Here is a 56,803-nt window from a genome sequence, read left to right as displayed (position 1 = left end):
ACAGGAAAGCCGCTGTGGACGGTCCGGGTATTTGACACCGATCCTGAGGCTTCCAAGGGCCAGGGCGAGGTCACAGTCAAGGTCGTGGCAGCTGCACCGCCCGCTCTGCCCGCGGGACTGCCCGGGCTACCCTTCCGCCCGGTGATCTTCGATGATCTCGTGGTCGTGCCCTACGTCAAGGAGGGGAACGGCCGACCCCGCGTCGCGTACTCGTTGCGCGCAAGCGCTATCTGCCCCGCCGCTTCTCGGAAGGCCGGCGACTCATGATCATCGCAGAACTCCGGAACTACGGTGCTGCGCTGCGAGTGGTCTTCAGCCGAAACAAGATGCCTTTGGTTCTTCTCGTCGCGACGATCGTCTTCCTGGGACAGTGGCGACCCGCCCAACTCGTTATGGGCGCGACACTACTCATTCTCATCCTCATCACCCTCGTCTGGCGGTACCGGGACGGCCAAACCTCGCCCGCCACCAGTTCCATGTCTGGCGGCGACGTCAGTTCGCGTACATCCTTGCCGTCTGGTCCGAGCTGATGCTCTGGCTTGGGATCGCCGTCCGAGTCGCGCAGTCTGCACCGAAAGTTCCTACGATCCGGTCGGCACCGTGGACTGCTCAATCTCAGGTGCTCAGTGTCCTGATCCTACGGGCCTGGAGCGAGACCGGCTCGCGCGAGCAGCGTCGGCCATTGCGGAGTCGCTTGGATCCGTGGCCGTCACCGTTGATGCAACACCGGGCGGAGCGAACGTGACAATTCAGTTCGCGGATCGGCTCTCAGCCGGTCATGGTTCCTCCGTCGCGCCGGACAACGGCGAAGATCCCATCCGGGTCCGTGCCGGCTGTGCCTCCGACGAAGCCATTCGGTACACCGCGTCGCGATACCCGGCTCCGCGGCACGAGGTCGTTCTCGCGCCGGTTCCCTCGACCGTCGATCCAGAATCCGCGACATCGCGACCACGCCGGCCGCGTCGCAGCCGCCAGGCAGGAGAAGCAGAATGAACACCAAGACTCATATCCGATGGTTCATCGGACTCCGGCGTCAAGGAATATGTGAAGCACTGGATCGACCTCTTCATCATTCGACGCAGGCGTGTTCCTCCAGGAGAAGACCAGGGAAGTCCCCTTGTGATTGCGAGCTTCAGCCAACGATTGGTCGAACGCACGCAGAAACGAACGTTCGAGCGCCTGAGCAAACAGCTCGTCGGGGGTGCCGTCAACACGAAACGGTCGTTCCAAGGACTGGTTCTGAGCATCGTCCCCGCTGATTAGAACATTTACTGCGACCTAGCTCGGCGACTCAACATGGTCAGACGATACCGCCGCGGTTCGAAGACGTTGCTGTCGCGTTAGCTGTCAGCCGTCCATCCAAGAGCGCAAGACGCCGTCTCCGACTGAGATTCACCATGAAAATCAGGGATGAAAAATAATCATTCACAAGCCAGAACAAGAACGGCCCGCCGAAGCGGGCCGTCCTGTTCTGTCTCAACCAGAGTGCGCCCGGAGGGATTCGAACCCCCAACCTTCTGATCCGTAGTCAGATGCTCTATCCGTTGAGCTACGGGCGCAGTCCATCGCGTGGCCTTGGGGGGCGCACGCAACGAGGTACGACTATACACATCGGGGAGCCCCTCCGCGAATCGAGCGGGCGCCCGCCCGGGCCCGCGTACCGTGGCAGGCATGGAGGCCGCCGCGATCGAGCTCGTGCGCTTCGTCGTCTCGCCGCTGCACCGGTTCGAGGGGCGGCCGGCGGACGGCCCGATCCCCTCCGAGGGCAACGAGCAGCCCGAGCGGATCGAGATCCGCGCGGGACTCGGCATCGTCGGCGACCGCTACTTCGCCCAGCGCGCGCATCGCACCGCCGCGGTCACCCTCTTCGCGATCGAGTCGCTCGAGCACGTCGCGGCGGAGCTCGGCCGTGCCGCGTTCGACCCCGCCGACACCCGCCGCAACATCATCGTGCGCGGCGCCGACATCGACGCGCTCGCCGGCCGCACCTTCGCGGTGGAGCAGGGCGGCGAGCGGATCGAGTTCCAGGGCGGCCGCCCGGCCAACCCCTGCGCCTGGATGGACGTCTCGCTCGCGCCCGGCGCCTTCAAGGCGATGCGGCGCCGCGGCGGCGTCCGCTGCGCTCCGCTCACCAACGGCGTCCTCCACATCGGGCCCGCCCGGCTGATCCTCCACCGCTCCGAGGACATGCTGATCTGAGCGGATCGGCCAGCGCCTAGGCTCTCCCCCGACCCGTTCCCGCCAGGCCGCTGCGCCGCGACACCCGAGGAGGCGCCCGTGCCCTACCCCGGCCGCCCCCTGCGCGCCCTCGCCTCGAGCGTCCGCCACGGCCTGCGCGACGTCTTCTCCACCACGCGCTCCCGCCGGCGCGACCCGCGCCGCCGCTACAAGAACACCGACGTCTCCGTCCTCCGCGTCCACCGCCGCGACGTCTACGCCCGCGTCAACACCGTCGGCCACACCGGCGAGCGCACCTTCGTCCTCGTCCCGGGCATCGGCGTCGCCGCCACCTACTTCGAGCGGCTCGCCCCGGCGCTCAACGAGTTCGGCCCCGTGCACGCCCTCGACCTGCCCGGCTTCGGCGGCGTCCCGCACCCGCCGAACGCCCGGCACATGACCATCGGCGACTACGCCGAGCTCGTCGGCGCGGTCATCGACGACCTCGGCCTCGACGACCCGGTCGTCCTCGGCCACTCGATGGGCACGCAGGTCGTCGCCGAGCTCGCCGCGCGCCGGCCCGAGCTCACCACGATCGTCCTGCTCGGCCCGGTGATGAACCCGCACGAGCGCCGCATCCCCGTCGCCGCCTGGCGCTTCCTCCAGTCGAGCGTCCGCGAGCCGGTCCAGGTCGCCGTCCTCGCCGCCGCCGCGTACCTGCTCTGCGGCCCGCGCTGGTTCTCGCGGGTGCTGCCCGAGATGATGCAGTACCGGATCGAGGACGTCCTGCCCCGGATCCGCGCCTCCACGCTGGTCATCCGCGGCGAGTTCGACCGCCTCGTCCCGCGGGAGTGGGCCGAGGAGGTCGCCGAGTCGATCCCGCACGCGCGCGCCTGGGAGATCCCGGACGCCTCGCACTCCGTGATGCACGCCCACGCGGAGGAGGTCGCCCGGCTCTGCGTCGAGCACGCCCGCGCGCCGCAGCCCGACCGCGACGAGGCCTCGCTGCGCCGCTTCCCGGACGACGAGATCGACCGCTCGCAGGAGGACGCCCCGATCGAGGACCCGCTGGGCGCGATCCGCGGCCGGGTGACCGAGCTCGCCGGCATCCTCGTCGACGACGACTCGCTGATCGCCGAGGGCAAGACCCAGCACGCGGAGGCGACCGACCCGGCCGCCCTGCAGGAGTCCGACACCGATGCCGGAGACGGCGACTCCGGGCCCGGCCTCTTCGACACGCCCGCCGCACGCTGAGCGCGGAGCCCGCTCAGGACTCCTCGCCCACGATCTCCTCGCGGATGCGCCGCAGGTCCTCGGCGAGCGCCCCCAGCAGGATCCAGTGCTCCGGGTGCGGGGTCACGATCACCAGCGGGGCGGTCAGCGCCGGCAGCTCATCGGTGATCGGCTCGGGTTCCGGCACCGCGACCGAGGACTGCACGAGCAGCCGCAGGTCGTGCGCCGCCCGGTGCAGCTGCACCGCGATGTCCCCGATCGTCGGCTCGCCCACCAGGTCCTGGTCGTAGAGGTCGTGCACCGTGCGGGTCATCCCGCGCACGCGCGTCACGATGCGGGCGAGCCGCGGAGTGACGGAGTCCAGCGCCAGCAGCCGGTCGCGGTGCGCGGAGCGGCGCGGGTTGAGCCGCAGCGACTCCTCACCGGTCGCGATCGCCTCCTCCGCCTTGGTCTGCATGGTCTGCAGCAGCCGCGCGTTGATCAGCAGCTCGCTGAGGCGCTCCCGGCCGACCCTCGTCTCGAGCACGTCGGCCAGGTCGTCGAGCGCCGCGGCGAGCTGCGCGGTGAGGTCGCCGACGGCCCGCTCCGCCGGTGCGAGGGTGATCGGCGGGACGATCAGCGCGTTGACGACGATCCCGACGGCCGCGCCGATCAGCGTCTCGAGGATCCGGTCCACGGCGTAGTTCGGCGTCACCGAGCCGACCGAGAGCACGAGCATCGCGCTGATCGGGATCTGCACCGCGGAGGCGGGTGTCAGCCGGACCGCCCAGCCCACGGCGATCGCGGCGACGATCGCGCCGAGGACGATCGCACTGTCGTCGCCGAAGAGCGTCCCGATCAGCGACCCGACGACGACGCCGATGATCACGCCGACGCTGCGCTCGAGCGCCTTGGAGAACGACTGGTTCACGCTGGGCGCGACCACCAGCAGCGCCGCGATGGCGCCGAAGACGGGCAGCGTCCCGGGGAAGATCAGCGCGGCGATGATCCAGGTGACGACGGTCGCCGCCGCCGTCTTGACCAGCTGCAGCACCGGCGGCCGCGTGTCCACGGTGAAGCTGGACGTGAGGCGCATGGCTCCACGGTAGCCGCGGCGTGCGGGCGCGGTCACTGCTTCGGCGCCGCCTCGATGCTGGCGAGCACCGCCCGCAGCCCCCGGGCGGCGTCGTCGCGGAGCGCGTCGGGCACCGCGGCGAGCAGTTCCCGCTCCACGTCGAGCACCTCGGGGAAGGCGGCGTCGACCAGCGCGGTCCCCTCGGCGGTCAGCGCGATCAGCGCGCCGCGCCCGTCCGCCGGGTTCGCGGTCCGCAGCACCAGCCCGCGGCGCTCGAGCGCGTGCAGCCGCTTCGTCACGGCCGGGGCGGAGGCGAGGCCGATCGTCCGCAGCGTCGTCGGCGACTGCGGTGCGGCGAGCCGGCGCAGCGTCGTCAGCACGTCGAACTCGCCGCGGGTCAGCTCGAAGGCGGCGAGCCGCTCCTCGGTCGCGCGCACCAACAGGGCGGAGGCGCGGATCATGCGACCCGCGACGTCCACCGCCGAGGTGTCCAGCTCGGGCCGCAGCCGGCGCCAGCCCGCACGGATCTCATCGACGGCGTCCGGAGCCGCGCCGGGGTCCGGACGCGACGAGTCGCTCGACAGAAGATGATTCACGAGTAAAGTATATCTGGTTCACCCGTGAACGACCTCTCCGGCCAGTGCCGCTCGGATCCACCCGCCGACCCGAGGACTCCGATGCCCGCCACCCCCTCCCTCCGCAGCGCGCTGCCGCACCCCCGCGAGCTGGTCACCTTCGGCCCGCACGACGGCGCCCACCGCGTCGCCCTGCGCGCCGGGATCTCGATGGCGGTGCCGCTCCTCCTCCTCTGGGTCTTCGGCCGCACCGACCTCGCCCTCTACGCCACCTTCGGCGCCTTCACCGCGCTCTACGGACGCCGGCACACCCACCGCCCGCGCCTGCTGATGCAGGCCTCGGCGGCCGCCTACCTCGTGGCGATGGTGACGATCGGCACCGCCGTCGCCCTGTCGCCGCAGCGCGACTGGCTGATCATCCCGGTGGTCACCCTCGCCGCCGTCGGCGCCGCCTACCTCAGCGACGCTCTGCACTGGCACCCGCCCGGCCCGCTCTTCCCGGTGTTCGCCGTCACCGCCTGCGCCTCGGTGCCGGTCGAGGCGACGCGGATCCCGGAGGCGTTCGCCCTCGCCGCCGCCTCCGCCGCCTTCTCGCTGCTCATCGGAGTGAGCGGGATCGCCGCCCCGCGAGCCCGGCTGCTGCCCGCGACGCCCTGGCGCCCCTCCTTCCGCGCCGCCGCCGTCCGCTCCACGACCCGCGCCGGGATGCTCCGCTTCGGCGCCGTCGTGCTGATCGCCGGCGCGATCCCCACCGCGACCGGTCTCGGCCACCCCTACTGGGCGATGGTCTCCGCCGTCGCGGCGGTCTCGGGTGCCGACGCGACCGCCCGCCTCGTCCGCGCCGGCCACCGGATGCTCGGCACCGTCATCGGCGTCGCGATCGCCGCCGCGCTGCTCGCCCTGCCGCTGTCCCCGCTGGCCACGATCGGCGTCGTCGTGCTGCTGCAGATGCTCGCCGAGCTCGTCGTCGGCCGCAACTACGGCCTGACCCTCGCCCTGATCACCCCGCTCGCGATCCTGATGGTCGAGCTCGCCCACCACACCGACGAGTTCGTCCTCCTGCGCGACCGCGCCCTCGAGACCGCCATCGGCGTCGCGGTCGGCGTGGCCGCCACCCTGCTGGCCCATGCGGTCGCCTCGCGCACGCACAGCGGAACCGCCGCCACCCGCTGACCGACGACGCGCATGCAGAGCACGTCACCCACCTCCAGATCTGCTCCAGATCGTGACAGAATCTGGAGCAACGAGAGGCGGGTGCGACGGTGAAGGTCCCCATGCCGCCCCCCGACTGGGCAGCGGTCCTGCACGGCGAAGGCCGAGATCGGATCGTCTCGGCGATGGTCGGCGCCGATCTCGACGACAGCGCCTACCTGCCCTGGGACAAGATCCGCTACCGGACTCCTCCCGCCGGCCTCACCGTCCAGGAACTCTGGGCGGCCCTCAAGCTCCGTCGTCAGTCCGGGCTGCGCACGGTCGCCCTCTTGTCGAAGGAAGGCAAGGCCTTCTCGTACACGCTCACCGATCACCTCCTCCGGAGGTGCGAGGAGATCGCGGCCCGCGCGAGCGGCACGATCTCGATGCCCGAGCTCGCCGTCTCTCAGGGGGACCGAGACCGCTACGTCGTCAGCTCGCTCATCGAAGAGGCGATCACCTCCAGTCAGCTGGAGGGCGCCTCCACCTCGCGCCGCGTGGCCAAGGAGATGCTCGTCTCCGGTCGCCGCCCCGTGACGAGGAGCGAGCGCATGATCCTGAACAACTACCGCGCGATGGAGCGCATCCGAGAGGTGGCCGAGGAGCGGCTCACCCCGGAGCTCGTCCTCGAGCTGCACCGCATCGTGACCGATGGCACGCTGGACGATCCCGAGGACGCCGGACGCCTCCAGCAGGAGAGCGACGAGCGCGTCCGCATCTTCGGAGACGACGACCAGATCCTGCACGTGCCGCCGCCGGCCGCCGAGCTCGCCGATCGGCTCGAGGCACTCTGCCGTTTCGCGAACGGCGAGGACGGCGACACCGCCTATCTCCCCGCTCCGCTCCGCTCGATCGTCCTGCACTTCATGGTCGGCTACGACCACTACTTCGCCGACGGCAACGGCCGGACCGCGCGGATCCTCTTCTACTGGAGCATGCTCCGGCAGGGGTACTGGGTGACGGAGTACCTCACCGTCTCTCGGATCCTCAAGAACGCTCCGGCCAGGTATGCGGGCGCGTACCTGCTCACCGAGGACGACGACGGTGATCTCACGTACTTCCTCACTCACCACGTCGACGTCTACACGCGGGCGCTCGACGACCTGCAGAGACACCTCCAGCGCAAGAGCGCTGAACTGCGGGACATGAGAGCCCTGCTCGATCGCCGATCGAACGACCTCAATCCTCGGCAGCTCGCCGCACTGGAGTCGGCACTCCGCGATCCGCAGTCGGAGTTCACCGTGCACGGCCATGCCACCACTCACCGCGTCTCCGGAGAGACCGCTCGAGTCGACCTCCTCGGCCTCGAGGAAGCGGGCCTGTTCGTGCGCTCCCGGCGGAGCAAGAGCTATGTCTGGCGTCCGGCCGGGGACGCGGGCCGCGTGGTCGAGAACGCTGCGGAGGAATGACCGCTCGCGCCTCCGTCCGATCCGGATGCGGGTGAGGAGCCCGATCGCCCCTCACCCGAGCACGACGGAACCCCCGGTCGGCTCGCGCTGACCGAGGGTTCCACCGGCGGGGGTCGGCGGGCGCCGGACCCGATGGGCCCGCCCGCCCCCGCACGAGGCGCGGGGTCGCGCGGCGGTTCCCCCCACCGCGCGACCCTCACGCCTCAGCTAGGCGACGAAGCTCCACTTCTGGTGGTTGCCTCCGTTGCAGGACCAGGTCCCGAGCTGACGACCCGCGGTCGTGCTCTCGTCGGGCACGTCGAGGCAGGCGCCGCTCGCGCGGTTGACGATCGTCTGACCGCTCACCTGCCACTGCGACGTCTGTCCGGACGTGCAGGGCGCCTGCACCAGCGCGCCACCGGAACCCGAGCTCCCCGACTGCGCGAGGCAGAGCCCGCTGTGCTGCGTCTGGAACTGCACGTAGCCACCGGCCGACGCCCGGGCGAACACGGCGTTCGACCCGTTGCCGCAGGTCCACTGGACCACCTTCGAGCCGGTCGCGGTCGAGTCGTCCGCGACGTTCACGCAGAGTCCGCTCGAGGCCGACTTGATCGTCGACCGGGGCAGCGCCGGGGCGGCGTTCACCGTTCCCGCCGCGGTGTCGATGACGACCCCGTCCACCTCGGGCATGGCGACCGAGGTGTTCGACGGGAACTGCAGCGGCTGCCAGACGTAGCTGGAGTCGTTGACCGCGCCGTTGTTGGCGCCCGCCCAGCGGTCGCCCATGTAGAGGTAGGACGTGCCGGCGCTGCCGCTGATGGTCGCGACGTAGGTCGGCTGCGAGCGGTTGCCGGTCGGCCCGCCGAAGTCGGTCGGCGTCGACCACGGCCCGGTGATCTTCGTGGCCGTGGAGTATTTGTTCTGGTTCGGGCTCCAGCCGGTGGTCCCGGACGAGAGCGCGAAGTAGACGCCGTTGCGCTTGAAGATCGTCGGCGCCTCACGCGACTGGTTCTCCCAGTGCAGGCCCTGGAACGACTCGACGTTCGTGTACGACGCGTTGAGCTTGAAGATCGCCGTCGACGCGTTCGTCGTGGGGATGGCCGTCGACGAGAAGAGGTACGCCGAGCCGTCGTCGTCCTGGTACACCGTCATGTCGCGCGACTCGTAGCCCTGCGGCCGGAAGCTGCCCTGGTAGGCGTAGGAGCCGTCGATCGTGCTCGAGGTCGCGACCGCGACCCGGCCCTCCCAGTAGTTCTGCCCGTTCTCCCAGTGCATCCAGAGCACGTACTTCTGCGTCGCGGCGTTGTAGACCAGCTTCGGCCGCTCGATCGTGGAGACGTTCAGCTCCGGCGCCGAGTTCTTGGTGAGGATGTCGCCGCGGAACTCCCAGTTCTTGAAGTCGGTGGAGCGGTAGAGCGGGACCGAGATGAACCGGTTGTCCGCGTCGGTGCTCTGACCGACCCAGTAGTAGTACTGCCCCACCTTGAGCAGCCCGGCGCCGTGCCCGTGGATCGGCTGGCCCTGGGTGGTGAGGAACTGCGTGCCGTTCGTGACGGTCTGCGGCGCCGCAGTCGCGGGCGCCAGGCCCGTGACCGCGACCAGCGCCGCCGTGGCGAGCGCCATGAGCGCCAGCCTGATCCGTCCTCGTCGTTTCGTCATTGAAACTCTCCTTCTAGTTGAGGGTCATCGAGGGGACGACCCACGTGGTGGTCGACATCGCCGGAGCGGATGCCGTGAATCGGTTGCCGGCGAGCGCGGCCGAGGGCAGCGCCGCGAGGTCCTGGGAGCCACTGGTGCGCACCCCCGAGGCGGTCGCGGTGGCGGGAGCGAAGCGGCTGAGGTCGTAGGTGACCGTCGCCGGCGTCGAGGTGGTGTTCACCGTGACGAGGACGACGCGCCTGCCGGCCTCGTCGTGGAAGGCGACGGTGTCGTTGTCGCTCACGCCGATCACCCGGTAGCCGCGGCGGATGTAGCGGCTCCACTGCGCCATCGCCCAGAACTTCTTGTTCCGGGTGTAGCTCGACAGGTCCGCGGAGGCGTTGTTGAGGTCGGTGTCGAGCATCCCCCAGCCCCCGGAGTCGACCGCCTGCCAGTAGGCGAACGCGCTCGCGCCGAGCCACTTCACGTCCCAGAGGATGTTCTGCGAGAGGGTCGTGCCGCTGGCGTCGCCGTTGCCGTGCTCGGAGTCCCAGATCCGCGTGCCGCGCGCGGCGGTCTTGAAGCCGGTCCGGTCGGAGCCCTCGTAGCTGTGCACGTTGTACTGCCCGACGAGGGCGCGGGTCTGCGCGGACCAGCTGTTCACCGTGTCCCGGCCGACGTCGATGCTCGTCTCGTCCGACGCCGCGATCCGCGTCGGCGACCCCTGCCGCGCGAGCTCGTCCGCCAGCGCCTCGAGCATGATCGCCTGGTTCGCCGGGAGCATCCGGTTGCCCTCCTGGCGGTTGCCGAAGGTCCAGTAGGCGGCGCTCGGCTCGTTCACCGGCGACAGGGTGCGGAACGGGACACCCCAGGTCGTGCGGAAGCGCTCGTTCACCGTCACGAGGTAGCGGGCGAAGGCCTCGAAGCTGTCGGGGCGCAGGTTCTCGGCGGCGTTCCTCCCCCCGGTGACGCTGCCCGAGATCGTCATCCACCAGGGTGGCGAGTTCGCGAACGACTCGGCGAGGAACTCGCTGGCCGGGATCCGCGACTTCGCTGCCTGCAGGAACCAGCGCTGATTCGGATCCGCCGACCAGTCGTAGGCCGCCGAGGCGGACGCGAGGTAGCCGGGGATGCGGGCGCGCAGGTCCATGTGCCCGGGGTAGGCCGGGTTCTCGCCGCCGCCGATGTTGTAGCGGACGATGTTCAGCCCGAGACCCTTGTCGCGGTCGAAGAGCAGATCGGCGTAGGTGTCGCGCACCGCCTGCGTGCCGCCGATGCGGTGCGCGAACCAGCAGAGCGCCGTGCCGAAGCCCTCCCACACCGGTCCGCGCTGCGCCGGGTCGACGACCGCCGTGCCGGTGGCGGCGTGCGCGGGTGCGGCGCCCGGCCCGGCCACCGCCGTGACCGCGCCCGTGAGCGCTGCCGTGCCCGCGAGGGCGAGAAGCCCTCTCCTGTCCATCTTCATGGGTACCTCCTTGTACCTGTGGTGCTCGTGCAGCGGCGCTCGATCGGCGTCTCCACTGCGCGGATGTCCACGTCAACATCACTTCGGTGAACGTAGCATGGCAGCGCAACCATCGCCAGTACGATGCGCGCCACGATGGTCAGGAGCCTCGGACGGGGGTCACTCACGTCCACGGGAGGATCGTCGTCCCCGAGCACCAGGAGCGACGCACCCGGGAACGACAGAACCCCCGGTCGGCTCTCGCTGACTCGGGGGTTCTGACTGGCGGTACCGATCGGGCCCGCCGCGGTGCATGCCGGCTCAGGTCACCGGTCTCATCGACCTTGCCGCCCCTCACCGCTGAGACGACGAGCGCACCAGAGCTGATCACCGCAGGAACGAAGCTGAGCAATGACTCCGCTGGGAAGCCCTGCACGATGAGCACGACACCGGCTGCGAGACCTCCGATGGCGAGGAGCTGCGACCCGATCGCTCCGACGATCACACCGACGGATTCCGCCCTGGTGAGCCGAGTCAGCGCTCCTGCGCGAGCATGTTCATTGGCGACACGCGCATCGACGATCTTCTCGGCACTGCCCGGGACGACGCGCTCGTATCCCTCGATCATCGCGACCGGAGGGAGAGGACCTCGAAACGATCGGCTTCGAGCGATCGCCTCTACCGTGCCGGAGCGTTCAGATTCTTCTTCGATTTCGGCGTCGATCGTTCGATCGATGAGACCTCGGTCGGCGTCGGGTGACCAAGCGCCTTCTTCATCTCGCCCAGGCGCCGCCTGTCGCCCGTCATTCCCACGAATGCTCCATGGGTCAGGCCCCTCATCGCTGCTCGAGCTGTCGGTGTCATCTGGCAAACCTACGTCCTCCGCCGGGCGAGAAGGAGCTCTCGCCATGTCATCGACCGAGAGCCTAGGCAGCTCAGGCACCGGGGGTACGAGAGACGCGTTTCCTCTGTCGCTCCACGTGACCAGCCCCCTCCTCGAGAGCTCGACAGCTGTCACCATCCGCCTCCGCCGACGGTGTCGCGCGGTCCGGGAACGACAGAACCCCCGGTCGGCTCTCGCTGACTCGGGGGTTCTGACTGGCGGTACCGGTGGGATTTGAACCCACGGTGGACGCAAGCCCACACATGTTTTCGAGACATGCTCCTTCGGCCGCTCGGACACGGTACCGAGGACGAGTGTACGCGAGGCTCAGGAATCCCGCCAATCGGCGCGGGAACCGCGGCCGAGCGCGGGCGTGCGGCCGGCGACGAGGCGTCAGGCGGGCTCGGGCAGGAGGAAGGCGAGCACCCGGTCCCACTCGGAGACGGCGAGGAGATGGCCTCGGCCGGGCACGATCTCGAGGCGCGAGTCGGGCAGGCGGGCGGCGTACCACTCGCCGTGCTGGCGGCCGACGGTCGCGTCCTCGCCGCCGTAGAGGAGGAGCGCCGGGGCGTCGACCGTCTCGACCGCGAAGCCCCACTCCTGGAGGGTGTAGCCGACGATGTCCGCGGCCTGGCCGAGATTGCCCTGGGCGGCGGCGCGCTCGAGCATCACCAGGAGCCGCTCGCGGACGCCCGGCGCCTCGAGCACGTCCTCGTCAGCGGCGTCCCCTCCGAGCACGCCGAGCAGCGACTCGGGGGTGGGTGACGGACCGAACGCCGTGTCGAGCGCGGCGGCGAGGGAGCGGACGGCCTCGTCCACCGGCAGCTCGCGCAGCTGCTCGAGCATCGCCCGGTTCTGCTCGCCGACCCACGGCACGGCGTCGTCGGGCGCGGGAGTGCCGAGGACGGCGACGCGCCCGACCAGGCCCGGGTAGTTGGCCGAGAGGGCGAGGGCGACGCGGCCGCCCGCCGACCAGCCGGCCGCGGTGACCGAGGCGATGCCCGCGGTGGCCAGGTACTCGGCGATGTCGGCGGCGGCCTGCTCCGGGCTCGCCCCGGCACCGGCGCCGGCGGGATCGCCGTCGGTCAGCAGCTCCGAGGCACCGTAGCCGGGGCGGTCGAACGAGAGCAGCCGCACGCCGTGGCGGGCGGTGGCCGCGGGTTCGGGGTCGAGACCGGCGGCGCCGGGTGCGGGGTGCGCGAGCACGACGACGTGCTCGGCGTCCTCCGGGCCGGACCAGGCGACTCCGAGCGCGCGGCCGGACTTGAGCGTGTGCACCGTCGAGGTCATGGGCCCAGTCTCCCGCAGACGACCGACACCGCCCGTGCGCCGCTCTGGTGCCGCCGGGACTCCTCCCCACCGGGACGTCCGCCCGGCTGTCCACCGACCGGGCGCGGCGCGTTCGCATGTCGGCGGTGCCCGCTAGTGTCGAAGACACGTTCGAAGGAGCGCTCCGATGTCGGAGGCCGGCCGTAGCGTCGCCGGTGCTCCCTCGCTCCACCACTGCCCCGCACTCCACCACTGCCCCGCACTCCCCCGGCCCGGAAGGACCCCATGGCCTCCTCGAAGACGCGCACCGCCGCCTACCGCTGCTCCGAGTGCGGCTGGACGACCGCGAAGTGGGTCGGCCGCTGCGGCGAGTGCCAGCAGTGGGGCTCGGTGATCGAGAGCACCGAGCGCACCGGCCTCGTCCGCGCGGTCGCCGCCGTCGCCCCCACGGCGGCGCGGCTCGCCAAGCCGATCACGCAGATCGAGACCACCTCCGCGGCGCACCGCCCCACGGGCGTCGGCGAGCTCGACCGGGTGCTCGGCGGCGGCATCGTCAACGGGGCCGTCGTCCTCCTCTCCGGCGAGCCCGGCGTCGGCAAGTCGACGCTGCTGCTCGAGGTCGCCTCCCGCGCCGCCGCCGAGGGCCAGCGCGTCCTCTACGTCAGCGCGGAGGAGTCCGCCGCCCAGGTGCGGATGCGCGCCGAGCGCACCGGCGCCATGCACGACAGCCTCTTCCTCGCCGCCGAGACCGACCTCGCCACCGTCCTCGGCCAGATCGACGAGGTCCGCCCGGACCTCCTGATCGTCGACTCCGTGCAGACCGTGGCGAGCGACACGGTGGACGGCCTGCCCGGCGGTCCGAGCCAGGTCCGCGAGGTCGCCGCGACGCTGATCCGCGTCTGCAAGGAGCGCGCGCTGCCCCTCGTGCTCGTCGGCCACGTCACCAAGGACGGCTCGATCGCCGGCCCGCGCCTGCTCGAGCACCTCGTCGACGTCGTCTGCCACTTCGAGGGCGACCGCCAGACGGCGCTGCGCTTCGTCCGCTCCCTCAAGAACCGCTTCGGCCCGACCGACGAGGTCGGCTGCTTCGAGATGACCGCCGAGGGCATCGCCGAGATCCCCGACCCCAGCGGCCTCTTCCTCAGCCGCACCCGCTTCCCCACCCCGGGCATCTGCGTCACCGTCGCGATGGAGGGGCGCCGCGCCCTGCCCGTCGAAATCCAGGCCCTCGTCATCGCGAACGACGGCGACCACCCGCGCCGGGTGACCAACGGCGTGGACGCCTCCCGCGTCGCGATGATCCTCGCGGTGCTCGAGCGCCAGGCGGGCATCCCGCTCCGCCGCTGCGACGTCTACGTCTCGACCGTCGGCGGCGTGAAGCTGATGGAGCCGGCCGCCGACCTCGCCATCGCCGTCGCGATCGCCTCGGCCCACGCCTACACGCCGCTGCGCCCCGGCATCGCGGCCTTCGGCGAGATCAGCCTCTCCGGCGACATCCGTCCGGCATCCGGCGCGAAGCAGCGCGCCAACGAGGCCACCCGGCTCGGCCACCCCTCCCACCTGGATTCCAGCGCCTTCACCCTCTCGAGCGCGATCACCCACGCCCTCGTGCCGGTGCCCACCCGCATCCCCGTCGGCTGACGGCCCCCGCGCCGGACCGCCGCCCTAGGCTGACGCCGTGAGCAGCGACACCGAGCGGGCCGGCACCGACCAGGACCGTCCCGCCACGGACGGAGACTCCACCCCCGCCTCCGCACCGGCGGGCCGCCGCCGCCGCTTCCCGATCCCCGCGCTGCTCGACCAGGCCTTCTTCGTCCTCGGCGGCGTGGCCGCGACCCTCCTCGCCGTCGTCCTCGTCACCGACGGCGTCCGCTCCGGCTGGGCCCAGATCGGCTTCTACGTCGCCGTCTGGGTCCTCGTCGCCTACCTCGTGCTGCCGCGGCTGCACCGGATCCTCACCCGGCTCTACGTGCCCGACTACTTCATCGGCCGCGCGCGCACCAGCGACGGCCTGCTCGGCGACCCGGTCAACCTCGCCTTCCAGGGCAGCGACGCGCAGCTGGTCCACGCGATGACCTCCTCCGGCTGGACCCGCGCCGACGAGGTCACGGTGCGCAGCAGCCGGCGGATCATCACCGCCACGCTCACCCGCCGCAGCTACCACCGCGCCCCCGTCTCGCCGCTCTTCGTGTTCGGGCGGCAGCAGGACGTCGCGTTCCAGCAGGAGGTCGCCGGCAACCCGGGCAAGCGCCACCACGTGCGCTTCTGGCGCTGCCCCGAGAACTGGTTCCTGCCCGGCGGATTCCCCGTCGAGTGGGTCGCCGCCGGCACCTTCGACCGCAGCGTCGGACTGTCGCTCTTCACCCTCCAGGTCACGCACAAGATCTCCCCCGACACCGACCAGGAGCGCGACCACATCGTGGCGAGCCTCCGCGAGCACCACCCCGAGGTGACGGTCGACGTCATCCAGGACTTCTCCACCGGCTACCACTCCCGCAACGGCGGCGGCGACTCCATCGTCACCGACGGCGATCTGCCGGTCGTCGACCTCCGCGCGATCCCCCTGCCGTCCGGGGCCGCCGAGCGCGACGCGATCGCCCCCGTCGCCGCCACCGAGCTCGCCGGTGCACTCGGCACCTCGTCCGCGACGGTCCTCCGCCGGCCCGTCACCACCCACGTCGGCGCCCTGATGCTCGTCGCCCGCGGCCTCGCGTACGCGCTCCAGGCCGTGCTGCTGCTCGCCGGCGCCGCCTCGCTCGACGACCTGACCTGGCTCGACGGCGGCACCGCCACCGCGGGCGGCTCCACGCTCGACGAGGCCTCCACCCGGCCGATCGCCGCAGCCCTCCTCGGGGCGGCGACGCTCCTCTGGCTGCTCCTCGGCGCACTCGTGCTCCGCGGCTCCGGCACGGCCCGCCTGCTCGCCCTCTCCTCCAGCCTGCTCAGCACGATCACCGCCTTCGCCGCGGTGCTCCAGGGCGGCGCGGCGATCAGCCTGCAGACCAACCTCGGCAGCGTCGCCTTCGACATCCTCGTGCTGCTCGCCCTCTCGAGCCGCAGCTCCCGCGACTACGCGGCCGCGAAGAGCCGGCTCCGCGCCGACCGCCGCGCCGAGAGCAGGTCGAGACGGGCTGCTCGCAGCCGGACGGGCTAGACCCCGCCACCTCCGCCGCCGCCCCCGCCACCGCCGGAGCTGCCGCCACCGCCCGCGCCGCCGCTCGACGAGCTCGACGAGGAGCCGACGAAGCTCGACGCGGTCGAGGAGAACGAGGAGATGCTCCCCGCGAACGCCGCGGCGTGGAACCCCGTCGACCCCGAGTACCAGACCGGGCTCTCGCCGGTCTGCTCGTAGGCGGTCGCGAGCGCCGCCGACCACTCCTTCTCCAGCCCGAGGAGCACCGCCCACGGCAGCAGCCGCTCGGTCACCTCGACGACCTCGACCGGACCGACGCTGCGCCGGTCGGCACCGCGGGGCGACTGCAGCATCGCGAACCGGTCCGCCTCCGCCAGCCGCAGGTACAGCTCGAGACCCTTCAGGTGGTCGCGCAGCTCCGCGCCGGCCGCGGTCAGCGGCACCTTCGCGAGCAGGACGCAGACCAGCGCCCCCACGACCAGCGCCGAGAGGAGCAGCACGATCGGCAGAGCCCCGCCGAGCGCCGCCCCGAGCAGGAGCGCCCCGGACAGCACGACGCCGACGACGGCGACCACCGCGAGCACGATCAGCAGCACGGAGCCGCGCACCGTCCCGGAGCGCCGCAGTCCCTCCTCCACGACCCGCGCGGCCATCACCGTCTGGAAGGACGACACCGCCTTCCCGAACTCCTTGTCCTTCCCGCTCAGATCACGGACGGCGCCCGGCGTGGGCGACGCTCCGAACGCGATGTCGAAGAACTCCCGGTCGACGGGAGGGACGACCCGTGGTCGGCCGGCCCGTCGCGGCGCGGCCGTCGCCGGATCGAGCACGCGGAGCAGGAAGCCCGGCTTCCTCCCCGAGTCCTTCTCCTCGACCCGGACCAGCCCGCGGACCGCCGCGTCGAGCAGCGCCGCGGCCGGTGCGCGCGACGACCGCCCGCGCAGCGCCGCGGAGAGGAAGAGCCCCTGCGCGGGCGGCTCGTACTCGGCGATCACCGTCGGGCGCCCTGGAGCATCGCGCAGCACGGTCGCACGCCGACGGATCGCCGCGACGAGCACGCCGAGCAGCACGAGCATCGACGCCAGCTGCACCCAGGCCCAGCCCGAGGCGAAGTAGCCGTCGTCGCGCGGCGTGAAGGTCCCCGGCGCGAAGCCGATCGCGACAGTCACGTTCTCGTACGCCTCCAGGTCGGTCCCGCTCGCGGTCACCACGGCGCCGTCGCGGCCGATCGAGCAGCCGTCGGTGGAGCCGGCCGCGCCGCGGTAGCACGCAGCGGTGCCGGTCGCCGCCTCGGCCAGGCCGCCGGTGAGCCGGATCCGGACGTCGTAGCGGTCGAAGGGCTGCCGCCACTGCGTGCCGTTCGCGTCCCAGTAGAACTCGTCCTCGCCGCTCCTCGTGCCGGAGCCGGGCAGCGTCACGTCGTGCTGGGTGTAAGTGAAGACGTAGGTCTGGCTGCCGCTGACGAAGCCGTCCGCGGCGCTCGTCACGAGGAGGATCCCGTCCTCGGTCTCGGTGTCGACGGGCCGAGCCCGTCCCGTCTCGTCCGTCACCGACACCAGGTCGACGCCGGTCGGGTAGCCCTGGTACTCGAGCGGGATCGCCCGCTGCATCCCGCGGTTCTGGTCCTCGGGGAACTCCGCGACGAACGTCTCGACCGTCGTCAGCGTCGAGCGCCCCTCGGCGTCGCGGCCGAGGTCGTAGTCGACGGCGTAGCGCGAGAAGCGGAAGTCGTCGACGCCGCGTGCTGGTCCGCCGACGGCAGCGGCGCCGATGGCGGCGGCGCCGACGGCAGCGGCGGCGACCGGCTCACCCACGTGGACCGCCCGCAGTGGCCCGGCCGCCGCCGTGGGCGCCCCCGCCAGCGCGGCCGCGAGCAGCATCCCCGCCGCTCCCGCGGACAGCCCGGGTCCGCGCGCTCCGGAGCCCCGCCCCCTCGGCGTGATCGCGGACAGGAGCCGGCGGAGCGTCCTCATCATGTCCGTGAGCGTACGCGCGCGTGTTCCGCGCCACCTCCCCCTGAAGGGCGACAGGCGGGACGGACTACTGCAGCAGGAACTGCGTCGTCGACCCCGACGGGATGCCCGCGACCGAGACCGACAGGTTGTACGCCGCGCCGCCCCCCTCGACCGCCTCGCGCCCGCCGGAGCAGGTGTCCGGCGAGGAGCGGGTGCGGTCCCAGGTGATCGAGCTGCCCGTCACCGAGGTGCCGGCCGGGAGCAGGATCTCCAGGGACGACGCACCCGTCTGGCAGTCGGTCGAGGTCCAGACCGGGTCGGACCCGCTGGTGATCGTGAAGACCTGTCCGCTCGTCCCGGCGTCGATCACGCAGTCGGTGCTCGAGATGTTCGCGAGCGACAGCGAGAGCTGCGGCGCCTCGTCCGGCCCGTAGCTCGTCGCGTCGGTGACGGCCGTGACCGCGACGGTGTCGGCGGTGCAGGCGGCGGCGTCGGCGGGCGGCGAGCCCTCCGGCGCCGTCGAGGGGTAGAGCGTCGGCAGCGACGAGGCCGTCGGGCTCGCGCTCTCAGCGGCTCCGCGCGCGCCCGCCCACGGCTGCAGCGAGACCAGCGCGGCGATCCCGGCGATGATCACCAGGAGCGCGAGGATCAGGCCGGCCCTGCGCCGCCGGTAGACCCGGGAGGGCAGGCGGCGGGGAGGCGGAGTCACCGACACAGGCTACGACGCGCGAGCGCTCAGAGCGTCTTGAGCATGCGGGTGTTGCCGAGCGTGTTCGGCTTCACCCGGGCGAGGTCGAGGAACTCGGCGACGCCCTCATCGGGAGAGCGCAGCAGCTCCGCGTACACCTCGGGGTCGACGACCTTCTCGCCGATCGGCGCGTAGCCGTGGCGCTCGAAGAAGCCGACCTCGAAGGTCAGGCAGAACAGGCGCTTGAGCCCGAGCTCCCGCGCGTCGTTCTCCAGGCGCTCCAGGATGTGGTGGCCGACGCCCCGGCCGAGCCAGTCCTTCGCGACGGCGAGCGTGCGGACCTCCGCGATGTCGTCCCACATCACGTGCAGCGCGCCGCAGCCGATGGCGGTGCCGTCACCGGACTCCGCGATGCGGAACTCCTGCACGGCGCCGTAGAGCACCACGCGGTCCTTGCCGAGGAGGATGCGCTCGTTGACGAGCGGCTCGCTGAGCTCCTGGATGAAGGGGACGTCGCTCGTGCGCGCGCGGCGCACCGGGTACTTCCAATCGGCCATCCGACAAGCGTACGGCCGAACGACGACGAGCCCGTCCCTCCGCGAGGAGGAACGGGCTCGCTGTCGTGCTGTGCGGGTGCTACGCCATCAGGTCGGGCGTCGCCGGGCCGGCGGTCGCCGCTCCCGCCGTCGCACCGGCGCTGATCGAGATCAGGCGCGGCGTCGTCGTGAAGACGAACTTGCCCTCCGCGAAGTCCACGTGCACGTGGTCTCCGGCACCGAGCTGGCCGTGCAGGATCTGCTCGGACAGCTGGTCCTCGATCTCGCGCTGGATCGCGCGGCGCAGCGGGCGGGCGCCGAGGGCCGGGTCGAACCCGACCTCGATCAGCCGCTCCTTGGCCGACTGCGTCAGCTCCACCGTCATGTCGCGGTCCAGCAGGCGGTCGCCGAGGCGGCCGATGAACAGGTCGACGATCTGGAGCAGCTCGGGCTTCGACAGCTGCGGGAAGACGATGACGTCGTCCACGCGGTTGAGGAACTCGGGCTTGAAGTGCTTCTTCAGCTCCTCGTTGACCTTGCCGCGCATGCGGTCGTAGCCGGTGGCGTTCTCGCCCTCGATCTGGAACCCGACGGGACCACCGGCGATGTCACGCGCACCGAGGTTGGTGGTCATGATGATGACGGTGTTCTTGAAGTCGACGACGCGCCCCTGGCCGTCGGTCAGACGACCCTCCTCGAGGATCTGGAGGAGCGAGTTGAAGATGTCGGGGTGGGCCTTCTCGATCTCGTCGAAGAGGACCACGCTGAACGGCTTGCGGCGGACCTTCTCGGTGAGCTGGCCGCCCTCCTCGAAGCCGACGAACCCGGGAGGGGCACCGAACAGCCGCGAGACGGTGTGCTTCTCGCCGTACTCCGACATATCGAGCGAGATCATCGCGTTCTCGTCGTCGAAGAGGAACTCGGCGAGCGCCTTGGCGAGCTCGGTCTTTCCGACGCCGGTGGGGCCGGCGAAGATGAACGATCCCGAGGGGCGCTTGGGGTCCTTGAGCCCGGCGCGGGTGCGGCGGATGGTCCGCGAGAGGGCCGCGATGGCCTCCTCCTGGCCGATGACGCGCTGGTGCAGCGCCTTCTCCATGAAGACGAGCCGCGAGGACTCCTCCTCGGTCAGCTTGAAGACCGGGATGCCGGTCGCCTGGGCGAGGACCTCGGCGATCAAGCCCTCGTCGACGACACCGGTCGCCTTGACGTCGCCCGACTTCCACTTCTTCTCCAGGCGCAGGCGCTCACCGAGCAGCTGCTTCTCCTCGTCGCGGAGCGACGCGGCCTTCTCGAAGTCCTGGTCCTCGATCGCGGCCTCCTTCGCGGTGCGGACGACGGCGATCTTGTCGTCGAACTCGCGCAGCTCCGGCGGGGCCGAGAGGATCGAGAGGCGCAGGCGGGCGCCGGCCTCGTCGATCAGGTCGATGGCCTTGTCGGGGAGGAAGCGGTCGCTGATGTAGCGGTCCGCGAGGTTGGCGGCCGAGACGATGGCGCCGTCGGTGATGGACACCTTGTGGTGCGCCTCGTAGCGGTCGCGCAGGCCCTTGAGGATGTTGATGGTGTGGGGCAGCGACGGCTCCGCGACCTGGATCGGCTGGAAGCGGCGCTCGAGCGCGGCGTCCTTCTCGAAGTGCTTGCGGTACTCGTCGAGCGTGGTCGCGCCGATGGTCTGCAGCTCGCCGCGGGCGAGCAGCGGCTTGAGGATCGAGGCGGCGTCGATCGCGCCCTCCGCGGCCCCTGCGCCGACGAGGGTGTGGATCTCGTCGATGAAGGTGATGATGTCGCCGCGGGTGCGGATCTCCTTCGTCACCTTCTTGAGGCGCTCCTCGAAGTCTCCGCGGTAGCGGGAGCCGGCGATGAGCGAGCCGAGGTCGAGCGTGTAGAGCTGCTTGTCCTTGAGCGTCTCGGGCACGTCGCCGCGCACGATCGCCTGGGCGAGGCCCTCGACGACGGCGGTCTTGCCGACGCCGGGCTCGCCGATCAGGACGGGGTTGTTCTTGGAGCGGCGGGAGAGGATCTGCATGACCCGCTCGATCTCCTTCTCGCGCCCGATGACCGGGTCGAGCTTGTTGTCGCGCGCCGCCTGCGTGAGGTTGCGTCCGAACTGGTCGAGGATCTGCGAGCCGCCCTGAGGCTGCTGCTGCTCACCACCCACGGCGACCTGCTCCTTGCCCTGGTAGCCCGAGAGGAGCTGGATGACCTGCTGGCGCACCCGGTTGAGGTCGGCGCCCAGCTTGACGAGCACCTGTGCGGCGACGCCCTCGCCCTCGCGGATGAGGCCGAGCAGGATGTGCTCGGTCCCGATGTAGTTGTGGCCGAGCTGCAGCGCTTCGCGCAGGGACAGCTCGAGGACCTTCTTCGCACGCGGCGTGAAGGGGATGTGGCCGGTGGGCTGCTGCTGCCCCTGGCCGATGATGTCCTGGACCTGCTCGCGCACCGCGTCGAGCGAGATGCCGAGGGATTCGAGCGCCTTGGCGGCCACTCCCTCGCCCTCGTGGATCAGGCCGAGCAGGATGTGCTCGGTCCCGATGTAGTTGTGATTGAGCATCTTGGCCTCTTCTTGGGCCAGGACGACGACGCGCCGTGCGCGATCGGTGAATCTCTCGAACATGCTGTCACTCCCTACAGAACCCGCAGGGGTGGGCTCCGATAGCTCGACTGTAGCCAGCGCTTCCCCCGGTCGGACCCCCTGTTCGCCCTGGGCGTGAGGACCGATTTCTATGCACAGACATAGACTTCCGCTATGAGCAATCTGGAGGAGCATCCGGACGAGCACGCGGTCGCGTCCGAGCCGGTCGCCGCGTCTCCCGTCGAGATCCTCGAGGCGCGACTCGTACCGCTCGGCGGAGCCCGCGCCATCGAGGTGCGGCGCACCCTCCCCCAGCGCTCGCGCTCCACGATCGGCGCCTGGTGCTTCGCGGACCACTACGGTCCGGTGCACCTCGGCGAGGACGCGGGGATGGACGTCCCGCCGCACCCGCACACCGGACTGCAGACGGTCAGCTGGCTCTTCGAGGGCGAGATCGACCACCGCGACAGCGTCGGGAGCCACCAGCTGGTGCGCCCGGGCGAGCTCAATCTGATGACCGCCGGGCGCGGCATCTCGCACTCCGAGGTCTCCACCGGCGCCGAGCCCGTTCTGCACGGCGTGCAGCTCTGGGTGGCGCTGCCCGAGGAGGCGCGTCTGGGCGAGCCGTTCTTCGAGCACCACCGTGGCGTGCGGGTGGAGCTGCCCGGTGCGACGGCGCAGGTCTTCGTCGGCGAGCTGCTCGGCGCCTCCGTGCCCGCGAGCGTGTTCACCCCGCTCGTCGCCGCGCAGCTCGACCTCGAGCCGGGCGCCCGCGTCGAGATCCCGCTCGAGACCGCGTGGGAGCACGGAGTGCTGGTCGACGCCGGCCCGCTCCAGGTGGACGGCGTCGACGTCCCCCGCTCCGACCTCGCCTACCTCGCGCCGGGTCGCGACGTGCTGGTGCTGACGGCCGGGGACGCGGGCGCCCGGGTCGTGCTGATCGGCGGCGAGCCGTTCCCGGACCAGCTGGTGATGTGGTGGAACTTCGTCGGCCGCAGCCACGACGACGTCGCCGCCGCGCGCGAGCGCTGGCAGAGCGACGTCATCGCGGGCGGTGACGCGGACGGGCCGTTCGGCAGGGTCGCGGACTACCCCGGCCGGGCACTGCCGGCGCCGACCCTGCCGACCGTCCGGCTGAAGCCGCGCCGACGCGCCTGAGCGCGCCGGCGCCGGTCCGGCTCAGGAGGTCCGGCTCAGGAGGCTCCGGCCGCCTTCTCCTTCTCCTTCGCCGCGCGCTTCTCCGCCGCCTCGCGGTCCGTCGCCTCGGCGGTCTCGCGGAATGCGCGGCGCGGATCCTGGAGCGCGCTCATCGGTGACAGGTCGCGGCGCGAGACCGCGTCGACGACCCAGCCGGCGATGATGCGCCACTTGCGGTCGAACGTCGGCACGGCCGCCCCGTGGTACGCCCGGTGCGCGAGCCAGGCGGGCACTCCGCGGAGCTTCACGCCCTTGATGACCCCCGCGCCCTTGCCGATCCCGTACTCGGCGACCGTGCCGACGGACACGTGCCGGTACTCCTCGACCGGGCCGCCGGTGATGTCGGCGATGATGTTGCGCGCCAGCAGCTTGGCCTGGCGGACGGCGTTCTGGGCGTTCGGCGGGTAGTACGCGGGCTGCTTCGCGGCGGTGAGGTCGGGAACCTGCGCGCCATCGCCGGCCGCCCAGGCCGAGCCGACGGGCTCGCCGTCCTCGGTGATCACCCGGAGGCGCGCGTCGGCCATCACGTGGCCCTTCGGCCCGCGCGGCGCGTCCGTCGCGTCGAGGATCGGGTTGGGCTTCACGCCCGCGGTCCAGACGATCGTCGCGGCGGGGATCCGCTCGCCGCTGGAGAGCTCGACCACGCCGTCCTCGCAGGAGGGCATCGTCGTCTTCAGGTGCACGTGCACGCCGCGCTCGCGGAGGTGGTCGAGCGTCCAGACCGAGAGCTCCGGGCCGACCTCGGGCGCGACGCGGTCGAGCGCCTCGACGAGGTGCCAGGTGACGTCGCCCATCGAGAGCGACGGCTGCGCGGCGAGGGTGCGGCGGCTGAGGTCGAGCAGCTCGCTGAGCGCCTCGACCCCGGTGTAGCCGCCGCCGACGAAGACGAAGGTGAGCAGGCGCCGGCGCTCGGTCGGATCGGTGGTCAGCGCGGCCTTCGCGATGTTCTCGATGACGCGGTCGCGCAGGTGCGCCGCCTCCTCGACCGTCTTGAAGCCGATGGCGTGCTCGGCGAGACCGGGCGTCGGGAAGGTGCGGGTCACCGCGCCGAGCGCGAAGACGACGTGGTCGAAGGGCAGCGTGCGGCTGGTGCCGTCCATCGCCGCGACGGTGGCCGAGCGCTCGGCCAGGCTGACTCCGGTGATCGCGCCGCGGACGATGCGGGTGCGCTTCAGCGCCTGCACCAGCGGGACCGTGACGTGGCGCGGCTGGACGTGCCCGCCGGCCACCTCGGGGAGGAGCGGCTGGTAGGTCATGTAGGGGTTCGGCTCGACGACGGTGACGTCGATCGGCGTCGCTCCGCGGAGCTTCTCGAGGCCCCAGGCCGTGTAGAGGCCGACGTAGCCGCCGCCGAGGATGAGGATGCGCGTCGTTCTGCTCGCCGCCATGACGTTCCCTTCTGAAGTGCCGGCCCCGGAAGGACCGACGGCCCACCGTGCTGAGGACGCTCCGACGCTACGCCGGGCGCCTCGGGCAGCACAGGGCCTTGCGCGAGTCGCCGTCACCCGCAAGCGACGAGGGCGGGCGAGGACGGGCGGCACAGCGCACGAGGGCCGGCTCAGCCCGCGGCGAGGTCCTCCCCGTTCAGACGGCGGCGGTACTCGCTCGGGGACAGTCCCGTCTCGGTCGCGATCGCGCGCCGCAGCCGCTCGGGCGACGAGAAGCCGGAGCGCCGCGCGATGTCGCTGAGCGGGAGGATGCTCGACTCCGGCGTGCCGACCAGCCGCAGGGCGTTCTCGGTGCGGACGTCGGAGATGAGCCTGCGCAGGGTCGAGCCGCGCTCGTCGGCCACCGCGCGCTGCAGCGTGCGCAGGCTGACCCGGCAGCGCCGCGCCACCGTGCTCGGGTCGAGCGTCGGGTCGCTGTAGTCGGCCTGGATGACCTGCAGGGCGGCCTCGACCATCTCGTGCAGACCGAGGCGCTCGCGCGAGCCCTCCTCCCGCTCCGAGCCGAGCAGCCGGGCGAGGCGCAGGACGGTGCCCTCGAGGTACTCGGCCTGCACCGGGTTCTCGGGGTCGAGCTCGGCGAGGAACGCCCGCAGCATCGTCCGCGCGGTGTTCGTCGTCGAGGTGGCGGGGACGAGCCGCACCGGATCGGCGCGGCGGCGCTCGGAGACGCCGTTGTCGGCGCAGAGCACGAGGAAGCGGGCCGGACGGGACGTGCGGACGACGACCGGATCCTCCGAGGAGAGGGCGAGCCCGCCCTCCTCGACCTCGAGCAGGCCGGACGACGTGTCGACGGCGAGGACGCCGTCCATCGGCAGGAGGAAGACCGAGGAGCCGTCGACGGCGCTCGCTCCGGGCCAGCGGACGGCGAACGGCGTCGAGACGACGTGGACCACGCGGACGCGCTCGGTCGCGGCGATGGCGAGGTCCATCCGGAAGCCGGACGACGTCGGCACGGAGACGTCCACCGTGCGGCGCAGTGCCACGGCGCCCGCTGAGCCCCGGAGCCGCACGGCGCGGGCTCCGGCACTCAGCGGGACGCAGAGCGGATTCAGATGGGAGGGACGAGGGATCACGAGGGCGACTCCGATCGAAGAGGAGCGGACGTCGAGGAACGTTCGCCTTCGGAGCGTAACAAGAAGTGAGAGAGTCTCGCCATTCCTGAGCGAAGCTCGAGCCTCCCCTATTGGAGGGCCGAGGTGAGCCGCGCCAGATTGTCGAGGATCGTCGAGCGCAGCGGCTGCTGGCGCCACTCGCGCAGTGTCAGCTCGCGGGAGTGCTCCCGGTAGTCCTGCTGCACCTCGCGCAGGTCCTCGACGAAGTCGGAGCCGCGCACCATCAGCGACACCTCGAGGTTGAGCGTGAAGGAGCGCATGTCCATGTTGCTCGAGCCGATCACGGCGACGTCGTCGTCGATGGTGAAGTGCTTCGCGTGCAGGATCGTGGGCTTGCGGTACATCCAGATCCGCACGCCGGCGGTGAGCAGCGTCTCGTAGTAGGAGCGCTGCGCGTGGTAGACGACGGCCTGGTCGCCGATCTCGGAGACGAAGAGCTCGACGTGCACGCCGCGGCGGGTCGCGGTCGTGATCGCGTAGAGCATCGCCTCGTCGGGGACGAAGTAGGGGCTCGTGATGATGATCGACTTCTGCGCCGAGTAGAGCAGCGCGAGGAAGAGCCGGAGGTTGTTCTCGCCGTCGAAGCCCGGACCGCTCGGCACCACCTGGCAGTCGATGGTGTCGCGCTGCTGCAGCGCCTCCATCGGCTCGGACTCGCGCAGGAGCAGCTCGTCCGTCTCGCTGTACCAGTCGGTGATGAAGATCGCGTTGATGCCCTGCACCACCGGGCCCTCGAGGCGCACCATCAGGTCGTGCCAGTGCAGGCCGCGGCGGATGTTGCCGCGCTTGTTGTAGCTCGAGTCGACGACGTTCTGCGAGCCCATGAACGCCGCGTTGCCGTCCACGATCAGCAGCTTGCGGTGGTTGCGGAGGTCCGGGCGCTGGTACTGGCCGAGCCACGGGCGGACGGGGAGCATGTAGGACCAGCGCGCACCGGCCCGCTCCAGCGCCCTCAGGCGGCGGTGCGTCCCGGTGTAGTAGCCGGGGACGCGGATCGACGCGATGTGGTCCAGCAGGATCCGCACCGTCACGCCGCGGGCGACGGCGCGGTCGAGCGCGTCGAAGAACGGGGCCGTCGTCGCGTCGGCGGCGAGGATGTAGAACTCGCAGTGCACGTAGCGGCGGGCGCGGTCGATCTCGTCGGCCATCGCGCGGATGGTCTGCTCGTAGCCGCCCTGCAGGCGGGCGTCGTTGCCGCCGACGAGGGGCATCGCGCCGAGGTTGCGGTTGAGGGTGACGACGGACTCGAGCCAGAGCGGCCAGGGGTGGTCGCGGGCGACCCGGTCGATGCCCTCGGTCGACTCGAGGATGAAGCGGTTGATCTCCTCCTGCTTGCGCCGGCGCTTGCGCGGCAGCCGGTAGCTGCCGATGAAGAGGAAGAGCAGGATGCCGACGTAGGGGATCAGGAAGATCGCCATCAGCCAGGCGAGGCCGGTGGTCGGGCGGCGGTTGCGCGGGACGACGATGACCGCGATCACGCGGACGACGAGCTCCACGACGATCGCGCCGACCGCGAGGACCAGCGACCAGTCGGGAGTGTTCACGCGGGCTCTACGCCGCGTCGCGCGGGGGCAGACCGCGGCGGGCCCGCTCCTGCGCCTCGATGCGGTCGTAGGCGCGGCGCTCGTTGCGGTCCGAGCGGATCAGCGCGCGCATGATGAACCAGAAGAGGAGCCCGATGGTGACGGTCGGCACGAGTGCCCACAGTCCTTGATTCCACAGCTCCCAGTCCATGGGGGCGATCCTACCCGGCCCGGCCGGGAGCGGGCCCGGAGCGGCCGCTCAGCGAACGGGACGGACGGACCGGTCCCCCGGCGGCCCGGTGCGGCTCAGCTGCTCTCGATCGACTGGTTGAGCGCCGACGCATCGGCGTTCAGCCCCTCGAGCTCCGCGCGCAGGCCGTCGTAGACCGCGACGTCGGTGTCGATCGCGGCCCGGGTGGCGTCGATCGCCGCTCCCCGCGCGAGCAGGTCGGCCCGCTCGGCGTCGAAGGCGGCGTCCGAGGCGAAGTCGCCGCTGTCCGCCCGGGCGTTGAAGGAGTCGATCTCGGCGTTCAGCGCGTCGTACTCGGCGTTGTTGGCGTCGATGCGCGCGGTGAGGTCCGCGTACATCGCGTCGATGCGGGCGACCAGCTCGGTGATGCGGTCCTCGAGGTCGGTGAAGACCGCCTCGTACTGGGCGTTCAGGCCGACCACGACCGAGCGGTCGGCGAAGTACTCGGCGTAGTGCGCCTCGAGCGCGGGCGGCAGGTCGGCGACCTCGGTGCCGAGGATCGAGTGCAGCTCGTTGACGCGCTCGCCGAGGCCACCGGTGCGGTAGAGCTCCAGGCGCTCGGCGATCGGGCCGTCCTGCGGCAGGGCGGCGTAGGCCGCCTCGAGCTGCGCACCGACCTCGGCCTGCTCGGCGGCGTCCATCCGGACCCACGCGGCGTGCAGCATCTCGTGCGCGGCGGTCACGTCGCGGATCCCGTCGAGGTCGGGGTTCTCGACGTCCGAGATGTAGATGTCGCTGCCGGTGTAGCAGCCGAGCACGATCTCGTCCGAGGCGCCGTAGCCGCAGAGCGCGTTGAAGCCGGCCGTCGGCTCGACCGAGGGGTTCGAGGCGTAGTAGAGGGCGCGGCCGCGAGTGGACATCGCGGTGCGGTCCGCGAAACCGGTGATCGTGCCGTCGGGGGTGAACGACTCCGCCGCCCGCTGATCCGCCAGCGCACGGCCGACATCGGCGGAGTCGACGAGCACCGAGCCGGCGACCGCCGCGCCCACGCCGAACTGCGCGAGGGTGAGGACGCCGGCGACGACCGTCGCGACGATGCTGGATGCCCTGACCACGCCTCGAACCTACTTGACCAGCGGGAAGAGGATGGTCTCGCGGATCCCGAGACCGGTGACGGCCATCAGCAGCCGGTCGATGCCCATGCCCATGCCGCCGGTCGGGGGCATGCCGTGCTCGAGCGCGCGGAGGAAGTCCTCGTCGAGGCGCATCGCCTCGTCGTCGCCGGCCGCGGCCTGGAGCGCCTGCTCGACGAAGCGCTCGCGCTGGACGACCGGGTCGATCAGCTCGGAGTAGCCGGTGGCCAGCTCGAAGCCGCGGACGTAGAGGTCCCACTTCTCCACGACGCCCGGGACGCTGCGGTGCGCGCGCACCAGCGGCGAGGTGTCGACGGGGAAGTCCATCACGAAGGTGGGCCGGACGAGACCGCCCTTGACGAAGTGCTCCCAGAGCTCCTCGACGTACTTGCCGTGGGTGGGCACGTGCACCTCGACGCCCTCGCGCGCGGCGAGCGTCTCGAGCTCGACCAGCGGGGTCTGCGGGGTGATCGCGATGCCGGCGGCCAGCGAGAGGCTCTCGTACATCGAGATGCGGTCCCACTCGCCGCCGAGGTCGTACTCGGTGCCGTCGGCCCAGGTGACCACGTGCGAGCCGGCGACGGCGAGCGCCGCGTTCTGGATCAGCTCCTGGGTGAGGTCGGCGATGCTCGAGTAGTCGCCGTAGGCCTGGTACGCCTCGAGCATCGCGAACTCGGGCGAGTGCGTCGAGTCGGCGCCCTCGTTGCGGAAATTGCGGTTGATCTCGAAGACCCGGTCGATGCCGCCGACGACGGCGCGCTTGAGGTAGAGCTCCGGCGCGATGCGGAGGTAGAGCTCGGTGTCGAAGGCGTTCGAGTGCGTGGCGAAGGGGCGGGCCGAGGCGCCGCCGTGCATCACCTGCAGCATCGGGGTCTCGACCTCGAGGAAGCCGTTTTCGACGAAGGTCTTCCGGAGGGACGCGTTCACGGTCGACCGGGCGATCACGGTCTCGCGGGCCTGCGGCCGCACGATCAGGTCGAGGTAGCGCTGGCGCATCCGGGTCTCGTCGCCGAGCTCGTTGTGCAGGTTCGGCAGCGGGAGGATCGCCTTGGCCGCGATGCTCCACTCCGACACCCAGACGGAGAGCTCACCGCGCTTGCTGGAGAGCACCTCGCCGGCGACGAAGAGGTGGTCGCCCAGGTCGACGAGCTCCTTCCAGCTCGCCAGCGACTCCTCGCCGACGTCGCCGAGCGAGACCATCGCCTGGATCCGCGAGCCGTCGCCGGCCTGCAGCGTCGCGAAGCAGAGCTTGCCGGTGTTGCGCTGGAAGACGACGCGGCCGGCGAGGCCGACCCGCTCGCCGGTCTTGACGTCCGGCTCGATGCCCTCGTGGCGCGCGCGGACGGCCGCGATGGTGTCGGTGACCGCGACGGACACCGGGTAGGCGCCGCCGCCGAGGTCGTCGCCGGCCAGCTCGATCAGGCGCTCGCGCTTGGCCAGGCGGACGGCCTTCTGCTCGGAGGCCTCCTCGGGCGTGGGCTCGGACGGGGGCACGGGGGCGCCGGGAGTGTCGACCATGTCAGAACGCGGGTGCTTTCGGTTGGAGGCGGCGGGCGCGATCAGGCGAGCAGGATCGGGCCGTTGTCGAGGAGCCGGGTGGAGCCGACGACCGCGGCGACGAGCACGAGGGCCGGGCCGCGGTGGTCGTCGTCGACCGGCAGGAGCGTCGCCGGGTTCGCGACGACGAGGTAGTCCAGCTTAACCAGCGGCTCGCCCATCGAGGCGGACTGCGCGGCGGCGATCACGGCGTCGATGCCGCGGTCCGCGGCGGAGGCCGCGGCCTCGAGCAGCAACGGGATCGTCCGGGCGGCGCGGCGCTCGCGGGCGTCGAGGTAGCGGTTGCGGCTGGAGAGCGCGAGGCCGTCCTCCTCGCGGACGGTGTCCACGCCCTCGATCGCGACGGGCAGATCGAGGTCGCGCACCATCCGGCGGACGAGGAAGAGCTGCTGCGCGTCCTTCTGGCCGAACATCGCGACGTCCGGCTGGACGATGTGCAGGAGCTTCGAGACGACGGTCAGCATGCCGTCGAAGTGGCCGGGGCGCGAGCGGCCCTCGTAGAGCGAGCCGACCTTCCCGGCGACGACGCGGGTGGAGGAGGGGCCGTCCGGGTACATCTCGGCGACGCTCGGCGCGAAGACGTGGGCGACGCCGCGCTCCTCGAGCAGGGCGACGTCGGCCGCGAGGTCGCGCGGATAGCGGTCGAGGTCCTCGTTCGGACCGAACTGCAGCGGATTCACGAAGATCGAGACGACGACGACGTCCGCGATCTCCCGCGCCCGGTCGACGAGCGCGAGGTGCCCGTCGTGCAACGCGCCCATGGTCGGCACGAGGGCGATCCGCGCCCCGGCGCGCCGCGCCTCCTGAAGGGTCTCCCGGAGCTCGCCGATGCGTTCGATGGTGCTGATCACCCGAGAACCCTACCGGCGAGGTGGAGTCCGGTGATCGAGGAGCCCGCGCAGCGGGCACCCTCCATGCTGATCGAGTAGCCCGCGCAACGGGCGTATCGAGATCCACCAGCGTCAGAGCAGAGGTCTGCAGGACCGATGTCCTGGCGACGCCGGGTCTCGATACGCGCCTCCGGCGCTACTCGACCAGCATGAGGGGGGCGCTTGCAGCGCTGCTCGAGTACCCCGCGCAGCGGGCGCCTTTCATGCTGATCGAGTAGCCCGCGCAGCGGGCGTATCGAGATCCACCACCGTCAGAACACGAGTCTGCAGACCCGCACTGCTGATGACGGCGGGTCTCGATACGCGCCTCCGGCGCTACTCGACCAGCATGGGGCGCGCCTCCGGCGCTCCTCCGTCGGCGGGGCGGCGTCAGCCGGCCGCGCGGATGGGGCGCGCCTGCGGCGCTCCTCGGCCGGCGGGGCGGCGTCAGCCGCCCGCCGGCACGGAGGGCGGCGTCAGCCGGCCGCGCGGCGGAGGGCGTCGTCGACGGAGGAGCGGACGAGGCTGGAGAGGAAGAAGCCGGGCTTGTCGACGCCGATGCCGGCGAGGAGGCCGGCGGCCTGCTCGACGATGGCGGTGGAGAACGTGGTCGCGGTGGAGACGGCCTCGGCGTAGGCGGGGCGGTCCGCCTCCGCGACGGTGACCGGCTCGCCGCCCATCTCGACGACGAGGGCCTGCGCGATCGGCAGCACCGGGCCGGGCGCGGTCACGGCGAAGTACGTCTCCGCCAGGCGCGCCAGGTCGAGGCTGGTCCCGGTGAACGTCATCGCCGGGTGCACGGCGAGCGGGATGACGCCCGAGGCCAGGGCGGGCGCCAGCACGCCGAAGCCGTGCTCCGCCGCGGTGTGCAGCACGAGCTGCCCGGGCTGCCAGGCCCCGGTGGCGGCGAGACCGGCGACGAGCGCCGCGATCTCGGCGCCGGGGACGGCGATGATCACCAGCTCGCTCCGCTCGACGAGATCGGGGATCGCGAGCACCGGAGCGCCGGGCAGCAGGGCGTCGACGCGCTCGCGGCCGGCGTCGCTCGTCGTGGCGACGCCGACCACGGCGTGCCCGGCGTTGGCGAGCGCGGCACCGAGCACCGGGCCGACGGGTCCGGCCCCGATGATCCCGACGCCGAGGCGTCCGTCGCGGCGGGCGTCAGGCATACGGGTCCCCCTCGGGTGCGGCCCACGCGTCGCGGGGCGTCGGATTGGCGGCGGCGCGCCGCCCCCAGTGGTGGCTGGCGTCGCGCTCGGCCGCAGCGGTCCCGGCTCGACCCACGCTCTCGAAGAAGGCGACTCCGTCGGCGACGCTCATCACCGGCACCAGCGGCGTGACCGGGCCGGCGACCGTGTGCACGCGCGCCGAGGCCAGCCCGAGCATCCGCTGCAGCGGCCCCTGCTGCACGCCGACGCTCTGCATCCGGGCGAGCGGGACGACCGTGACGCGGCGCCAGACGGCTCCGCTGCGCAGGACCACGACGTCCTCCGCCAGCCGGAAGCCGGTGCGCCGCCAGGAGAACGGCCGCAGCAGCATCGCCGAGCGCGGCGCGCTGGTGAAGCCGGGGGCGTCCCGGCGGCGCAGCGCGTCGCCGACCGGGGTCGCCTCGGCGCCCTCGTCGTCGCCGGGAAGCAGCAGCGAGAGCACCCGCTCGACGGCGGCGAGGTCGCCGACCGGGAGGATCGTGGTGTTCGGCTCGCCGTTCGCCCCGCGGGACGCCGCGTGGCCGGCCCGGTCGATCTTCACCTGCCACCAGCCGAACGGCCGCCAGAGCAGCGGCTGGGTGATCTCCACCGCGTGGATCCGGCCGGGCGGCAGGGTGTCGCTGCTGGTCGAGAGCACGCCGTAGCCGACGCGCACGCCGTCCGGCGTCGCGGCGATCGAGTAGCGCAGCGAGCGGACGAACTGGCGGATGTAGTAGCTGCCGGAGCCGATCAGGCCGGGCAGGATCGCGATCAGCACGTAGGGCGAGCCGTAGACCGAGGTGAGGACGACGGCCACGATCGCCACCACCAGGAAGACGGTGAAGACGCTGAACACCAGGGAGCCGAGCAGCCGCCCGGGCGGGATGGAGACGACCGACTCGGGCGGCGCCTGCTCCTCCGGCTCGGCGAACTCCTCCAGCCGGCGCGCCAGGAAGCCGCCGGCCGGCGCCTCCCCCGCGACCGCCTCCCGCTCGCGCACCCCCGACGCCAGCCGCAGGATGTCACGCCGCAGCGCGTCGACCAGCCGCGAGCCGAGGTAGGAGAGCTGCACGTTCGCGTCCTGCCCGGCGACGCTGACCTCGAGCTTGGCCGCGCCGAAGAGCCGGGCGAACAGCGGGCGCTGCACGGCGATGCCCTGGATGCGGTCGAGCCGCGCTCGCCGGTTGGTGCGGAACAGCACTCCCGAGCGCACCTCGACGATCTCGTCCGTGATGCGGAAGGTGTGCATCCGCCAGGACAGCCAGAAGGCGAACACGGCGACCGCGAGACCGGCCGCCACGGCGAGCAGCGCCCAGCCGATCAGCCCGCGATCGATCAGGGCGTCGACCGGGTCGCCGCTCTCGTAATCGCCCGGGCCGGGGAGGAAGAGCTCGAGCAGGCGCTCGCGGAGGTTCGTGATCAGGATGCCGAGGACCACCAGCAGGCCGATCCCGCCCTTGAGCACGGGCGTCGCGGGGTGCAGGCGGTGCCACTCGCCGTCGGCGAGGTCGGTCTCGATGCCGCGGACGGCCGCAGGAGCCTCGTTCACAGGCCGGCCCGGCGCGACTCCGCCAGTTCGACGAGCCGATCGCGCAGCTCCTCCGCGTCGCCGTCGACGAGCCCGGGGATGCTGACACCGGTCGCCGCGGCGGCGGTCACGAAGCGCAGGTCGGCCAGGCCGAGGGCGCGGGCGAGCGGCCCGCGGTTGACGTCGATCAGCTGCATGCGGCCGTAGGGCACCGAGACGAAGCGCTGGAACATGATGCCGCGGCGGAAGAGCAGGTCGTCCTCGCGCAGCCGGTAGCCGTACGCGCGAGCGCGTCGAGGCGCCACGATCAGGAGGGTGACGGCGAGGATCGCCGCCGCGAGGACGAGGATCCAGGCCCAGTCGACGCCGATCAGCAGCAGGAAGGACGGCACGGCGAGGAGCACCACGCTGGAGACGACGGCCGAGACGACCTCGACGGCCACGTACTTCGGCGAGACGCGCCGCCACGGACCGGCGAGGTCGAGGCGGCCACCGGTCGCGCGCTCGGGACCGGCGGAGTCGAGCCCGACGCCCTCCGGGTGGACCGCGTCACGCCCCGGCTGACTCGCGTCAGGCTCCGGCTGAACCGCGTCCCGCACGGGCCGGACCGACTCGCGCTCCTGCTCGAGCGCCGCCTCGCGGCTCCGCGCCTCACGCCGGCTCAGCGGCTCCGGAACGGCCGCGGGGGTCGCCTCCTGGTCGTCGGCCATGATGACGTCCTCCCTGCCTGCGTCCGAGCGGGCGTCGGCGTCAGGCGTGGTTCACCTCGCCGACAGCGGGGTCGTCGTCGTCGGTCGGCGGGATGGTGCACAGGTGCTCGGCGACCAGACCGGCCACCAGCAGGACGATCGCGCCGACGATGGCGGCCACGTCCTGCCACACGGAGCCTAGCGAAGGCACCACGGGCCGGCTCAGCAGGTAGACGAGCACCCCGCCGGAGGCCCCGAGGAGCAGGGCGCCGACGAGACTCGACGCCTTGGCCAGCACGACGACGCGCATCGCGCGGAACGGGTCGAGGGGGCGGCGGAGCGTCCCCTTGGTCGCCCGGTGGATCGGGATCGCGAAGCCGATCACGAGCGCCGCGACCACCACGAGCGTCAGCGGGACGGTGAGCGGCGGGATCAGCACCGGGCGCCCCGCGGAGGCGATGGCCAGGTCGATCAGGAAGCCGGCGACGGCGCCGACGAGGGCCAGGCCGAGCAGGGAGCTGATGCGGGTGCGCTTCACGGAGTGCTGCTCTCGGGGTCGGTGCGGCCGGGGGCGGGGGCGGTCTCGGAGGTTCGCGGGCGCCGCCACGCTATCGCCTCGGACCGGTCCGTCACCCGGTCCGTCGCGCGGGCGCGCAGCTCGGCGATCGGGCCGCGCCCCGGCAGGATGGCGTGCGGCTCCACGTCGAGCCACGGCTCGAGCACGAAGGCGCGCTCACCGGCGCGGGGGTGCGGGAGTGTGAGGTACGCGTCGTCGCGGACGACCCCGCCGACCGCGATCAGGTCGATGTCGAGCGTGCGGTCGCCCCAGCGCTCCTCGCCGTCGCCGCGGATCCGCCCGCCGGCGCGCTCGATCGCGGCGGTGGCGGCGAGCAGGTCGTCGGGCTCGAGGGTCGTCGAGCCGATCACGACCGCGTTGAAGTAGGCGGGCGCGTCCTCGTCGACGCCGTCGAGCTTCCAGGCCGGCGACTCGACCACCTTCGAGACCGCGTCGAGGCGGAGCCCGGGCGTCGTCGCGAGCGCACGCACGGCGGCCTCGAGGTGCGCGAGCCGGTCGCCCAGGTTGCTGCCGAGGGCGAGGACGACGCGGCGCTCGGGCAGCAGCCGCTGCTGCCGCGGCCTCACGGGCGGACCCGGGTGATCTGCACCGCGACGTCGTCGAACGGCAGTGGGATGGGCGCGTCGGGCTTGTGCACGGTGATCCGCACCACCTCGGCGGCGGCGAAGCTCAGCGCGACCGCGGCCAGGCGCTCCGCGACGGTCTCGATCAGGTCGACCGGGTCGCGGGTGACGGCGTCGGCGAGGGCGATCGCCAGCTCCCCGTAGTGCACCGTCTCGGCCAGCGCGTCGCCGCTCGCCGCCGGAGCGAGGTCGAGCCAGACCGTGGCGTCGATGACGAAGTCCTGGCCGTTCTCGCGCTCGAAGTCGAAGACGCCGTGGTGCGCGCGCACCCGCAGGCCCGTCAGGGTGATCGAGTCGCGCAGCGCGAGCGCGGCGGCGTCGAGCGTCGGCGGAGTGGCGGCGGAGCGGGCGGGGTCGGTCACGGGAGCTCCTCCTGGAGGCGGGCGCCGAGCGCGAGGGCGCGGGCGCTCGAGCGGACGTCGTGCACCCGGACGCCCCAGGCGCCGCGGTCGACGGCGGCGAGGCTCAGCAGCGCCGTCACGTCGTCGCGCTCCGCCGCGGTCGAGCCGGCCGGCGCGAAGGGCGCGAGGAAGCGCTTGCGGGAGTGGCCGACCAGCACGGGCAGGCCCAGCGAGACGATCGCATCGAGGTGCGCGAGCAGCGCCCAGTCGTGGCCGCCGTCCTTCGCGAAGCCGAGTCCGGGGTCGAGGATCAGGTGCTCGTCGCGGATGCCCGCCGCGCGAGCGGCGTCCACGCGGCGCTCCAGCTCGGAGCGCACCTCGGCGACCACGTCGGCGTAGGAGGCGAGCTCCGTCATCCCGGCGCTGTGACCGCGCCAGTGCATGGCGATGTAGACCGCGCCTCGCTCCGCGACGAGCGGCAGCATCGCCGGGTCGGCGAGCCCGCCGGAGACGTCGTTGACGACGACCGCGCCCGCGTCCAGGGCGGCCTCCGCCGTCGCGGCGCTCATGGTGTCGATGCTGACCCGGACACCCTCGGCCGCGAGCGCGCGGACGACGGGCAGCACCCGCCCCTGCTCAGCAGCGGCGTCGACGCGCGCGGCGCCGGGCCGGGTCGACTCCCCGCCGACGTCGACGAGGTCGGCGCCGAAGGACGCGGGGCCGTCGCCGATGGGGCGGGTCATCCCGAGTCCGTGCTCGACCGCGTCGTCGACGGACAGCCAGCGACCGCCGTCGCTGAAGGAGTCGGGGGTGACGTTGAGGATCCCGAGGAGCGCGGCGCGATGGCCGGGTGCGAGATCGGTGACGGCGAGGCCCACGTCAGGCCTCCCGGGCGGCGCCGATCAGCGCGATGATCTCGGCGCGCGCGGCGGGGTCGGCGAGGGTGCCGCGGGCGGCGACGGTGACGGTCGAGCTGGCCCTCTGGCGCGCGCCGCGCAGCCGGACGCAGCCGTGCTCGGCGTCGACGACGACCAGGACGCCCTCGGGCGAGAGGCCGGCGTCGAGGACGTCCGCGATCTGCTCGGTGAGCCGCTCCTGCAACTGCGGCCTGGACGCGACGGTCTCGACGACCCGCGGGAGCTTGCCGAGGCCGACGACCCGCTCACCCGCGCGGTAGGCGATGTGCGCGACGCCGGCGAAGGGCAGCAGGTGGTGCTCGCAGACGGAGCGGAAGGCCAGGTCGCGGACGACGACCGTCTGGGTCGCCGGCGGCTGCTCCCCCTCCTCGACGACCGCGAAGGTCTCGGCGAGGTGCGAGGCCGGGTCGAGGTCGAACTCGCCGAAGAACTCCTCGTAGGAGTCGGCGAAGCGCTGCGGGGTTGTCGAGAGCCCCTCGCGGCCCGGGTCCTCCCCGATGGCCGCGAGGAGCTCGGCGACGGCGGCCTCGATGCGCGCCCTGTCGACCGGCACGGTGCTGCTACGCCGTCGTCGGGCGCGGGTTGATCAGCGGCGGCCGCTGCGGGGCAGCGGGCTCGGAGCTCTCCGAGACGACCGCGCCGTCGGTGGCGCCGGCGTCGATCGGCGCCTTGGCGGGCGGCATGGCGATCGGCGGGAGGTCGGAGAGCGGGCGCTTGTCGCTCGAGAGCCACTGCGGGCGCTCGTCGATCTTGCGGACGTCCTTGAAGATCTCGGCCAGCTGGTCGTGGTCGAGGGTCTCCTTCTCGAGGAGGTCGGCGGCGAGGCGGTCGAGGATGTCGCGGTTGGCGTTGATGACCTGCCAGGCCTCGTCGTGCGCCTGCTCGATCAGCTGCCGGGTCTCGAGGTCGACGCGCTCGGCGACCTGCTCGGAGTAGTCGCGCTGGTGGCCCATGTCGCGGCCGAGGAACATCTCGCCCGAGGAGGAGCCGAGCTTCACCGCGCCCACGTTCGAGGACATGCCGAACTCGGTGACCATCTTGCGGGCGATCGAGGTCGCCTTCTCGATGTCGTTCGAGGCGCCGGTGGTCGGGTCGTGGAAGACGATCTCCTCCGCGACACGGCCGCCCATCGCGTAGGCGAGCTGGTCGAGCAGCTCGTTGCGGGTGGTCGAGTACTTGTCCTCGAGCGGCAGGACCATCGTGTAGCCGAGGGCTCGGCCGCGCGGGAGGATCGTGACCTTCGTGACGGGGTCGGTGTGGCGCATCGCCGCGGCGGCGAGGGCGTGGCCGCCCTCGTGGTACGCCGTGATCAGCTTCTCCTTGTCGCGCATGACGCGCGTGCGGCGCTGCGGACCGGCGATGACGCGGTCGATCGCCTCGTCGAGCGCGCGGTTGTCGATCAGCTGCGCGTTGGAGCGGGCGGTGAGCAGCGCGGCCTCGTTGAGGACGTTCGCGAGGTCGGCGCCGGTGAAGCCCGGGGTCTTGCGGGCGACGACCTCGAGGTCGACTCCGCCGGCCAGCGGCTTGCCGCGGCCGTGCACCTCGAGGATCTTCTTGCGGCCGAGCATGTCGGGGGCGTCGACGCCGATCTGGCGGTCGAAGCGGCCCGGGCGCAGCAGCGCGGGGTCGAGGATGTCGGGGCGGTTGGTCGCCGCGATCAGGATGACGTTGGTCTTGACGTCGAAGCCGTCCATCTCGACCAGCAGCTGGTTGAGGGTCTGCTCGCGCTCGTCGTGCCCGCCACCCATGCCGGCGCCGCGGTGGCGGCCGACGGCGTCGATCTCGTCGACGAAGATGATGGCCGGCGAGTTCTCCTTGGCCTGCTGGAACAGGTCGCGCACGCGGCTCGCGCCGACGCCGACGAACATCTCGACGAAGTCGGAGCCGGAGATCGAGTAGAAGGGGACGCCCGCCTCACCCGCGACGGCGCGGGCCAGCAGGGTCTTGCCGGTGCCGGGAGGGCCGTAGAGCAGGACGCCCTTCGGGATCCGCGCGCCGACGGCCTGGAACTTGGCGGGCTCCTTGAGGAACTCCTTGATCTCGTGCAGCTCCTCGATCGCCTCGTCGGCGCCGGCGACGTCGCCGAACGTGACCTTGGGCGACTCCTTCGAGACCAGCTTCGCCTTCGACTTGCCGAACTGCATGACGCGGTTGCCGCCGCCCTGCATGCCCGAGAGCATCAGCCAGAAGAACGCGCCGATCAGGAGGATCGGGAGGAGGAAGCCGAGAGCGGAGAGGAACCAGTTGGTCTGCGGGACCTCGTCGTCGTAGCCGTCGGACGGAGCAGCGGTGGTGACCGCGTCCACGACCTCGGCGCCGCGCGGTGCCACGTAGTAGAACTGCACCTGCTTGCCGTTGTCGCCGTCGTCCTGCGCGAGGGTCAGGTCGACGCGCTGCTCGCCGTCGACGATCTTCGCGGAGTCGACCTTGCCGTCGGAGAGGAGCTGGAGCCCCTCCTGCGTGCTGATCTGCCGGAAGCCCGACATCGTGATCAGCGAGGAGCCGATCCAGACCGCCACGATCGCGAGGACGACGTAGAGAATGGGACCCCGGAAGATGCGCTTGACGTTCATGAATGTTGCGGGCGCAGGCCCGGCACCTTTCTGACGAGGAAATGTGAGTGTCAGGCTACCTCCCGCTCTCTGAGCGCGCGCCACGCGTTCGCCCTGGGCGGAGGAGGCGCGGGCTGGGCGCGGGGCGGCGGCTGTTCGGCGCGCGGGACCGACTCCGGCACGCTGCCTCCACGCTGATCGAGTAGCCCGCCCAGCGGGTCCGCCCCATGCTGATCGAGTAGCCCGCCCAGCGGGGTTCATGCTGATCGAGTAGCCCGCGCAGCGGGCGTATCGAGATCCACCAGCGTCAGAAGACGAGTCTGCAGACCCGTCGTGCTGATGACGGCGGGTCTCGATACGCCGCTGCGCGGCTACTCGACCAGCATGCTGGGCGCCACCGCCGCAGGCGTCCTCCGGTCACGCCGTCGACCAGCATGCTGGGCCGCTCCGGTCACGCCGTCTCGAGGAGGGGCTCCGGGTCGCGCAGCGCCGGCGTCAGGCCGCGGCGGCGGCGGGCGGCGGCCAGCACGGTGACGGCGAGGGCGCCGAGCAGCCAGAGCGAGAGCACCAGCACGGCGTTCGCGACGCCGATGCTGCCGCCGGCGATCAGGGAGCGGAACGCCTCGACCGTGTAGGTCAGCGGCAGCACCCCGTGCACGGCCTGGAAGAAGGCGGGCGCCGTCTCGATCGGATAGGTGCCGCCCGCCGAGGAGAGCTGGAGCACGATCAGCAGCAGCGCGAGGAAGCGGCCGGGCGCGTCGAGCAGGGCGATCAGCGCCTGGTTGATCGCGACGAAGGTCAGGCTGGTGAGGACCGCGATCCCCATCAGCGCCGGGAGCTGCGCCATGTCGACGCCGACGCCGAAGCGGATCACCAGCGCGGCGAGCACGCCCTGCGCCACCGCCATCAGCGCGCCGGGGAGGTAGCTGCGCAGCGCGACCACCCAGGCGGGCCGGCGGGCGGCGAGCAGGCGCTCGCTCAGCGGCGCACTCATCAGGTAGAAGGCGAGGGCGCCGACCCAGAGCGCGAGGGCCATGAAGTAGGGCGCGAGTCCGGAACCGTACTCGGGCACGCGGTTCAGGCGCTCGGTGTCGAGCGCGACGGGGGCCGCGGCGACGGCGCTGAGCGCGTCCGCCTGGTCCGACGTGTAGGAGGGGACGTCGGCGGCGCCGTCGGCCAGCTTCCCGGACAGGGTCTCGGAGCCGGTGGCGAGGGAGGCGATGCCCGAGGCGAGGCTGCCGGCGCCGGTCGCGGCGTCCGCGCTGCCCTGCGCGGCGGAGTCGGCACCGGTGGCGAGGGCGTCGGAACCGGAGGCGAGGGAGGCGGTGCCCGAGGCGAGCGCTCCGGCCCCGCTCGCGGCGGAGTCGAGGCCGGTCGTCAGCGGGCCGACGCTGCCGGCGAGGGTGCCGGTGCCGGCGGCGACCTGCGCCGCTCCGGAGTCGAGGGAGGCGGCGCCGGTCGCGAGGGACTGCGCCCCGGTGCTGAGCGACTGCGCGCCGGAGTCGGCGGACGCGGCTCCGGCGGCGAGCGACTGCACGCCGGTGGTGAGGTCGGCGGCTCCGGAGGACACGGAGGCGGCGCCCGCGGCGAGTGCGGTCAGCCCGCCCGAGGAGTCGCCGACGAGCGCCGAGGACCCGGCGGCGAGGGTCTGCGCGCCCTGGTCCGCGGCGGTCGCTCCGGCCGAGACTCCGGCAGCTCCCGACTCGAGCTGCGTGAGGAGGGCGAGGCGCTCGGTGTCGGTGAGGGTGCCGTAGCCGGCGATCAGCGACCGGAGGCCGGTGTCGACCGTCGCCGCTCCGGTGGCCAGGGCGGGAGTGCTCGCGGCCAGCGCCGCCGAGCCGTCGCGCAGCGTCCCGGCACCGGCGAGCGCCGCCGTCGCGCCGTCGGAGACGGAGGAGGCGCCCTCGGCGAGGGACTGCGCGCCGGTCGCGGCCGTCGCCGCTCCGGAGGACAGGGCGGCGGTGCCGTCGGCGAGGGTCGCCGCTCCGGTCGCCAGGTCCACGGCTCCACCGTCGAGCGACTGCGCACCCGTGGCGACCGACTGCGCTCCGGTGTTCAGCGCGGCGGCGGACGACGGCAGCGCGGCCGTCCCGTCGGCGAGCTGCTGAAGCCCGGAGGAGAGGGTCGCCGCTCCGTCCGCGGCAGAGCCGGCCCCGGCGCGGAGCGAGTCCGCACCGGTGGCGAGCTGCGCGGTGCCGTCCTGCAGCTGCTCGAGACCGACCACGAGCTCGTCCGAGCCGCTCGACGCGGTGGCCGCGCCGTCGGCGAGCTGCGTCGCGCCGTCGGCGGCCTGCTCCAGGCTGTCGTGCACGTCCGTGAAGCCGACGTAGACGTTCTTCAGGTACTCCTCGCCGACCTGCTTCTCGAGGGTCTGGGTCACCGTGCTGCCGATCGTCGCGGCGATGTTGCCGACGATCAGGTTGGCGCCGTCGTTCGTCGCGATCGACAGCCGAGCCTCGGTCGCGGCCGACGGGTCGTCCCCGCCGACGGAGGCGACGTCGGCCGAGAAGCCGGCCGGCACGGTCAGCACTGCGTAGACGGCGCCGGAGGCGAGCTCGCTCGCGGCCTCGTCGGCGTCGGTCCGCGTCCAGTCGAAGTTCGAGGCGGAGGTGCTCGTCGTCAGCTCGTCGGTCAGCGCGTCGCCGAGCGCGAGGGCCGAGCCGTCGGCGGCGGTCGCGCCGGTGTCCTCGTTCACGATCGCCGCGGGGACGGTGTCGAGGTGGTGGGTCGGGTCGAGGTTCGCCGAGGTCAGCAGGCCCGCGTAGATCAGCGGGATGAGCGCGATCGCGGAGAAGACGACGACGAGGCGCGGGGAGACGGAGCGCAGACGGTGGAGGAGCCGGGGTGAGCGGCGGGCGGCGGAGGCGGGCATGGTCCTTCTACTTCGAGGAGTCGGGGGCGGGGGCGGTGAGCCGCGGCGATGCGACTCCGGTGACGAGGAGCTCGGCGATCTCGGCCGAGGCGGAGGCGACCGGGCGGCGGTCGTCGCCGTCGAGCAGCCAGCCGACGACGAGCCAGACGGTCCCGGCGGCGAGGAAGACGGCGAAGCGCTCGACCCGGGCGCGGTCGCCCGCCTCCTGCGCGGCCAGCGGCGAGAAGGCGAGCAGCCGCTGGGCGAGGAAGGCGACGACCGACTCCTGGACGGAGCGGGCGGCGCCTCCGCTCAGCGCGCGGCGGTAGAAGTCGGCGTGCTCGAGGAGTCCCGAGAGCAGGCCGCGGACGACGCGGGGCACCGCGGTCTCCCAGTCGTCCTGCGGCGAGGGCGGCACGACGGCGGCGAACAGCGCGTGCATGCGCTCGAGCGCGGCGGCCTCGACCAGCGAGGGCACGTCGCCGAAGTGCTGGTAGAAGGTCGGCCGGCTGACGCGGGCGGCGGAGCAGAGGTCGGTGATCGACGGCTGCTCGTCGCCGGGGTGATCGAGCGCGACCGTGATCGCGGCGATCAGCTGCTCGCGTGAGCGGGCGAGGCGGGGGTCGGTCATGGTGCCTCCTTTACGTTCGTAATCTACATTACAACCGTAAAGGAGCGGGAGGAAGCATTGCGGTGGAGCGAGCAGTTCGCGCCGCCTACATGCCGATCGCGGAGCACCCCTTCATGCTGATCGAGTAGCCCGCGCAGCGGGCGTATCGAGATCCACCGTCACCGGACGTCGAGTCTGCAGACCTTCCTGCTGACGACGCCGGGTCTCGATACGCCCCTCCGGGGCTACTCGACCAGCATGAGGGGGAGACAGCAGCACTCTCGTTGCATGCTGATCGAGTAGCCCGCGCAGCGGGCGTCTCGAGATCCACCGTCACCGGACGTCGAGTCTGCAGACCTCCCTGCTGATGACGGCGGGTCTCGATACGCCCCTGCGGCGCTACTCGACCAGCATGGTGGCGCTCGGAGCGTCAGGTGGTCGGTGCCGCTCCGTCGGGCTCGGCGGCGAGGATCGTCGCGATCTCGGTGGTGTCGATCACGAGGGTGTCGTGCGGGGTGAGGCCCGGGCTCTTCGGGGTCGGCACGGGCAGGCGGACGAGCAGCGCGCCGGGGTCGACGCTGAAGCGGCCGCTCGTGGTGCGGCCGATCGGGTCGCCGTCGAGCTCGGCGAGCACGGGCTGGTCGAGCGAGAAGGAGAACTCGCGCCCCGGCCACTGGTGCAGGGACGCGAGGCCGTTGCGGTTGCCGGTCGCGACGTCGAGAGCGAGGCCGAAGCGGCGGCGCAGCAGCACCAGCTCGAGGTCGCCGTCGTCGAGGACCGCGCCGGCGGCGAGCTCGATGTTCGCCACGACCGAGCTGCAGTTGCAGGCCAGCACCATCAGGGTGCGGGTCGGCGGCTCCGGCTTGCCGTCGATCGTCAGCGTCACCTCGAAGCCGGCCTTGAACATCACCTCGGCGCCTGCCGCCACGTAGGCGCCCCAGCCGACCCGCTTCTTCAGCTCGTCGTCGGTCTTGTCCATGATCTCCGCGTCCAGGCCCACGCCGCCCATCACCATGAAGACGCGCTCCTCGCCGTCGTCGAAGGTCGCCGTTCCGACGTCGATCGCCCGGTCCTGCCCGAGCAGCGCGATCTCGACCGCGTCGGCGAGCGCACCGAGCGGGATCCCGAGGTTGCGGGCGAGAAGGTTGCCGGTGCCGCTGGGCAGCAGTCCGTAGGGGACGGACGTGCCGCGCAGCACCGAGGCGACAGCGCGCACGGTGCCGTCGCCGCCCATCGCGCAGACGAGGTCGGCGCCCGACTCCAGCGCGGCCCGCGCGGCTCCGGCTCCGGAGTCGTCGACGCTGGTCTCGAACCAGAGCGGCTCGCGCCAGCCGGCGCGGCGGGCGACCGTGGCGACCACGTCCTGCGCGGCGCCGACGTCGTCGAACTTGCTCGGATTGATGACGACGGCGACCACGGGTCGCGCGGCCGTGGATCTCGCGGAAGGGGCTCTCACGCTCTCAGTCTGCTGTGCCGGGCGCCGCGTCCCGCACCGTGCGCCGCTCGAGGGTCGCCGCCGCCTCCGTCGCGAGGACCGCGCCGATCTCGGCCGAGAGCGTCGCGGGCAGGGTCGGCGGGGCGTCCCAGCGCGGCCCGGCGAGCAGGATCCCGCCGCGCTCGCTCGAGCGCCAGAGGGCGTCGACGCTGCCGGTGACGAAGCGGCGGATCCGCGTGGCGGACGCGGCGTCGACCCCGTCCGCCGTCGCGAGGTCGACCAGGTGCCGGTAGGCGATCCCGCCGAAGAGCGCGCCGTCGCCCGCGCCCTGGTCGACGAAGACGCCGTCGGGTGCGAGGCGCGTGAGCAGGTCGTCGGCGGTGCGGGAGGCGTGCGCGAGCAGCCGTGCATCCGGGCGCAGCCGGTGCAGCGCCAGCGCCGCGCCGATGTAGACGCCGTGGTTGTAGCTGAACGCCCAGTCGTCGCGGGCCGAGCCGCCCTCGCGGCCGATGCCGTCGGCGACGAAGCCGGTGTCGTCGTCGCGCAGGCGCACGTGCAGCCAGTCGAAGGCGGCGCGGGCCAGCTCCTCGCGGCCGTCGGGGCGGAGCCGCTCCAGCCGCGCGCCGAGGATCGCGAACGGCCCGTTCGCCGGTGCGTTCTTGTAGTCGAGCTGGCGGCGACGCCAGGCCAGGCTCGCGCCGTGCCGGAGGTTCCAGCCTCGTGCGACCGCGAAGCGCCAGAGCCGGTCCGCGCGGTCGAGCCAGCGCCCCTCCCCCGTCGCCTCGCCCAGACGGGCGAGCGCGCCGCCGAGCCACATCATGTCGTCGAAGTAGCCGTTGACCAGCCGGCCGCCGTTGCGGAGCCGGACGGCGCTGTGGATCCGCGAAGCGCGCTCGAGGTGCCCGGTGTCCCCGGTGCGCTCGAACGCGTCGACGGCGGCGTCGATCGCGTGCGCGAGCCACCAGTAGTCGAACTCGAGATCCGCGCGCAGCGACGTCGGATAGCTCACGTGGTAGCCGAGCACCGGCACGGCGAACAGCCGCTCGAGGCTCGACTGCGCCGCGTCCGCGCGGGCGTCGGCCCCGGCCCGGTCAGGCGTAGACGTGGGGAGCGAGGATCGCGACATCGCGGAGGTTGCGGTAGCGCTCGGCGTAGTCGAGGCCGTAGCCGATGACGAAGTCGTTCGGGATGTCGAAGCCCACGTACGCGACGTCGACCTCGACCTTGGCGGCGCGGGGCTTGCGGAAGAGCGCGCAGATCTCGACGGACTCCGCGCCGCGGCTGCGCAGGTTGCCCTGCAGCCAGGAGAGCGTGAGGCCGGAGTCGATGATGTCCTCGACGATCAGCACCTTGCGGTCGGTGATGTCGGTGTCGAGGTCCTTGAGGATCCGCACCACGCCGGAGGACTTCGTGCTGCTGCCGTAGGAGGAGACGGCCATCCAGTCCATCACGATGTCGAGCTTGAGCTCGCGGGCGAGGTCCGCCATCACCATCACGGCACCGCGGAGCACCCCCACGATGAGCAGGTTCTCGCCGGCGTAGTCGCGCTCGATGGCGCGGGCCAGGTCGCGGATCCGCTCGTGGATCTCGGCCTCGGTGAAGAGGACCTCGGTGATGTCGTCGGCGATGTCGGCTGCTTCCACCCGGCCACTCTACGGGCGGGGACGCCCTGCTCCCCTCCGCGAGATGCCACTTGTGCACGCCTTCCACGGCGTGTCGCGTGCACAAGTGGCATCTCGCGGCGGGGAGATCACACGGGGGCGAAGACGAGAGTTGCGGAGACCCGGGTGGCGCGGACTCCGGGGAGGTCGACGCCCTTCTGGCCGTGCCAGTCGGTGACGAGGGCGGCGACGGCGAGGGTCTGGGCGCGGGAGAGGGCGACGCCGAACTCGTTCTGCACGACGAGGCGGATGATCCGCTGGCGCAGCGCCGGCGGGTCGGCGGCGAGGCCGCGCGCGTCGACCGTTACGTGGCCGTCGTCGTTCTGGCCGACGAGCTCGAGCGCCCAGTCGAGCGCCATCGCGTCGAGCGCGTCGCCGTCCTCGCGGAGCTGGTCGGCCGTGCGGGCGAGCGCCTCGGCGACTCCCGGGCCGAGCTCGTCCTCGAGCACCGGCAGCACCGAGCGGCGGACGCGGACGCGGGTGTAGCGCGGATCGTCGTTGTGCGGATCACTCCAGGGCTCCAGCCCGGCGTCCGCGCAGGCGGCCACGGTGCTCGAGCGCCGGATGCCGAGCAGAGGGCGCCGCAGCACCCCGCTCACCGCCGCCATGCCGTGCAGACTCGCGGCGCCCGCGCCCCGGGCCAGCCCGAGCAGCACCGTCTCGGCCTGGTCGTCGAGCGTGTGGGCGAGGAGGACCGCCGCGGCGCCCGTCGCCTCGACCGCGTCGTCGAAAGCGCGGTACCGCGCCGTGCGCGCCGCCGCCTCCGGGCCGTCTCCGTCCGGCAGCACCGACACGACCTCGCGCAGCACGGGGGCGAGGCCGAGGGTGTGCGCCTGCTCCGATGCGCGTCGCGCGACCTCCGCCGATCCGTCCTGGAGACCGTGGTCGACGACCACGGCGCCGGCCCGCCGGCCGCCGCGCTCGGCCTCGAAGGCGACCGCGGCGGCGAGGGCCAGCGAGTCGGCTCCGCCGCTCAGCGCGACGAGCACCAGGGCTCCGGATTCGAGCTCGTCGAGGCTCGCGCGCACCGCGCGCCGGATGTCGGCGACGGCGGGAGTCAGGCGGGGGCGATCGGGCACATCAAGTAACGTTAGGCCAGCGATCCGGCCTGCGAGCGCGCGTGTCCGCGCGCACTCCCCCGGCCGGTCCGACCCGCCGATGCGCCGCCCGCGGCGCCACCGACTCAAGGAGCGAACATGGCCGCATACGACGTCGTCGTAGAGATCCCCAAGGGCAGCCGCAACAAGTACGAGGTCGATCACGAGACCGGTCGCGTCTACCTCGACCGCGTGCTCTTCACCTCCTTCGTCTACCCGACGGACTACGGCTACTTCGAGAACACCCTCGGCCTCGACGGCGACCCCGTCGACGCGCTGGTGCTGCTCGAGTACCCCGTCTTCCCGGGCGTGGGCGTCTCCGTCCGCCCGGTCGGCGTGCTCAACATGAGCGACGAGGCCGGCTCCGACGCCAAGGTGATCGTGGTCCCCGCGAAGGACCCGCGCTGGCAGCACATCCAGGACATCACGGACGTCCCGGAGCAGACCAAGAACGAGATCAAGCACTTCTTCGAGCGCTACAAGGACCTCGAGCCCAACAAGTGGGTCAAGGTCGAGGCCTGGGGCGACGCGGCCGAGGCCGAGCAGATCGTCCAGGACGGCATCAAGAAGCTGGCCGAAGAGGGCCACTGACCCTCACGGGTCTTCTCACGACGGAACCCGCCCCGTCGAGTCGACCGGCTGCTGCCGGCGCCTCGAGGGGGCGGGTTCTCGTGTCTTCGGGCGGTGCTGCCCGGGCGGAGCCGCGCGGGCGGCGCTACGCCGTCGGGCGGCCGACCATGCCGGTCGGAGTGCCCCAGATGGAGTGCACGCGCACCGGCGAGTTGGGGTTCGGCGCCTCGATCATCTGGCCGTCGCCGAGGTAGATGGCGACGTGGTAGTAGTCACCGGGCGAGTCCGACCAGAAGAGCAGGTCGCCGCGCTGACGCTGGCTGTAGGGGACGAGCTTGCCCTCGTTCGCCATGGTGTTGTACTGGTTCGTCGCGGAGTGCGTGCCGATGTACTCGCCGGCGCTCGCGTACGACTGCTTGGTGAGACCCGAGCAGTCCCAGACGTCCGGACCCATGCCGCCGAGCACGTAGCGCTCGCCGAGCTGCGCCATCGCGTAGGAGATCGCGGTCTCCACCTGGTCGACCTGCGGCTCCGGGTTCGCCACCGGGACCGGCGCGGGCTGCGGTGCGGCCGGCTGCGGGAGCTGGACGGCGGGCTGCTGCGCGGGGGCCGCCGGCGCAGCGGGCTGCTGCGGTGCCGGCTGCTGCTGCGGCGCCTCGGGCTGGGGGGCGACCGGCTGCTGCACGACCGGCGCCGAGGGCTGGTTCGCGGCCGGCGCGGCCGGGCGGGAGCCGGAGGACGAGGAGCCGGACGACGAGGAGTCGGACGACGGCTGAGCCGCGACGGGAGCGCTCGCGGCGGGCTGGGCGGCCGCAGCGTCGGCCTCGGCCTTCGCGGCGGCTGCGGCAGCGGCCGCGGCGGCCTTGCGCTCCTGCTCGCCGGCGAGGAACGCGGTCTCGATCTCGACGGTGGAGTCCTTGAGCAGGGCGAGCTGCGCGATGAGCTCCTCCGACTTCGCCTCCTGCGCCGCGAGGGCGCTCCGGGCGGAGGCTGCGGCGGCGTCGGCGCCCGTGCGGGCCTCGTCCGCGGCGTCGGACAGCTTCTGGTGCTCCACGACGGCGACGTCGGCCTGCTCGGCGAGCGACTCCGCGGTCTGCTTGTCGGCGAGGGCGTCGGCGTAGACGCGCTGCGACTGCTCGGAGAGCTGCGACATGGCGCCGAGCTGGTAGAGCAGGTCGCCCGCGTCCTGGCCCTTCGCGACGAGGCTCATCGAGAGGTCGCCGCCGGCGGAGCGGGAGAGGTGCGCGGCGAGGAGGCCGGCCCGCATCTGCGACGTGTGCGCCGTCGACGCCGCCGCGTTCGCGCGGTCCTCGAGCTCGGTGACGGCGGCGGCCGCGGCGTCGAGCGCCTCCTGGGCCTGGCGCCAGGCCTCCGCCTTCTTCATCGCGACGAGCGAGGCGTCGTCGACCGAGGTCTGCAGCCCGCCGATCAGCGCGGTGATCGAGTCGATCTCGGCCTGCTTGCTGGCCTCGTCGGTCTTCGCGTTCTGGACGTCGTCCCACGAGGGGTACGACGGGTCGTCGGCCTGAGCCGGCACGATGCCGAGCGACGCCGTGACGGCCGTCACCGCGAAGGCGGCCGAGACCGCCAGCGGAAGACGGCCCTTCCAGGCCCGCTCACGCGGGGCGGGGGTGAAGCTGCGGGCGGTCTTCTGCGCGTCAACCAAGTGTGACTCCTCGTGCGGCCATGAAGGGCTGAGCGTCGACGGCGGTGCCGTTGACGCGGGTCTCGTAGTGCAGGTGGCAGCCGGTCGAGGCGCCGGTGGTGCCGACGGCGGCGATCTGCTGGCCCGCCTCGACCCGCTGGCCGACGCTGACGTAGATGCCGCCAGGCATGATGTGCGCGTAGCCGGTGCTGATGCCGTCGCCGTTGCTGATCTCGATCCAGTTGCCGTAGGTGCCGAACCAGCCGGCGTAGGTCACCGTTCCGCTGTGGGCGGCGAAGATCGGGATGCCGCAGCCGCCGGCGATGTCGGTGCCGCGGTGGTACGAGCTGGTCGAGCCGCCGCCGGTGGAGAGGCTGCCGCGGGGGCCGAAGGTGCCGGTGATGCGGCCCGAGGCGGGGAGCACCCAGCCGGAGTCGCTGACCGCGGTCGAGCCGCCACCCGGAGACGGGGCGACCGGGGCGCTGTAGCCACCGCCGCCGCCGGATCCGCGGGAGGGAGCCGCTGCTGCTGCCGCCGCCGCGGCCTCTCGGGCTGCTGCGGCCCGCTGGCGGGCGAGCTCGGCCTGCGCCTGACGGGCGGCCTCCTGCTCGGCGAGGATGCGCTGGCGCTCGGCCTCGCGGGCGGCGACGCCGGCCTCGTAGTCGGCGACGGTCGTCGACTCCGTGTCGCGGAGGGCGGCCAGCTGCTGCTCGAGCACGATGCTCTGGTTCTGCTGCTCGGTGAGCGCGGCCTCCGAGGCGGCCTGCGCGGCCGTGGCCTCGGCGAGCTTCGACTCGGCGGCGACGCGGAGCTTCTCCCGCTCGGCCTGCGCGACCTTCGCCTGGTCGCCGAGCGACTCGGCGGTGTTCTTGGTGGTGCTGGCCTGCTCGTAGATGGCGTTGGAGCGCTCGACGAGCTTGGTCATGTTGCCGATGCGGCCGAGGAGGTCGTCGGCCTTGCCGCCCTCGCCGTCGAGGAAGATGTTGACCGAGAGGTCGGTGCCGGTGGTGCGGTAGAGCTGAGCGGCCAGGAGGCCCGCCTGCTGCGTCGCGGCGTCGGCCTGATCGGCACTGGCGGTGGCCTTGGCCTCGAGCTCGCTCGCCCGATCGGAGGCGTCGTCGAAGTCCTGCTGCGCCGCGAAGTACTCCTCGCCGCGCTGCTCGGCGACCTGCTGCGCCGCCGCGACCTCGCTCTGCAGGCCGTCGATCAGCGAGAGGATGCTGTCCACCTGCGCGGCCGCCGCCTGGGTGTTGCCCTTCGCCGCCTCGACGTCGGCCCAGCTGGGGTACTCGACCGCCTGCGCGGGAGTGGCGACCAGCAGGCCCGCGACCAGGGCCACCGCGGCCGAGACGAGGGCGGTGCCGCGGAGACGGCCGATCCGCGGCGCGCCGGAGCGGCGTGCGGGGCGGTTTCGGCGCGAAGAGTGGATCATGGGACCTCGGTGCTGGAGACGGACTACTCCCCCGGCGGCGGTGCGGCTCCGTCGCGAGGAAGTGGCGATTCCGACCCACACTAGTCAAGCCCTCCCCGTACGCCTAGGGATCGGCGTCGCCCGTCCGGGGCACAGGCGCGCATCGACGTGCGGCGGCCGACCCGCGATCGGCGCCCCTCCAGGGCCGATTTTGCATATCCGGCCGGCTGTCCCTATGCTTGCGTGTCGGTAGTCATGGTGGGTCGGCCGCAGGGTCGCCCCGGCGAGCTTCCGGCCCCATCGTTTAGTGGCCTAGGACACCGCCCTTTCACGGCGGCAGCACGGGTTCGAATCCCGTTGGGGTCACGGATGAGGACTACCACCGCAAGAGAAGTGCACCACCGCAGAACGGCCGGAGACGGACGGGATGTGAAAATCGAACAGCCTCGAAGGCAGTATGCTTGTCTTCGCAACGAGGCCCTGTAGCGCAGCTGGTTAGCGTGCCGCCCTGTCACGGCGGAGGTCGCGGGTTCAAGTCCCGTCAGGGTCGCAGAGAGGCCCTTCCGAGAGGAAGGGCCTTTTCCAGGAGACGACTCGTTCGTCTCCTCGCGGCATCGATGTCCTCGGGCATCCTCGGCTGCAACGGCTCTGTAGCTCAGTTGGTAGAGCGCACGACTGAAAATCGTGAGGTCACGGGATCGACGCCCGTCGGAGCCACGGAAACCCTCGCCTAGCTTCTACATGGCGGGGGTTTCTTCCGTTAACTGGTCGGCCCGATCGCCGCGTGAGCCACCGTCCGGCCGCCGGCGCGTGACGCTCCTGCCTCGGTCCCCTCCGGGACGGGTCAGTAGAGCTTCGACCGAACGGCATCCACGAAGTCCGGCACCCCGGCGCGGGTGAGCGCGAGCAGGAAGTCGTCGACGGTCATCGCCGGAGAGTCGTACCCCTCGACGAGTTCGACAAGAGCGCGGAGCGTCGGCGCGCGGTAGAGGTCGAGCTGGTCCAGCAGGAAGGCGTCGGGATGGACGATCTCGAGGTCGAACGGCTCGACGGACGCCGGCGGGAAGTCCTTCGTGTTGAACGTCACCAGCACCTCTGCACCGCCACGGACGGCGGCCGCGAGGACGTGCCGATCCTTCTCGTCGTTCGCCATCGTCGGTACCAGGTCGTCGTAGCCGGAGACCATGGCGTCGGCGAAGTAGCGCTCCATCGTCCCGACGCGCTTCTCGACGAGAAGCGGATCCTCCCCGTTCTTCACCAGGTTCTTCGCGAGCTCGAACAGGACGTCCTTCGACCACAGCGGCCGGTAGAGCCCGCGATCAGCGAGTTCGAGGACGACGTCGTTGAGCAGAGCGCCGTAGAGGACGTTGTTGTCGAAGAAGGCCGGGAATCTCACTCAGCGTCGAGCTCCGCACGCCGCTTCACCGCGGCAGGATCGCCCACCTGGACCTTCGCGCTCAGACTCGCCTGCCGCAGCTCGCGCAGCGCGGCGCGGCGTTCGGCGCGGAAGTCCGCCTGGTAGGCGACCAGGTCCTCCAACCGGACCCGACGGTGACGACCGGGCTTGTCATGAGCGATGTCGCCCGCTTCCAGCAGGCGGACCAGCGTCGGGCGACTGATCCCGAGGAAGTCCGCGGCCTGCTGCGTCGTCATCGTCGTCCCCTGCGGGACGACCGTGATGCCCTCGCCCGCGGCGAGGGAGTTCGTCACCTGATCGAGGATGCGGAAGATCTCATCGGGGATGGGGCGGGCCCTGCCCTGGGGGTCGACGAGCGCCGCCTTCGACGAGTTCTGCGCGAGGAAGATCTCGAGCTCTCGCATCAGCGCGGCGAAGTCGAGGATTTCGTCCCGGGCGGCGGCCTCGGGGAGGTACGTCTGGGCCTTGCGGGCACCGCGCGGTCGATCGGTGGACGTGCTCATGGCGTCGATGATACTCGGGAGAAACGAAAGAATCGAACATTTCCGAGGGGCCGAGAGGTTCGTCCTCGTGCGGCACCGATGCTCTCGCGCATCCCCGCCCCTACGGAATCCTCGGCTCGTCGAATCGGCCTCGGCTCGCGAGAACGGCGCGAACCGGCGTGCCGGACGTGGTTCTGCGAGCCCGAGGTGCGCTCCGGGCGCTCAGCTGGGCTGCGTAGCCTGGGCGGGCCATGAATCCCGCCGCCTTTCCGCCGCCCGATCCGTCGACCGTCGCCCCCGAGCAGCCTGCCGTCGCCGCCGCGCCGGCGCAGGGTGGGCCCGTCTTCGCCTGGGCACCGCCGCCCGAGCCGCAGCCGTCGGTCGACGCTCCGTACTCCTCTCTCCTCTATCTGCCGGATCCGCGGGTGCGCTGGGGACTGCCGACGGCGGCGCTCACGATCGCCGGGATCGTGCTGCCGCTCGCGCTGCTGATCGTGCTGTTCGGCTTCGGGGTGCTGCCCTACTCCCCCGGGCTCGTGTTCGCGGGGTCGTTCGCCAGCTACCTGGTCGCGCTCGTCATCCCGTTCGCCGCATCGAAGCTGCGCGGGCTGGGGTCGCTCGCGGCCGACTACGGGCTGCGGTTCCGCTGGATCGACGTGCCGATCGGCATCGGGCTGGGGATCGGCGTGCGGCTCGCGATCGTCGCCGTGCTGATCGTGTTCTCGCCGCTGCTGGGCGAGGCGGAGAGCAACCTCGAGCTCGACCCCGATCCGCTGTGGTTCGTGCTGAGCTCCGTGATGATCCCGGTGCTGGTCGCTCCGATCGTCGAGGAGATCCTCTGCCGCGGGGTCGTCATGCGGGCGGTCCGCAACCGGATGCTGCGGACGAAGGGCGATGCGGCACCGCCGACCCGCGGACGGCGCGTCTGGGCGGCGTTGTTCAGCGTGATCGCGTCGACGCTGGTCTTCGCCCTGCTGCACGGGCACCAGATGGTGAACCCCGCGACGGTGGTCACGCTGGGGACGACGACGGTGATCGCCGGGCTCGCGCACGGCTGGATCTCGACGGTGACCGGGCGGCTCGGCGCGGCGATCGTGTCGCACGCGACGCTGAACGGTTCCGCAGTGCTGCTGCTGGTGCTGGTGACGGCGCTGGGGTAGCCCCGGCGACGGTGGATCTCGATACGCCCGCTGCGCGGGCTACTCGATCAGCATGGCGTCGGAGCGGGCTGCTTGAACGGTGCAGCGGGTCAGACGTCGAGGATGCGGAGGACCGGGTCGAGAGGGAGCTCGCCGCGGACCTGGCGGTGCAGGCGCTCCATGTCGGCATCGAGGGCGGCGGCGGTGCGCGCGGCGTCGGACAGGCCGTCGAGCAGCTGCTGCGGGACCTGGCGGTCGTACTTGTAGTAGATCTTGTGCTCGAGGCTCGCCCAGAAATCCATCGCGATGGTGCGGAACTGGACTTCGACGCAGACGTCGACCGAGCCTCCCGAGAGGAACACCGGCACCTCGACGATCGCGTGCAGGCTCTTGTAGCCGTTCTCCTTCGGAGTGGCGATGTAGTCCTTCACCTCGAGGACGCGGACGTCGGCCTGCGAGGTGAGCATGTCGAAGACGCGGTAGACGTCCGAGACGAAGCTGCAGGTGATCCGGACGCCCGCGATGTCGGTGACGGCGGCGGCGATGCCCTCGAAGGAGGTGTCGCAGCCCTTGCGCTCGATCTTCTCGATCAGGCTGTCGGCCGACTTCAGCCGGCTCGACACGTGCTCGATCGGGTTGTACTCCCGCATCTCGCGGAACTCCTCCTGCAGGATCGTCACCTTCGTGACGATCTCGTCCATGCCGAACTTGTACTGCAGCATGAACCGCGCGAAGTCGTCGCGGAGGGCGCGGATCTCGGCGACCGTGCCGGCGTCGAGCGCCTGCGCGACCTCGTCGCTGAGCGGGGGGACGGCGGGCGCCGCGCGGTCGGGAGATCGGGGTTCCACGGGGAGTCACCCTACGCGCGGGCACCTCGGGCCCGGATGTGAAGCGCCATCGGGGTTCCGAGGAGTCCCGGCTCCGTCCTGCGGGGGACGATCCGCGCAACCCCCGCTGGCTAGCGTCGGAGGATGTTCTCCGCTCTGAACGTCTTCGGCATCCTCTACATCGTCGCGGCCATCGCGGTCGTCGTGATCATGCTCGTGCTCGCCGTGCTGCTCTGCCGGCTCGCGATCGCCGCGCGAGAGAACCAGCTGGCGACCGTGCGCCTGCGCGAGCTGCAGATCGAGCGGCTGCTCCTCGACGAGGAGTGAGCACGGCGGGCTGCGCGGCGCTCGGGTGAGCACACCGGCCGGAAGCACCGGTCAGGGCAGCGCCGGACGCACCTCCGGGCGGGACACCTTCGGGATCAGCAGCCCGAGCACCACGGCGACCACCGCGCCGATCGCGCCGATGACGAACGTCGTCTCGAACGCCTCCGAGCTCGGCAGGTCGACGGCGCCGACCGAGACGGTCAGCTGCGCCAGCACGGCCGCGGTCACCGCGGACGAGAGCGTAGTGCCGAGGGTGCGCATCAGCGAGTTCAGGCCGTTCGCCGCCGCGGTCTCGGAGGCCGGCACCGCGTGCATGATCAGGGTCGGCATCGCGGCGTAGGCGAGGCCGAGGCCGACGCCGATCAGCGCGTTGATCACGAGGATCTGCCAGACCTCTGCGCCGAACGGGAGGATCAGCAGGTACGACACCGCGATCAGCGCCGCTCCCGAGACCAGCACCAGACGCGGTCCGGACTGCGCCGAGAGCCGGGCGGCGAGCGGCGAGGTCGCCATCATCGCCAGGCCCGAGGGCGCCAGGACCAGGCTCGCCACGATGAGGCTGAGGCCGAAGCCGACTCCGGACGCGGCCGGCAGCTCGAGGCGCTGCGGCAGGGTGATCTGCGCGCCGAAGAAGGCGAAGCCGACGGCCACCGAGGCGAGGTTGGTGAACAGCACCGCGGGGCGGGCGGCGACCCGGAGGTCGACGAGCGGGCTCTCCTGGCGCAGCTCGTACCAGCCCCAGATCAGCAGGACCGCGACGCCGCCGAGGCCGGAGCCGAGGATGCCGGGGCTCGTCCAGCCCGCGTCGTTGCCGCGGGAGACGGCGATCAGGATGCCGCTGAGTCCGATGGCGAGGCCGATCGTGCCGACGACGTCGAAGCGGCCGGGCGAGCGCAGGGTCGAGACGGGGATGACGAGGAGCACGAGGACGATGTCGAGGACGCCGAGTCCGGCGGACATCCAGAACAGCACGTGCCAGTCGAGGTTCTCGGCGACCAGGGCGCTGAGCGGCAGGCCGAGCGCGCCGCCGATGCCGAGCGTGGCGCTGACGAGGGCGATCGCGCCGGGCAGGCGGTCGCGGTGCAGGGTGTCGCGGAGGATCGAGATGCCGAGGGGGATGACGCCCATCACCGCACCCTGGAGGGCGCGGCCGACAACGAGCGTCCAGACGTCGTCCGCGAAGGCGCAGACGATCGAGCCGAGCACGAGGACGACGAGCGCGGCGAGGGCCATCCGGCGCTTGCCGTAGAGGTCGCCGAGACGCCCGGAGACCGGGGTGAGGATGCACGCGCTGAGCAGGGTCGCGGTGATCACCCATGCGGTCTCGCTCCGATCGGCGCCGAGCAGGGTGGGCAGCTCCGACTGGATCGGGACGACCAGCGTCTGCATGAACGAGGCGCTCATCCCCGCGAAGGCGAGGACGGCGGTGATCAGGCGGGGGCTGGGCGAGCGGGTGAGCGAGCGTCTGTCGGAGTCGGGCACTGCGGTCCTTCGTGTCGGCGGCGTGCAGGAGCGGGGCGCCGGTGGTCCGGCGTCCTGCAGGGCGGGTCGTATTGCTCAGCTTTGCATCGCCGGGCCTCTGAGCCGAACCGACCGATGCTCGGAAACCTTCCCGATCGCTCTACCGGGCTGCCAGGCGCGGGACGAGGATGGGCGCATGATCGAGATCGAGAGCTGGATCGCCGGCTACGAGAAGGCCTGGGCGACGGACGACCCCGCGGATGTCGCGGCGCTCTTCACCGAGGGCGCGGAGTACTTCACGTCGCCGTACGCGGAGGCGATCACGCCGCGGGAGGCGATCGTGGAGTGGTGGGTCGCGGAGAGCGAGCCGGACGACCCGACGTTCGCGTGGGGGCTCGTCGCGCTGACGGAGACCACGGCGGTGGTGGAGGCGCGGACCATCTACCCGTCGGACCGCACGTACCTGAATCTGTGGGTGATCCGCTTCGCGGAGGACGGGCGGGCGTGCTCCTTCACGGAGTGGTACATGGAGGAGCCGAGCGACTCGGTGAGCTGAGGGGGCGGGGTCTCGATACGCCGCTGCGCGGCTACTCGACCAGCAGGCAGTCCATGCTGATCGAGTAGGGCGCGGAGCGGCCGTATCGAGCGGAGGGGGCGCCTTCGGCGCCAGTGCAGGGCGGGGAAAGGATCTTGTGGCTGGCTCGTTGTGGTTGG

Annotated in this window: 51 protein-coding genes and 5 tRNA genes (1 of these 56 cut by a window edge); 17 read left to right on the top strand and 39 right to left on the bottom strand. The window is 72.1% G+C overall.

Translation table 11 applies throughout. From position 1 onward, the window contains the following. Nucleotides 1-267: the 3' portion of a hypothetical protein gene (locus MT351_RS02785; RefSeq protein ID WP_243581170.1), read on the top strand. The gene continues 198 nt to the left of window position 1, outside the view; only the last 267 of its 465 coding nucleotides appear in the window; the start codon falls outside the window, past its left edge; the stop codon is at nt 265-267. Further along, complete coding sequence (locus MT351_RS02780) at nt 264-530, top strand: hypothetical protein (protein ID WP_243581169.1); 267 nt, start codon at nt 264-266, stop codon at nt 528-530. The genes MT351_RS02785 and MT351_RS02780 overlap by 4 nt, the downstream gene beginning before the upstream one ends. A gap of 956 nt (nt 531-1,486) precedes the next feature. Here MT351_RS02780 and MT351_RS02775 read toward each other — a convergent pair. Continuing rightward, nucleotides 1,487-1,559, bottom strand: a tRNA-Arg gene (locus tag MT351_RS02775). A gap of 112 nt (nt 1,560-1,671) precedes the next feature. On the opposite strand from MT351_RS02775, the gene MT351_RS02770 reads away from it, so the two are divergent. Next, nucleotides 1,672-2,199 (top strand): MOSC domain-containing protein, encoded by a 528-nt coding sequence (locus tag MT351_RS02770; protein WP_123736632.1) that lies wholly within the window; start codon nt 1,672-1,674, stop codon nt 2,197-2,199. 78 nt (nt 2,200-2,277) lie between these two features. Then, nucleotides 2,278-3,411, top strand: coding sequence for an alpha/beta fold hydrolase (locus MT351_RS02765; RefSeq protein ID WP_243581168.1), 1,134 nt, complete (start codon nt 2,278-2,280; stop codon nt 3,409-3,411). A 13-nt stretch (nt 3,412-3,424) separates the two neighbouring features. Here MT351_RS02765 and MT351_RS02760 read toward each other — a convergent pair whose 3' ends face one another. Together MT351_RS02760 and MT351_RS02755 are read right to left on the bottom strand one after the other, a co-directional pair. Continuing rightward, nucleotides 3,425-4,465 carry an aromatic acid exporter family protein gene (locus tag MT351_RS02760; protein WP_243581167.1) on the bottom strand — a complete coding sequence of 347 codons (1,041 nt, stop codon included), beginning with the start codon at nt 4,463-4,465 and terminating at the stop codon, nt 3,425-3,427. A 32-nt stretch (nt 4,466-4,497) separates the two neighbouring features. Further along, nucleotides 4,498-5,040: a MarR family winged helix-turn-helix transcriptional regulator gene (locus MT351_RS02755; protein ID WP_243581166.1), complete on the bottom strand. Its 543-nt coding sequence runs from the start codon at nt 5,038-5,040 to the stop codon at nt 4,498-4,500. Nucleotides 5,041-5,121: 81 nt separating this feature from the next. Between MT351_RS02755 and MT351_RS02750 the strand changes: the two genes are divergently transcribed. Both MT351_RS02750 and MT351_RS02745 read left to right on the top strand, forming a co-directional pair. Continuing rightward, nucleotides 5,122-6,192, top strand: a complete 1,071-nt coding sequence (locus MT351_RS02750; protein ID WP_243581165.1) for an FUSC family protein — start codon at nt 5,122-5,124, stop codon at nt 6,190-6,192. A 101-nt stretch (nt 6,193-6,293) separates the two neighbouring features. Next, nucleotides 6,294-7,619, top strand: a complete 1,326-nt coding sequence (locus tag MT351_RS02745) for a Fic family protein (protein WP_243581164.1) — start codon at nt 6,294-6,296, stop codon at nt 7,617-7,619. Between the two features lie 207 nt (nt 7,620-7,826). On the opposite strand, the gene MT351_RS02740 is transcribed toward MT351_RS02745, so the two are convergent. Together MT351_RS02740 and MT351_RS02735 are read right to left on the bottom strand one after the other, a co-directional pair. Further along, a complete protein-coding gene (locus MT351_RS02740; RefSeq protein ID WP_243581163.1) occupies nt 7,827-9,257 on the bottom strand; it encodes an RICIN domain-containing protein in 1,431 nt (476 codons plus the stop codon). A gap of 13 nt (nt 9,258-9,270) precedes the next feature. Further along, nucleotides 9,271-10,701: a glycoside hydrolase gene (locus MT351_RS02735; RefSeq protein ID WP_243581162.1), complete on the bottom strand. Its 1,431-nt coding sequence runs from the start codon at nt 10,699-10,701 to the stop codon at nt 9,271-9,273. 532 nt (nt 10,702-11,233) lie between these two features. Here MT351_RS02735 and MT351_RS02730 point away from each other — a divergent pair. Then, nucleotides 11,234-11,440, top strand: a complete 207-nt coding sequence (locus tag MT351_RS02730) for a hypothetical protein (protein WP_243581161.1) — start codon at nt 11,234-11,236, stop codon at nt 11,438-11,440. 339 nt (nt 11,441-11,779) lie between these two features. On the opposite strand, the gene MT351_RS02725 is transcribed toward MT351_RS02730, so the two are convergent. Both MT351_RS02725 and MT351_RS02720 read right to left on the bottom strand, forming a co-directional pair. Next, nucleotides 11,780-11,869: transfer RNA gene (locus MT351_RS02725), tRNA-Ser, on the bottom strand. Between the two features lie 87 nt (nt 11,870-11,956). Next, complete coding sequence (locus MT351_RS02720) at nt 11,957-12,853, bottom strand: alpha/beta fold hydrolase (RefSeq protein WP_243581160.1); 897 nt, start codon at nt 12,851-12,853, stop codon at nt 11,957-11,959. 264 nt (nt 12,854-13,117) lie between these two features. On the opposite strand from MT351_RS02720, the gene radA reads away from it, so the two are divergent. Together radA and MT351_RS02710 are read left to right on the top strand one after the other, a co-directional pair. Beyond that, nucleotides 13,118-14,473: a DNA repair protein RadA gene (radA, locus tag MT351_RS02715; RefSeq protein ID WP_123736624.1), complete on the top strand. Its 1,356-nt coding sequence runs from the start codon at nt 13,118-13,120 to the stop codon at nt 14,471-14,473. A gap of 37 nt (nt 14,474-14,510) precedes the next feature. Continuing rightward, nucleotides 14,511-15,986 carry an LssY C-terminal domain-containing protein gene (locus MT351_RS02710; RefSeq protein WP_243581159.1) on the top strand — a complete coding sequence of 492 codons (1,476 nt, stop codon included), beginning with the start codon at nt 14,511-14,513 and terminating at the stop codon, nt 15,984-15,986. Here MT351_RS02710 and MT351_RS02705 read toward each other — a convergent pair. From MT351_RS02705 to MT351_RS02690, 4 genes are all read right to left on the bottom strand, one after another. Then, nucleotides 15,983-17,941: a DUF2207 domain-containing protein gene (locus MT351_RS02705; RefSeq protein WP_243581158.1), complete on the bottom strand. Its 1,959-nt coding sequence runs from the start codon at nt 17,939-17,941 to the stop codon at nt 15,983-15,985. The genes MT351_RS02710 and MT351_RS02705 overlap by 4 nt on opposite strands. Before the next feature lie 64 nt (nt 17,942-18,005). After that, nucleotides 18,006-18,629, bottom strand: coding sequence for a hypothetical protein (locus MT351_RS02700; protein WP_243581157.1), 624 nt, complete (start codon nt 18,627-18,629; stop codon nt 18,006-18,008). A 26-nt stretch (nt 18,630-18,655) separates the two neighbouring features. Then, nucleotides 18,656-19,165: an amino-acid N-acetyltransferase gene (locus tag MT351_RS02695; RefSeq protein WP_123446786.1), complete on the bottom strand. Its 510-nt coding sequence runs from the start codon at nt 19,163-19,165 to the stop codon at nt 18,656-18,658. Between the two features lie 79 nt (nt 19,166-19,244). Next, a complete protein-coding gene (locus tag MT351_RS02690) occupies nt 19,245-21,755 on the bottom strand; it encodes an ATP-dependent Clp protease ATP-binding subunit (RefSeq protein ID WP_123446787.1) in 2,511 nt (836 codons plus the stop codon). A 132-nt stretch (nt 21,756-21,887) separates the two neighbouring features. On the opposite strand from MT351_RS02690, the gene MT351_RS02685 reads away from it, so the two are divergent. Beyond that, on the top strand, nt 21,888-22,871 hold the full coding sequence (locus tag MT351_RS02685) for a pirin family protein (protein ID WP_243581156.1): 984 nt from the start codon (nt 21,888-21,890) through the stop codon (nt 22,869-22,871). Nucleotides 22,872-22,906: 35 nt separating this feature from the next. Here the strand turns inward: MT351_RS02685 and MT351_RS02680 are convergent, their stop codons facing one another. The 22 genes from MT351_RS02680 to tilS all read right to left on the bottom strand — a co-directional run bounded on the left by MT351_RS02680 (nt 22,907) and on the right by tilS (nt 46,792). Next, nucleotides 22,907-24,298 (bottom strand): NAD(P)/FAD-dependent oxidoreductase, encoded by a 1,392-nt coding sequence (locus MT351_RS02680; RefSeq protein ID WP_243581155.1) that lies wholly within the window; start codon nt 24,296-24,298, stop codon nt 22,907-22,909. Between the two features lie 170 nt (nt 24,299-24,468). Next, nucleotides 24,469-25,341 (bottom strand): helix-turn-helix domain-containing protein, encoded by an 873-nt coding sequence (locus MT351_RS02675; protein ID WP_123736619.1) that lies wholly within the window; start codon nt 25,339-25,341, stop codon nt 24,469-24,471. Between the two features lie 197 nt (nt 25,342-25,538). Then, a complete protein-coding gene (gene cls / locus MT351_RS02670; protein ID WP_123736618.1) occupies nt 25,539-27,014 on the bottom strand; it encodes a cardiolipin synthase in 1,476 nt (491 codons plus the stop codon). Between the two features lie 7 nt (nt 27,015-27,021). Next, nucleotides 27,022-27,204 carry a hypothetical protein gene (locus MT351_RS02665; RefSeq protein ID WP_123446793.1) on the bottom strand — a complete coding sequence of 61 codons (183 nt, stop codon included), beginning with the start codon at nt 27,202-27,204 and terminating at the stop codon, nt 27,022-27,024. A gap of 95 nt (nt 27,205-27,299) precedes the next feature. Then, complete coding sequence (locus MT351_RS02660; protein WP_123736617.1) at nt 27,300-28,298, bottom strand: hypothetical protein; 999 nt, start codon at nt 28,296-28,298, stop codon at nt 27,300-27,302. A 9-nt stretch (nt 28,299-28,307) separates the two neighbouring features. Next, on the bottom strand, nt 28,308-29,834 hold the full coding sequence (gene lysS / locus MT351_RS02655; protein ID WP_243581154.1) for a lysine--tRNA ligase: 1,527 nt from the start codon (nt 29,832-29,834) through the stop codon (nt 28,308-28,310). A 41-nt stretch (nt 29,835-29,875) separates the two neighbouring features. Further along, nucleotides 29,876-30,724 (bottom strand): pantoate--beta-alanine ligase, encoded by an 849-nt coding sequence (gene panC / locus MT351_RS02650; RefSeq protein WP_243581153.1) that lies wholly within the window; start codon nt 30,722-30,724, stop codon nt 29,876-29,878. A gap of 494 nt (nt 30,725-31,218) precedes the next feature. After that, a complete protein-coding gene (locus MT351_RS02645; protein ID WP_123705524.1) occupies nt 31,219-31,911 on the bottom strand; it encodes a Rossmann-like and DUF2520 domain-containing protein in 693 nt (230 codons plus the stop codon). Continuing rightward, nucleotides 31,904-33,478 (bottom strand): PH domain-containing protein, encoded by a 1,575-nt coding sequence (locus tag MT351_RS02640; protein ID WP_243581152.1) that lies wholly within the window; start codon nt 33,476-33,478, stop codon nt 31,904-31,906. Before MT351_RS02640 ends, MT351_RS02645 begins: the two co-directional genes overlap by 8 nt. Continuing rightward, a complete protein-coding gene (locus tag MT351_RS20400; protein WP_374204740.1) occupies nt 33,475-33,900 on the bottom strand; it encodes a PH domain-containing protein in 426 nt (141 codons plus the stop codon). The genes MT351_RS02640 and MT351_RS20400 overlap by 4 nt, the downstream gene beginning before the upstream one ends. Nucleotides 33,901-34,207: 307 nt before the next feature. Continuing rightward, nucleotides 34,208-34,684 carry a DUF3180 domain-containing protein gene (locus tag MT351_RS02630; RefSeq protein ID WP_132438025.1) on the bottom strand — a complete coding sequence of 159 codons (477 nt, stop codon included), beginning with the start codon at nt 34,682-34,684 and terminating at the stop codon, nt 34,208-34,210. Continuing rightward, on the bottom strand, nt 34,681-35,289 hold the full coding sequence (folK, locus tag MT351_RS02625; RefSeq protein ID WP_243581150.1) for a 2-amino-4-hydroxy-6-hydroxymethyldihydropteridine diphosphokinase: 609 nt from the start codon (nt 35,287-35,289) through the stop codon (nt 34,681-34,683). Before folK ends, MT351_RS02630 begins: the two co-directional genes overlap by 4 nt. Continuing rightward, nucleotides 35,286-35,708, bottom strand: a complete 423-nt coding sequence (folB, locus tag MT351_RS02620) for a dihydroneopterin aldolase (RefSeq protein WP_243581149.1) — start codon at nt 35,706-35,708, stop codon at nt 35,286-35,288. Before folB ends, folK begins: the two co-directional genes overlap by 4 nt. Continuing rightward, on the bottom strand, nt 35,705-36,565 hold the full coding sequence (folP, locus tag MT351_RS02615) for a dihydropteroate synthase (protein WP_132438027.1): 861 nt from the start codon (nt 36,563-36,565) through the stop codon (nt 35,705-35,707). The genes folB and folP overlap by 4 nt, the downstream gene beginning before the upstream one ends. A gap of 1 nt (nt 36,566) precedes the next feature. Beyond that, entirely contained in the window at nt 36,567-37,157 is a 591-nt protein-coding gene (gene folE, locus MT351_RS02610) for a GTP cyclohydrolase I (RefSeq protein ID WP_123446802.1), read from the bottom strand. A gap of 7 nt (nt 37,158-37,164) precedes the next feature. After that, nucleotides 37,165-39,177, bottom strand: coding sequence for an ATP-dependent zinc metalloprotease FtsH (gene ftsH / locus MT351_RS02605; RefSeq protein ID WP_123705529.1), 2,013 nt, complete (start codon nt 39,175-39,177; stop codon nt 37,165-37,167). A gap of 430 nt (nt 39,178-39,607) precedes the next feature. Next, entirely contained in the window at nt 39,608-42,028 is a 2,421-nt protein-coding gene (locus MT351_RS02600; protein ID WP_243581148.1) for a YhgE/Pip domain-containing protein, read from the bottom strand. Between the two features lie 7 nt (nt 42,029-42,035). Next, nucleotides 42,036-42,638, bottom strand: coding sequence for a TetR/AcrR family transcriptional regulator (locus MT351_RS02595; RefSeq protein WP_243581147.1), 603 nt, complete (start codon nt 42,636-42,638; stop codon nt 42,036-42,038). A 409-nt stretch (nt 42,639-43,047) separates the two neighbouring features. Then, nucleotides 43,048-44,073 carry a diacylglycerol kinase family protein gene (locus tag MT351_RS02590; protein WP_165909185.1) on the bottom strand — a complete coding sequence of 342 codons (1,026 nt, stop codon included), beginning with the start codon at nt 44,071-44,073 and terminating at the stop codon, nt 43,048-43,050. Between the two features lie 4 nt (nt 44,074-44,077). Next, nucleotides 44,078-45,178 (bottom strand): glycoside hydrolase family 76 protein, encoded by a 1,101-nt coding sequence (locus MT351_RS02585; RefSeq protein ID WP_243581146.1) that lies wholly within the window; start codon nt 45,176-45,178, stop codon nt 44,078-44,080. Beyond that, nucleotides 45,144-45,695, bottom strand: coding sequence for a hypoxanthine phosphoribosyltransferase (gene hpt, locus MT351_RS02580; RefSeq protein ID WP_123446809.1), 552 nt, complete (start codon nt 45,693-45,695; stop codon nt 45,144-45,146). The genes MT351_RS02585 and hpt overlap by 35 nt, the downstream gene beginning before the upstream one ends. 107 nt (nt 45,696-45,802) lie before the next feature. Then, on the bottom strand, nt 45,803-46,792 hold the full coding sequence (gene tilS / locus MT351_RS02575; protein WP_243581145.1) for a tRNA lysidine(34) synthetase TilS: 990 nt from the start codon (nt 46,790-46,792) through the stop codon (nt 45,803-45,805). Nucleotides 46,793-46,909: 117 nt separating this feature from the next. Between tilS and ppa the strand changes: the two genes are divergently transcribed. Then, complete coding sequence (gene ppa / locus MT351_RS02570) at nt 46,910-47,401, top strand: inorganic diphosphatase (RefSeq protein ID WP_243581144.1); 492 nt, start codon at nt 46,910-46,912, stop codon at nt 47,399-47,401. 124 nt (nt 47,402-47,525) lie between these two features. Here the strand turns inward: ppa and MT351_RS02565 are convergent, their stop codons facing one another. Continuing rightward, nucleotides 47,526-49,046, bottom strand: coding sequence for an NlpC/P60 family protein (locus MT351_RS02565; protein WP_243581143.1), 1,521 nt, complete (start codon nt 49,044-49,046; stop codon nt 47,526-47,528). Then, nucleotides 49,039-50,457: a M23 family metallopeptidase gene (locus MT351_RS02560; RefSeq protein WP_243581142.1), complete on the bottom strand. Its 1,419-nt coding sequence runs from the start codon at nt 50,455-50,457 to the stop codon at nt 49,039-49,041. Before MT351_RS02560 ends, MT351_RS02565 begins: the two co-directional genes overlap by 8 nt. A 272-nt stretch (nt 50,458-50,729) precedes the next feature. On the opposite strand from MT351_RS02560, the gene MT351_RS02555 reads away from it, so the two are divergent. The 3 genes from MT351_RS02555 to MT351_RS02545 all read left to right on the top strand — a co-directional run bounded on the left by MT351_RS02555 (nt 50,730) and on the right by MT351_RS02545 (nt 51,153). Next, a tRNA-Glu gene (locus MT351_RS02555) sits at nt 50,730-50,802 on the top strand. A gap of 110 nt (nt 50,803-50,912) precedes the next feature. Next, nucleotides 50,913-50,986: transfer RNA gene (locus MT351_RS02550), tRNA-Asp, on the top strand. 94 nt (nt 50,987-51,080) lie between these two features. After that, nucleotides 51,081-51,153: transfer RNA gene (locus MT351_RS02545), tRNA-Phe, on the top strand. Nucleotides 51,154-51,280: 127 nt separating this feature from the next. Here the strand turns inward: MT351_RS02545 and MT351_RS02540 are convergent. Then, entirely contained in the window at nt 51,281-51,832 is a 552-nt protein-coding gene (locus MT351_RS02540) for a putative toxin-antitoxin system toxin component, PIN family (RefSeq protein WP_243581141.1), read from the bottom strand. Continuing rightward, nucleotides 51,829-52,356: a helix-turn-helix domain-containing protein gene (locus MT351_RS02535; RefSeq protein WP_123705537.1), complete on the bottom strand. Its 528-nt coding sequence runs from the start codon at nt 52,354-52,356 to the stop codon at nt 51,829-51,831. Before MT351_RS02535 ends, MT351_RS02540 begins: the two co-directional genes overlap by 4 nt. Before the next feature lie 230 nt (nt 52,357-52,586). On the opposite strand from MT351_RS02535, the gene MT351_RS02530 reads away from it, so the two are divergent. Continuing rightward, the gene (locus MT351_RS02530) at nt 52,587-53,495 is read left to right on the top strand and encodes a CPBP family intramembrane glutamic endopeptidase (protein WP_132438035.1); all 909 of its coding nucleotides are present in this window, start codon (nt 52,587-52,589) and stop codon (nt 53,493-53,495) included. Between the two features lie 89 nt (nt 53,496-53,584). Here MT351_RS02530 and MT351_RS02525 read toward each other — a convergent pair whose 3' ends face one another. Then, entirely contained in the window at nt 53,585-54,196 is a 612-nt protein-coding gene (locus tag MT351_RS02525) for a GTP pyrophosphokinase family protein (protein WP_123732880.1), read from the bottom strand. Nucleotides 54,197-54,445: 249 nt separating this feature from the next. On the opposite strand from MT351_RS02525, the gene MT351_RS02520 reads away from it, so the two are divergent. Continuing rightward, a complete protein-coding gene (locus MT351_RS02520) occupies nt 54,446-54,628 on the top strand; it encodes a hypothetical protein (RefSeq protein ID WP_132438036.1) in 183 nt (60 codons plus the stop codon). A 51-nt stretch (nt 54,629-54,679) separates the two neighbouring features. Here MT351_RS02520 and MT351_RS02515 read toward each other — a convergent pair whose 3' ends face one another. Continuing rightward, nucleotides 54,680-56,110 carry an MFS transporter gene (locus tag MT351_RS02515; protein ID WP_243581140.1) on the bottom strand — a complete coding sequence of 477 codons (1,431 nt, stop codon included), beginning with the start codon at nt 56,108-56,110 and terminating at the stop codon, nt 54,680-54,682. A gap of 175 nt (nt 56,111-56,285) precedes the next feature. On the opposite strand from MT351_RS02515, the gene MT351_RS02510 reads away from it, so the two are divergent. Then, a complete protein-coding gene (locus tag MT351_RS02510) occupies nt 56,286-56,645 on the top strand; it encodes a nuclear transport factor 2 family protein (protein ID WP_132438037.1) in 360 nt (119 codons plus the stop codon). Nucleotides 56,646-56,803: the final 158 nt, after the last annotated feature.

It is taken from the genome of Rathayibacter sp. VKM Ac-2926 (assembly GCF_022815565.1).
GTDB classification, from domain to species: Bacteria; Actinomycetota; Actinomycetes; order Actinomycetales; family Microbacteriaceae; genus Rathayibacter; species Rathayibacter festucae.
Note: the sequence above shows the minus strand (reverse complement) of the source record. Positions and strands in the feature narration are given on the sequence as shown.

Bases quoted from the DNA above. Each gene is read 5' to 3' on its own strand.
- radA (WP_123736624.1), top strand. From the start codon at position 13,118: ATGGCCTCCTCGAAGACGCGCACCGCCGCCTACCGCTGCTCCGAGTGC.
- MT351_RS02560 (WP_243581142.1), bottom strand. From the start codon at position 50,457: ATGATCCACTCTTCGCGCCGAAACCGCCCCGCACGCCGCTCCGGCGCG.
- MT351_RS02770 (WP_123736632.1), top strand. From the start codon at position 1,672: ATGGAGGCCGCCGCGATCGAGCTCGTGCGCTTCGTCGTCTCGCCGCTG.
- MT351_RS02680 (WP_243581155.1), bottom strand. From the start codon at position 24,298: ATGGCGGCGAGCAGAACGACGCGCATCCTCATCCTCGGCGGCGGCTAC.
- MT351_RS02535 (WP_123705537.1), bottom strand. From the start codon at position 52,356: ATGAGCACGTCCACCGATCGACCGCGCGGTGCCCGCAAGGCCCAGACG.
- MT351_RS02720 (WP_243581160.1), bottom strand. From the start codon at position 12,853: ATGACCTCGACGGTGCACACGCTCAAGTCCGGCCGCGCGCTCGGAGTC.
- ppa (WP_243581144.1), top strand. From the start codon at position 46,910: ATGGCCGCATACGACGTCGTCGTAGAGATCCCCAAGGGCAGCCGCAAC.
- MT351_RS02510 (WP_132438037.1), top strand. From the start codon at position 56,286: ATGATCGAGATCGAGAGCTGGATCGCCGGCTACGAGAAGGCCTGGGCG.
- MT351_RS02745 (WP_243581164.1), top strand. From the start codon at position 6,294: ATGCCGCCCCCCGACTGGGCAGCGGTCCTGCACGGCGAAGGCCGAGAT.
- MT351_RS02685 (WP_243581156.1), top strand. From the start codon at position 21,888: ATGAGCAATCTGGAGGAGCATCCGGACGAGCACGCGGTCGCGTCCGAG.
- MT351_RS02645 (WP_123705524.1), bottom strand. From the start codon at position 31,911: ATGCCTGACGCCCGCCGCGACGGACGCCTCGGCGTCGGGATCATCGGG.
- MT351_RS02525 (WP_123732880.1), bottom strand. From the start codon at position 54,196: ATGCTGCAGTACAAGTTCGGCATGGACGAGATCGTCACGAAGGTGACG.
- MT351_RS02780 (WP_243581169.1), top strand. From the start codon at position 264: ATGATCATCGCAGAACTCCGGAACTACGGTGCTGCGCTGCGAGTGGTC.
- MT351_RS02735 (WP_243581162.1), bottom strand. From the start codon at position 10,701: ATGAAGATGGACAGGAGAGGGCTTCTCGCCCTCGCGGGCACGGCAGCG.
- MT351_RS02730 (WP_243581161.1), top strand. From the start codon at position 11,234: ATGTTCATTGGCGACACGCGCATCGACGATCTTCTCGGCACTGCCCGG.
- MT351_RS02665 (WP_123446793.1), bottom strand. From the start codon at position 27,204: ATGGACTGGGAGCTGTGGAATCAAGGACTGTGGGCACTCGTGCCGACC.
- MT351_RS02695 (WP_123446786.1), bottom strand. From the start codon at position 19,165: ATGGCCGATTGGAAGTACCCGGTGCGCCGCGCGCGCACGAGCGACGTC.
- ftsH (WP_123705529.1), bottom strand. From the start codon at position 39,177: ATGAACGTCAAGCGCATCTTCCGGGGTCCCATTCTCTACGTCGTCCTC.
- MT351_RS02705 (WP_243581158.1), bottom strand. From the start codon at position 17,941: ATGATGAGGACGCTCCGCCGGCTCCTGTCCGCGATCACGCCGAGGGGG.
- MT351_RS02600 (WP_243581148.1), bottom strand. From the start codon at position 42,028: ATGCCCGCCTCCGCCGCCCGCCGCTCACCCCGGCTCCTCCACCGTCTG.
- MT351_RS02530 (WP_132438035.1), top strand. From the start codon at position 52,587: ATGAATCCCGCCGCCTTTCCGCCGCCCGATCCGTCGACCGTCGCCCCC.
- MT351_RS02750 (WP_243581165.1), top strand. From the start codon at position 5,122: ATGCCCGCCACCCCCTCCCTCCGCAGCGCGCTGCCGCACCCCCGCGAG.
- MT351_RS02690 (WP_123446787.1), bottom strand. From the start codon at position 21,755: ATGTTCGAGAGATTCACCGATCGCGCACGGCGCGTCGTCGTCCTGGCC.
- MT351_RS02520 (WP_132438036.1), top strand. From the start codon at position 54,446: ATGTTCTCCGCTCTGAACGTCTTCGGCATCCTCTACATCGTCGCGGCC.
- MT351_RS02760 (WP_243581167.1), bottom strand. From the start codon at position 4,465: ATGCGCCTCACGTCCAGCTTCACCGTGGACACGCGGCCGCCGGTGCTG.
- lysS (WP_243581154.1), bottom strand. From the start codon at position 29,834: ATGGTCGACACTCCCGGCGCCCCCGTGCCCCCGTCCGAGCCCACGCCC.
- MT351_RS02585 (WP_243581146.1), bottom strand. From the start codon at position 45,178: ATGTCGCGATCCTCGCTCCCCACGTCTACGCCTGACCGGGCCGGGGCC.
- MT351_RS02595 (WP_243581147.1), bottom strand. From the start codon at position 42,638: ATGACCGACCCCCGCCTCGCCCGCTCACGCGAGCAGCTGATCGCCGCG.
- MT351_RS02740 (WP_243581163.1), bottom strand. From the start codon at position 9,257: ATGACGAAACGACGAGGACGGATCAGGCTGGCGCTCATGGCGCTCGCC.